We start from the raw sequence: 55026 nt of genomic DNA on the forward strand, positions 1-55026 counted from the left end.
TTCCAGCACGCCACGCGCGCCCAGCTGCTGATAGGTATAGCTGCCGCTGGCGTTCAGTTGCGGCAAGGCGGCGGCACCGGCGGCCCGCGCCTGCGCGCGCGACGCCGCGATGCGCTGCACGGTCTGCTGCAAGGACAGGTTGCCGGCGATAGCCCGGTCGATCAGCGCATCGAGTTGCGGATCATTGAACCGCCGCCACCAGCGGGGATCTGGATCGGCCTGATCCGTCACGGTCGACTCGACCCGGCCCCCCTGCCGCAAGGATTGCGCACGCACACGGTCCGCGTAGGCGTCCGGCACGGCGGGATCGGGCTTATGGAAGTCCGGCCCCACGGTGCATGCGGAGCACAGCAAGGCGATTGACAGCGCCAGGGGGTGATAGGCATGACCGCGCCGCATCAGTGGCCTCCCGGTTTACCGGACGCACGGGTCGGCGAAAACAGAAAGGTGAGCGGAATAAAGCACCACGCGAATATGCCGCAGATGGCGAACACGTCGATGTAGGCCAATATCGTGGCCTGGGAGACGAACATCTGGTACATCTGGGCGGCCGCGGCCTGCGTCGCGTCTCCGGCGGCGCCGGCATAATCGTGCAAGGCCTGCGCCACGCGGTCCAGCGTGTCCTGATAAGGCTGATAAAGGGGCGTCATGTTGTGGGACAGGTGTGCCATGCGCACCTGCGTCCGCTCGCGTATGCCGGCTGTCGCCAGCGAAATCCCGATGGAGCCGGCGATGTTGCGGAACATCGTAAACAGTGCCGCCGCGTCGTCATTCATCTCCTGCGGCAGGCTGACGTAGGCCAGCGTGCTCGTCGGCACGAACAGAAAGGCCAGTGCGAAGGATTGCGCCATGCGCATGATCACCAGCGTGTTGAAATCGATATCCGGTACCAGATGGTGCGAATAGAACAGCGCCGCGCCCAGCAGCAGAAAGCCCACCGCGATCAAATGCCGCGTCTGCACCAGCGGCATGACCTTGCCCACGATGGGAATCATGAAGGTGATCAGCAAGGCGCCCGGCGACAGCAGCAGTCCCGCCAGCGTCGCCGTATAGCCCAGATGCTGCTGCGCCAATTGCGGCAGCAGCACAGAACTGCCGTACAGCACGCCGGCGAAGGCGGCGATGGTAATGCAGCCAAGGGTGAAGTTGCGGTCCTTCATCACCCGCAAGTCCACTACCGGCCGCCGCGCGGTCAGCAGCCATGCAATGGCGCCCGATATGCCCAGCGCCGCCAGCACGGCGAAGACACGGATGAAGTTGGACCCGAACCAGTCTTCGTCTTCGCCACGATCCAGCATGACCTGCAGGCATCCCAGCCCCAGCGCGATCAGCCCGATGCCGGGCAGGTCGATGTGCAGTTTGGACAGGGGCGTCGGCTTCTGCCATGGCGGGTCTTCGACGACCTGCATTACCGCAAGCGCGGTCAGTACGCCGACGGGCACGTTGATCAGGAATACCCAGCGCCAGGAAAAATTGTCGGTGATCCACCCTCCCAACGTCGGCCCCAGCACCGGCGCCACGACGATGGCCACGGCCGACACGGAAAACGCCCGGCTGCGTTGCGAAGGCTCGAAGGTATCCAGGATGATGGACTGCTGGCTGGGCTGCAGGCCGCCGCCGAAAAAACCCTGCAGCATGCGGAACACGATCAGCTCGCCCAGGTTGGTGGCGATCCCGCACAGAAAGGAGCAGCAGGTGAACGCAATAATGCAGATCAGGAAGTAGCGCTTGCGTCCCAAGGTGCGCGACAGGAAGCCGGAGATCGGCAGCACCACGCCGTTGGCCACCAGATACGAGGTCAAGGTCCAGGTCGCTTCGTCGTAGCTGGCGGACATCGTACCGGCGATGTGGGGCAGCGACACGTTGACGATGGTGGTGTCCAACACTTCCATGAAGGCCGCCAGCGTCACGGACACGGCGATCAGCCACGGGTTGGCACTGGGGCGCCATTGCTGCGCCGTCGTGGCGGAGGCGCTCATTTCACGTGCACCGTGGGTGTAACCGACAGCCCCAGCGGCAGGGGCAGCGACGGATCCAGTCCGTCGTCGATGACGATCTTGACCGGGACGCGCTGGACGATTTTGACGAAGTTGCCCGTCGCGTTTTCGGCGGGGAAGGCGGAGAAGCGCGAGCCCGATCCCAGCTGCACGCTATCGACGTGGCCGTGCAGCTTCAGTTGCGGATAGGCATCCACCTCGATGTCGACCGGATCGCCGGGGCGCATACGGTCCAGTTGGGTTTCCTTGTAATTGGCCGCCACCCACACGGCCTGGGGCACCAGCGAGAACAGCGACATACCCGCCTGCACCAGCTTGCCGGGCTGCACATTGCGCCGCGTGACCCAGCCGTCGACCGGCGCGCGAATTTCGGTATACGACAGGTTCAGCGCGGCCTGCTCCAGTTGCGCCTGCGCCGCGCGCAATTGCGCCTGGCGCGACTCGACCAGCGCGCGGGCTTGCGCGATCTGCTGCTGCACCACGTTGGCGGCCTTGACCTCGGCCTGCGCGCGCGCCACGGCCGCCGTTGCGCTGCGCATCTGCGCGGTGGCGGTATCGACGTTCTGCTGGCTGGTGGCGCGTGGGTCCACCTTGCGCTGCCTTTGATAATTGGCCCGTGCGTTCGCCAGGTCCGCCTGGGCAGCCTGCTCCTGCGCCTGGGCCTGGGTCAGCTGGGCGGGATACTGCACTTCGGCCAGCGCGAGCTGGGTCCGCGCCTGATGCAACTGCGCATCCGCCAATTGAACCTGGGCTTGCGCCTGGTCGCGGGCCGCGATGTAGTCGCGGGGGTCGATGCGCAGAAGCACGTCGCCCTCGCGGACACGCGTGTTGTCGCCGATCCGAAGGTCGACGACGTAGCCGGCGACTTTCGGCGCGATCGTAACGGCGTCGCCCTCGGTGTAAGCGTCGTCGGTCGAAACATCGTTGCGGGTCAGGAACCACCAGATGGCGGCGACCACGGCCAGAACGATGACGACGATGATCAGGATGATCAGCGGCTTTTTGCTGCGACGGCGGGGTTCCTTGCCACCCTCGGTTTTGTCGCCGGCATCCCTGTCGCTGCCCTTGCCGTTGCCATTGTCTTGGGCGCCGCCGTTGTCCTTGCCGTTGTCCTTGCCGTTGTCCTTGCCGTTGTCCTTGCCGTTGCCATTGCCGGCGCCGTGCGGGCCACCGGCTGGCGTGCCGCCTTCGCGAGCTTGCTGGGATGGATCTTCCATAAGAGGATGTGGTCAAAGTTGAGCACGCCGCCACAGCAAGGACCATGCCTTGACGGCGCGATAAACTTCGCCCTCGGACTTCAGCTTCTTTTAAGCAGACGCACCGTCATAAGTGCACGGCTTACACGTTTGCATTCGAACCCGCGATGATCGATCCCACCGGCCTGTTCAACCGCCACCGTCCGCGCTTGCACGCGATCGCCTACCGCATGCTCGGCGTCATCGCCGACGCCGAGGACATCGTGCAGGACGCCTGGCTGCGCTGGAACGAAGCCGATCATTCGACGCTGGAGAGCCCCGAAGCGTGGCTCGTCACGGTCACCACGCGGCTGTCCATCGACCGGCTGCGTGCCCTGAAGGCGCAGCGCGAAGCCTATGCGGGTGTCTGGCTGCCCGAGCCCCTGCTGCAGGATTCGCCGCCCACGCCGGCGGAGATCCATGAAGCGGCCGACGACTTTTCGGTAGCCTTTCTGTTCATGCTGGAGCGTCTGAGCCCGGAAGCGCGCGCCGCTTTCCTGATGCGCGAGGTATTCGACGCCGATTACGGCGACGTTGCCCGCGCGCTGGGCAAAACCGAAGCGTCCTGCCGCCAGCTGGTCCGGCGAGCCAAACAACAATTGCAGGACGATGCACCACGCCGCGCGGTTTCGCGCGACGCCCATCACCGCCTGATGCAAGGCTTTGCGCAGGCCATGCGCGCGGGCGACTTCCATGGCCTGCATGCCATGCTGGCGGAGGACGCCGAACTGATAAGCGACGGCGGCGGCAAGGTGCCCAGCTTCTCCAGCCTGGTGGGCGGCAAGCGGCTGGCACAGCTTTTCTACGCCGGCAAACGCCGGCACGGTGACGGGCTGCGCGTCGAAGTGGCATTGGTCAATGGCCAATGGGCCCTGCTGCGCTTCATCGGCGGCGTCCTGGAATCCGTGCAGTCGTACGAGACGGACGGCGAGCGCATCGTGCGCGTGCTGGTACAGCGCAATCCCGACAAACTGGCGTCCATGGCGGCCGACGTCACAAAACGGGCGCCTGCTTCGTCTTAGGGGCATGGACAAGCAAATTCTTACCGGTGCGGGCCCGGATCTGCTCGCCTCCAGCTTCGCGACCAGCTATGCGGGCGTCGTGGCTTTCATCGCGGTCGCCGCGGAAGGCAGCTTCGCCAAGGCGGGCGACCGCCTGGGCATCGGCCGGTCCGCCGTCAGCCGCAGCGTACAGAAGCTGGAAGACCAGCTGGGCGTCCGGCTGTTCGTCCGCACCACTCGCAGCACCTCGCTGACACGCGAAGGCGAGCGCTTCTACCAGAATTGCCACGAGGGCGTCCGGCGCGTCGTACAGGCGCTGGACGACATGCGCGAACTACGCGAAGGTCCGCCGTCCGGTCACCTGCGGGTGTGCTCGACGGTCGGGTTCGGCCGCAAGGTTGTCGCGCCGCTGCTTTCCGGCTTTCGCGCGGCGTATCCGGATATCTCCATCGACCTGCTGCTGGATGACGGGGCCACCGACTTCACCCGCGACCGGGTGGACGTGTCCTTTCGCAATGGCCGCATGGAGGACAGCCAGGTCATCGCCAGGCAGCTGATTCCGATGCGAATGGTGTTGTGCGCGTCGCCGGCCTATGCCCGGTCGCATGGATTGCCGGCGACCATGGAAGCGCTGGGCGACCACCGCTGCGTGAACTTCCGCCTGGCGTCGGGACGCGTGTACGAATGGGAATTCCTGGTGGATGGACAACTGCGCAAATTCCTGCCGCGGCCACCGGGGGCGATGATGGCTTTCGACGATGCCGACCTGGTGCTGCACGCGGTGCTGGACGGCCATGGCCTGGCGCAAATGGCCGCGTACCAGGCGGACGACCATCTGCGCGCCGGACGCCTGCTGTCCTGCCTGCCGCAGCACGCGCCGCGCGATCGCGGCCACTATATCTGCTACCTGAGCCGCCAGCATCTGCCATCCCGGATCAGGGTGTTCGTGGATTACATGACGGCGCATATCCGGGCCTTGGAATCGCACGACATTCCGGCGCCCGCCGGAATGCCGGCCGTCCTGGCTGCTTAATCCAGCCCGGCCTTGTCCAGCCCATACGCCTTGTCCAGCAGGCCGGGCGTGGTCCGGAAGCCCACGTTCAGGCGGTTCCAGCCATTGATCATCATGACCGCGAAGCTGAGCTCGGTGATTTCCTTCTCCGAAAACTGCTCGCGGACGTGCTCGTAGAGATGATCGGGCACGCCATCCTCGGGCAGGCGGGTCAGGACTTCGGTCCATGCCAGCGCCGCCCGCTCGCGCGGCGAAAACAGCGTCGACTCGCGCCAGATGGCGACGTGGTGCAGGCGAAGCTCGCGTTCGCCCTGGATCTTCGCCTGTTTGACGTGCATGTCCAGGCAGAAACCGCAGCCGTTCATCTGGGAGGCGCGGATTTCGATCAGGTTGATGATCGATCGTTCCATGCCGCCGGATTTCAGCAGCATGCCGACTTCGGCGAATTTCTTGAACAATTGAGGGCATTGTTCGGCGGCGTTAAGGCGTTGCGTCATGGTGATCCCGTCGGTGGATTTGGCCGGACCGTGCCTGGCGCCACGGTCACGCGTTGCCCGCGATGCGGCAACGAAGCTATCGTAGGCGCGGCGTCATGCCGCCGCTAGGCCTATGCCGTGAATCATGGCGTTGCCGGACGCGCAACAATGCCGTTGCGACGCGCTCCGGACGTACCGTGGCGCCGACGCGACGCCATGCCATCGGACACTGAGATCTACGCCATATCCGCGCCGCGATCCGCGTGGCATGATAGGCGCCTTCTCCGCGAGTCCCGCATATTCACCACCGACATGTCGAACCTGATCGTAAACGGCGGCCTGCCCCTGCGCGGCAAGATCGTGCCTTCCGCCAACAAGAACGCCGTCCTGCCCATCCTCTGCGCCACCCTGCTTACCGACCAGCCGCTGCGGCTGATCGGCGTGCCCGAGATCACCGACGTCAAGCGGATTCTGGATATCTTCCGCACGCTGGGCAGCGACGTTTCCATGGACTTCGCCACCGGCATCCTGGACTTGCACCACCGCGCGACGGCCTTCGACCCGGCGGTGCATCGCCTGCCGGAAGAAATGCGTTCGTCCATCATGCTGGTGCCGCCGCTGCTGGCTCGCTTCGGCGTCGCGCGCCTGGAAAACGACGTCAAGGGCTGCACCCTGGGCGTGCGCGAAATCGATCCGCACGTGGAAGTCCTGGAACGCTTCGGCGCCAGCGTATCCCGTACCGCCGACTCGCTGATCGTCAGGACGGACCGCCCGGGCGGCGGCATGACGGCCAACCATCATTGGCTGGACTATGCCTCGGTGACCACCACGGAAAACTTCGTGCTGTGCGCGGTATCCGCCGCCGGCACGTCGACGCTGGTGAATGCCGCGTCCGAACCGCACGTGCAGGAGTTCTGCCGCTTCCTGGCGATGCTGGGCGCCACCATCCAGGGCATCGGCACGTCGCGGCTGAGCGTCGAAGGGGGACGGAAACTGGCCGGCGGCGAATTCCGCTTCAGCGAGGATTTCCACGAGATCGCCACCTTCCTGGCCCTCGGCGCCATCACCGGCGGCGACATCGCCGTGCGCAACACCGCGCCCGAACAGTTTCCGCTGATCGATCGCACTTTCGCCAAATTCGGGATCGAGGTCGTGCATCGCGATGGCTGGTCGCATGCGCTGCGCGACGGCCCCTTGCGCGTGCGCAAGCCTTTCACACAGAACATCCTGACCAAGGTGGAGGCCGCTCCCTGGCCTTACCTGCCCGTCGATCTGCTGCCGATATTCATTGCCCTGGGCGTCAAGGCCGAGGGCAGCGCCATGTTCTGGAACAAGGTCTACGACGGCGCCATGGGATGGTCCGTCGAGCTATCGAAGTTCGGCGCGCATGTTTTTCTTTCGGACCCGCATCGCCTGATCACCTTCGGCGGCCTGCCGCTCAGTCCCGCCAAGGTGGAAAGCCCCTACATCATCCGCGTCGCCATCGCGCTGCTGATGGTGGCCGCCAGCATCGAGGGCCGGTCGGAGATCACCAACGCCTTGCCGATCCGCCGCGCCCATCCCAATTTCGTCGAGAACCTGCGGTCGGTCGGCGCCAACGTCGAATGGACCAGCGGCGAGTAGCCCGGCCGGGAAACAGCCGCCCCTGAAAGCGAAAGCGCCGGACCGCGGCCCACCGATATGGTGGAGCCGCGGTCCGGCGCTTGACGGCTATCGCGCGCGGCGTATCAGCCCTGGAACGGCACGTTGTCGGTGTCGCCGAACTTCACATGGCCCAGGCCGCTGGGGTCGCGGTCGCCCTGGGTGGCGACGCTGATATGCGAAGCACTGCTGGCGGGCTGGGCCTTGAACGGCTGGTTGTCCATGTCTTCGTTGCTCATCTGTCCGGCGGCACGGGCCGCTTGCAGTTCCTGCATGACCTGGTCGCGCGTCACATTGCTGTATTGCTTGCCGTAAACGCCCTGGAACGGCGTCGTCTGCGCCTGGGCCGCGCCCACGGCGGCGGCCGACAGAATCAAAGCGGAAACAATAGTCCTGGTCTTCATGGCTGTACTCCTCGTCTGTTCATTTCGGGGGCGGGGACATCGCGATCGGTCCGGGTGTCCGCTGGTGCCCTTCCGTATGGCCAGGATTCTGCTCGCCCGGACGCCGTGGATAAATCGTCGTAGCGAGAATCAATTTCTCAGAATCGAGGGTAATCCCTAGGGCCGGCGCGGTGCGGCGGCCGCGTCGGGCACGCCCACCGAGACGCTGCGCCGCCTACGTTGTCAAAACATCACATCAATGTATCTGACTAGTGTCAAACCGGCGAGGCTGGGGTAATTTTCCACGGACCCGGCGTGCCGATAAGCGCGGACCGCCTCAGACGCCCTGAAGGGCCGCGATGACGCTGCCGTTTTCGACCAGCCTGGCCTTGCGCCAGCTACGCCACAACGACCCAGGATTGATCGCGACGTTCGCGGGCGTCTGCGTGGTGGTGGTGCTGGTGTTCATTCAACTGGGGTTCAAGAATGCGGTCACGGACAGCGTACTGAACTTCGCGCGTGCGCTGGACGCCGATATCGTCATGAGCGGACCGTCGTTCGAAACCGTCGCCGATACGCCGCCGTCATTCGCGCGCGCCCTGGTGTACCAGGCACGCGACGTGGCCGGGGTAAGCAGCGCGATGCCTGTCTATGTGCGCATGTCACAGTCGAGCATGACGGAAGGCGGCAGTCCCCTCGCCGTCCGCATCATCGGCTTCAGTGCGACGGACGGCGTACTCAAGGTGCCCGGGCTGCAACGCCAGCTGGCGCGGCTGCGCCCGCTCTACACCGCGCTGCTCGACGCGCGCTCGCGCGGCCGGTTCGCCGATCGCGTTCAAGAGATACACCAGGGCGAGATTCCGCGGATCTATCTGCGGAACGCGATACGCCCGGATGGCATGTTCGAACTCAAGCGGGACGCCCAAGCGGGTGCCGATGATGGCGCCGCCGACGCCATAGCCTCGCATGTCGACATGATCGGGACCTTCCGGCTGGGACCGGATTTCACCTTTCCGGGCAACCTGATCGTCAGCGACCTGACATTCTTCAGACTGTTCGAGCAATCCGCGGACCGTGTCTCGTTGGGACTGGTCAAGATAGTGCCGGGCGCCAATGCCGGCCGCGTGCGCGACGAGCTGGCGCGCCGCATGCGCGGCAGCGCGCAGGTGTGGCTGAAGGACGATTTTGTCGAGGCCGAACGCGGCTACTTCGCTCACCGCACGCCGGTGGGCATCGTTACGACCTTCGGCATTCTGGTCGGCATCCTGATCGGCGTGGTCTTCGTGCTGGAAGTGCTGCGCGGGATTACCGAAAGCAATCTTGCCCTATACGCCGCCCTGCGCGCCGCGGGGTACGGCACCGGCTTTTTCCTGGCCCTGATGATGCAGCTCGCCCTGTTCGTCGCCGTCGCCGCGTTCGCCACTTCGCTGGCCATCACGATAGTGCTGTATGAGATGCTGGAGCGCATCACCCAGCTCACCTTCTCCATGACCGCCAGCACGGCCGCGTCGGTATTGCTCGCAACCTTGGCGATGAGCATCCTGGCCGCCGCGCTCGCGGCGCGCAGGCTGCCGCAAGGCGATCCCATCGATTTGTTCGCTTAGCGGCGAGGCAAGCGCATAGGCGCGCGCCGCTCTTGCTCTGCTGTTCCAGACGGCGGGGCCCGCCCGCGGGCTGCGTATAATACTGGATATAAACACAGTATTCCCCGATCATGGAATTGCTCACCAAGCTGGAAATCCTCGCGGACGCGGCCAAGTACGACGCTTCTTGCGCGAGCAGCGGCGCGCCGAAAAGGGATTCCCGCGGCCGCGACGGCCTGGGGGCGAGCACCGGCGCCGGCATCTGCCACAGCTTTACGCCCGACGGGCGCTGCGTGTCGCTGCTGAAGATCCTGCTGACCAATTTCTGCCAATACGACTGCCAGTATTGCGTCAACCGCCGATCCAGCAACGTACCGCGCGCGCGTTTCGCGCCGCGCGAGGTCGTCGACCTGACGCTGGATTTCTACCGCCGCAACTACATCGACGGGCTCTTCCTCAGCTCGGGCATCATACGCAGCGCGGACTACACCATGGAGCAGCTGGTCCACGTGGCGCGCTCGCTGCGCGAGGATCATCAGTTCCGCGGCTATATCCACCTGAAGACGATTCCGGATGCCGACGCGCGGCTTATTTCGCAGGCCGGACAATATGCGGACCGGCTCAGCGTCAATATCGAGCTGCCTACCGACGGCGGCCTGCAACGGCTGGCCCCGGAAAAAAGCGCCCATACCATCAAGCGCGCCATGGGGTCGATCCGGCTGGACCAGGAAACCGCGCAGGAAGAGGCCAGGGACACCAAAGGCACCAAGGGCAGCAGAAGGCCGCCGCGCCACGCGCCCGCCGGCCAGAGCACCCAGATGATCGTCGGTGCCGACGATGCCGACGACCGCACCATCCTGCAGACGGCGCAGACACTGTACGGGTCGTACAAGCTCAAGCGCGTGTATTACTCGGCGTTCAGCCCGATACCGGACAGCCCATCGTCCCTGCCGGCGCAAGCGCCGCCCTTGCTGCGCGAACATCGTCTCTACCAGGCCGACTTCCTGTTGCGCGGCTATGGCTTCCGGGCGGAAGAACTGCTGCCCGGCGCGGGCGACCTGCCGCTGGACATCGACCCCAAGCTGGCCTGGGCCTTGGCCCATCGCGAATCTTTTCCGGTGGACATCAATCGCGCCCCGCCGCAGTTGATCGCGCGCGTACCCGGCATAGGCATGCGCAACGCCAGGCGCTTGACCGATTTGCGGCGCCTGCGGGCCGTGCGTTATCAGGATCTGGTGCGCCTGCGCTGCGCGATGGACAAGGTCAAGCCCTTCATCGTGGTGCAGGATTATCGGCCGGGCCTTGCGGACCCGCCATCCGAACAGTTGCGGCGTTCGCTGTCGCAGGCGCCCCGGCAACTATCGTTGCTATGAAGGCCGCGCCTCCGCCCACCTTGGTGGTGCAGAACGGCTACGCGGGCTGGCGCGAGCAGGCGCTACGCGCGCTGGCCCTGGGCTGGCCGCCGGAAGCCGTGACCTGGATCGAACAGCTGCCGCTGCCCGGCGGTGGTGGCGCCGAGCAGATGTCGCTGGACTACGCGGCCGTGGACATCGCGCCCGGCGGAGCTGTCCCTTCGGCGCCGGACGGCATGGCGGCGGCGGATGAGAATGACGTCTGCGAAGGTGCCTCCGGCGACACCCCTGATCCGCCATCGCGGCCACCCTCGGCCGCCGCGCCGTCCGCGGTGCGCGTTTCGAGGACGCTGGCCGCGCTGCTGCAGGATGCCGCGCTTTATCGTTCACCACGGCGCTGGGCCTTCCTCTACCGCGTGCTGTGGCGCTGGCAACAAGGCGACCGGGCGGTGGAGTCGGCCGCCGATGAAGACGGGCAGCGCCTGCACGCCATGGTCAAATCCGTGCGGCGCGCCAAGCACGACATGATCGCCTATGTCCGCTTCCATCAAGCCGACGCGGGCTCGACACCGGAATATCTGGCGTGGTACGAGCCCGACCACGACGTCCTGGCCTACGCGGCCGATCACTTCGCGCGGCGCATGGGCAGGTCGTCCTGGCTGATCGGCACGCCGCAGGGGGCGGCGCTATGGGACGGCCAGGCCTTGCGCCTGACGAATGCGCCGCCCGACGCGGACGCCATACGCGCCCACGCGGCGCGGGACCGGGCCGAACCGCTCTGGCTGGCCTACTACAGGAACATCTTCAATCCCGCCCGCCTGAACGAAAACGCCCTGCACCGGCAGATGCCGGTGCGCTTCTGGAAGGGCCTGCCGGAAGGCCCCCTGATTCCCGGCATGATCGCCGAGGCACGCAACGGCGCGCGCCGGGTGGCGCAGGCCAACACGGTGGGCGCCATGGGCGGCAAGCAGGTCGCCGTCGACGCGCGGCGCGCGCAACCCGCGCGTCCGGCCCCCACCACGCTGGACGCATGCCGCCGCTGCGAGTTGTGGCGCCATGCCACGCAGGCCGTCGCCGGCGAGGGCCCGGCGGCCGCGCGCATCATGCTGGTGGGAGAGCAGCCCGGCGACCAGGAAGACCTGGCCGGCCGCACCTTCGTCGGGCCGGCCGGACAAGTACTGAACGAGGCCCTGCAACGCGCCGGCATGCCGCGCCAGGACCTGTTCCTGACCAACGCCGTCAAGCACTTCAAGTGGATCCCGCGTGGCAAGCGGCGCATGCACAAGACGCCCGCCCAGCAGGAGGTCGATGCCTGCGCGCACTGGCTGGAAGAGGAGCTGGCGCGCGTGCGACCCGCCGTTATCGTAACGTTGGGCGCCACGGCGCTCGGCGCGATCCTGCGGCGCAAGGTCAGCATGCGGGACTATTTGGATGCCCCGGTGCGGCTGGGCGATGCCTGGCTGGTCGCCACCTGGCATCCCTCCTATGCGCTGCGGGTCGACGACCCGGCGGCGCGCGAAGAAATCGTTACCGGCATCGCGCGCGCCGTCTCACGCGCTCGTGACCTGTCCGCGGGCGCCGGCCCCTAAGCGCTGCCCGCGCCCGCGGCACGCCGGCACGCCCGTTGCGGCACTTGCCAACCATTCCAGTCCAGGGACGGCGAGCAGAATGAACGACAGCACGGCAACACAGCACGATATGGTCGAGCGCCAGATCCGCGCTCGTGGCATCCGCGACGAACGAGTGCTCGCCGCGATGGCGCGCGTGCCGCGGCAGGCCTTCGTGCCACCCGCGTTGGCGGAATTCGCCCATGACGATACGCCTCTGCCGCTGGAAGCCGGGCAGACAATCTCGCAACCCTACATCGTCGCCTGGATGGCACAGGCGGCACGGCTGAACCGCTCCGATCGCGTGCTGGAAATCGGTACCGGTTCAGGCTACGCGGCCGCCGTGCTGGCGGAGCTGGCCGACCGGGTCGACAGCATCGAACGGCTGCCGGAGCTCGCCGACAAGGCACGCGAAACGCTGCGGACGCTCGGCTATGACCGCGTGCGCGTCCATACGGGCGACGGCACGGCGGGCCTGCCGGACGACGCGCCTTTCGACGCCATCCTGGCGGCCGCCGCCGGCCCGGACGTGCCGCACGCCTGGCGCGAGCAACTGGCGATAGGCGGACGCATCGTGATGCCGATCGGCGGACGCCATGGCGGCCAACGCCTGGTTCGCATCACGCGGGTCGGACGCGACGAATATAACGAGGAAGACCTGGGCGGCGTGGCCTTCGTTCCATTGATCGGCGAACAGGGCTGGACAGACGACACGGCGCGGCATGAGACCAACGCTGATACGGCCAGTGCGCGGCGGTCATCCAGGAACGCGCGTAGCGCCAAGCCGGCGGATGCGCTGGCCGAAGCCATCTGGGAATCCGCCGAGGCGCTGCCGGATATCGATGATGCCTTGTTCGCGCCGCTGTTCGACCGCTACGCCGACAAGCGCGTCGTGCTGCTGGGCGAAGCCAGCCACGGCACCAGCGACTTCTACCGCGCTCGCGCCGCGATCACCCGGCGCCTGGTCGAAGCGCACGGTTTCGACATCGTCGCCGTCGAAGCCGACTGGCCGGATGCCGCCGCGATCGATCGCTACGTCAGGCATAGACCGGCGCGCGCGTATCACGAGCCGCCGTTCCGCCGCTTTCCCACCTGGATGTGGCGCAACACCGACGTCGAGGCCTTCGTCGAATGGCTGCACGCCTATAACGGCGTACTGCAGCCGGACCAGCGCGCCGGATTCTACGGCCTGGATCTGTACAGCATGTCGGCATCGATCGCGGCGGTGCTGTCCTATCTGGACCAGGCCGACCCGGACGCGGCGCGCATCGCGCGCGAGCGCTATGGCTGCCTGATGCCCTGGCAGAAGGACCCGCGCGTCTATGCGCGCGCGGTGGCCAGCGACGGCTTCCGGCAATGCGAACAAGCCGTTCTGCGGCAACTGGGCGATCTGCTGGACAAGCGATTGGAGTATGCCGCGCAGGATGCCGACAGCTTCCTGGATGCGACGCAGAACGCCCGCCTGGTGGCCTCCGCCGAACGCTATTATCGAACGCTGTATCAAGGGCCCGCGCAAAGCTGGAACCTGCGCGATACGCATATGTTCGATACCCTGACGCAATTGCTGGACGCTCGCGGTCCGCACGCGCGCGCCGTGGTCTGGGCACACAACTCCCATATCGGCGATGCGTCCGCCACCGAGATGGGCCGGGTGCGCGATGAAGTCAATATCGGCCAGCTGTGCCGCGAAAGATACGGCGAACAGGTCGCCTTGATCGGCTTCGGCACCTATGCCGGCACGGTCGCCGCCGCGGACGATTGGGACGGCGCGGTGCGGCTGATGCGGGTGCGGCCGGCACGGCCGGACAGCTATGAACACATGATGCACCGTGCCGGCCAGCCGCGCTTCCTGCTGGACCTGCGCCCCGGCGTGCACGACGACCTGCGCACGCAGCTGAAACACCCGCGGCTGGAGCGTTATATCGGCGTGATCTACCGCCCGGAGACCGAGCTCTACAGCCACTATGCGGAAGCCGCGCTCTCCGAGCAGTACGACGCCTATGTCTGGTTCGACCAGACCGAGGCCGTCACACCGCTGCCCGCGCACCGCAAGGAAGGCGTGCCGGACACCTACCCCTTCGCGGTATAGCTATCGGGAAGGCGCCAGCGCCAGCGACTGCTGCTGATAGGAGACCTTCAGACGCTCCGTCAGGAAATCCAGCACGACACGCACCGCCGGCGTCATGCCGTGGCGCGACGGGTAGATGCAATGCAGGATGCCGCTCTGCGATCGCCACTCCGGCAGCACTTGCACCAGGCGGCCCAGCCGTCGTTCCTCGTGCGTGGCGGTGACCGGCAGCAGTGCAATGCCCCGGCCACGCACGGCGGCCTCCACCAGCACGGTGAAATCGTTGCATACGAGCACGGGCTTGATGGGCACGTCGGCCCGGGCGCCCTGCTCATCCAGCAGCGTCCAGCGCGGCGTTTCGCCCGGCGACGCGAAGTGCAGGGCGGCGTGGTCGCTCAGCTCTTGCACGGTCGCGGGGTGTCCCCAGCGCTGCAGGTAGGCCGGACTGGCCGCCAGCAGTCCCGAAGCCTGGCCCAGGTGCCGCACGACGAAGTCGGCATCCGTGTTCAATCGCTCGCGTACGCGGATCGCCAGGTCCACCCCTTCGGCGATCAGGTCCACGGGGCGGTTGGTGACCATCAATTCCACCCGGATTTCGGGCCAGGCGTCGAGGAATTCGGGCAGTATGGGCGCCACCATCCATTGCGCGATCGCGACCGGACAACTGACGCGCACCGGGCCGGACGGCGCGGCTTTGAGGTGCTGCATGGCATCGTTGGCGGCGCGCGCGGCCGCGGAGATCTCGCGGCAATACTGCAAATAGCGTTCACCGGCGGCGCTCAGCCGCAAGCGCCGGGTGCTGCGCTGGATCAGCCGCACGCCCAGGCTGGCTTCCAGTTCCGCGATCCGCCGGGACAGGCGCGACTTGGGAATATTCAGCGCCCGGGACGCGGCGCTGAATCCGCCATATTCGATCACCTGGGAGAAGTAATAGAGGTCGTTCAGATCCTGCATGGCGGTCGCCCATTGTCCTATTCATAGAACGATCCGTTCATGTTAACCCCCTTTTTGCGCCGAATGGTCCTGCGTAAAGTTTCTCCATCGCAGACCACCTTCAAGGACACCCGCCATGAACATGCTCGTCATCCATTCCTCCATCCTGGGCAGCAACTCGAAGTCGCGCCAGGTCGCGGACCAACTGGTCAACCGGCTCGCCGAGGCGGACCCGGGGGTGACCATCCACACCCGCGATCTGGGCGCGCAGCCGCTGCCCTACGTGGATGCAGGCCACCTGGGCGCGCTGTTCACGCCCGCCGACCAGCGTTCGGCGGAGCAGGCCCAAGCGGCGGCGCTCGCCGACGAACTGATCGCCGAGATTATTCAGGCCGACCGCGTGGTCATCGCCGCGCCCGTCTACAACTTCAACGTTCCGGCCCAGCTGAAGACCTATATCGATTACATCGCCCGCGCCGGCGTCACCTTCAAATACGTCGACGGCAAGCCGCAAGGCCTGCTGACCGGCAAGAAGGTCTACGTGGTGACCGCGCGCGGCGGCAAGACGGTGGGCACGGAGCTGGACCAGGCGACCTCCTACCTGAAGATCGTCCTGGCTTTCCTGGGCATGGAAGACGTCACCTTCATCCACGCCGAAGGGCTGAACATGGGCGAGGAGTCCGCCGCCGCCGGGCTGGAAAGCGCCCGCGCGCAGATCGAAGCGCATGTGGGCGAACCGGCGCTCGCTTGAGCACCGGGCATGGCCCTGAGGGGGGCCGGGCCAAGGCGGCGCAGGCGGCCGGTCCGGCAAGCGCCGGTGCAAGCGACGAGGCGCCCGCGGAGTGTCCTCGGATAACATGTCGGGCCGCAAAGCACTCAGGAAGGAACCATGCTTTCAACCATACAGCCCGGCCCGGTCTTCAAGGACAACCTGCTGCAGCTCCCGCCCATTACGGCCATCGCGCGCATCGACCTGATCGACGCCAACGGCAAGGTGGCGGGGACCATCGAGAACCAGCCCGGCAAGCAGGGCTCCCTGGCCGTCTATCACTACCTGGCGCGCGCCTGCGGCACGTTGGACGCCAAGGCGGCGGAGCATGGCCTGGCCGTATTCGCGGAACACACCGCCGATGCCCGCAACCGGCCGGGAGCGCATCCCAATGTGGACCGGCTGCTGGCCATCGTCGAGGGCGCCGGCGCCCTGCGCATCGAGGTCATACCGGCTCAGCAATAGCGGCCGCGCCAGCGGCACGACGCGCCAGCCGGCGCCGCGCGCGATTCCGGCGGGGCGCCGGCCGGCAGGCACGGCGGGCCGGCACAACGATTGCGGCCTGTAAGGCAAGGGGGTGGCATCCGCCCCCGGCACTTACAAGGAGTCCGCATGCTTCCCTATCCCGACCCGAACCAGGGCGCGCCCCGGCCTTCCAAGAAGGCCGATCGTTCCGACCCGCGCCCCGACATGGATCATCCGCCCGGCGCGGAGCCCCAGGACACACCGCTGTTCGACCGCGCCACCGCCGCGGCTGAGCAGGATGCGCGCGCCGGGGAACCGAACGCCACGCAGAACCCCACGCCGCCCGACACCGGCCGCCACAACAAGCGCGGCACGCTGCGCCGTTCGCCCGACGACGAAACGGCATGACCGCGCGCCGGCGCCGCAGCGGCGCAACGGCACGGTCCTGACAGGAGACTCACCATGGCCCCGCAACAAGGCAGCAGCCCTCTCGCCCCCCACACCGTCGATCGCTTGAAGGAAGACCGGCATGACGTCCCGCGCGACGTACCGCCGCGCGATGAGTACAACCCCAGCGACGGCCGCCTGGGTTCGCGCGATAACGATGAGGAAGAAGAGGAAGACGGCGGCAAGGCGTGAAAGCGCGGGCCGGATGCCCGCGCCGCTATCCTCAGTTCGCCTGGATATGCGCGCCCTGGATGATGCCAGTCCAACGCCTGGTTTCCTGTTCGGACAGCTTCGCGAGGTCCGCGCTGGTTCCGGGATACGGCAGCGCTCCCTGATCCGCCAGATGCGCGATCATCGCTTTTTCTTTCGCGATCGCGATGATGGTGTCCTGCAGCTTGCGTATGACCTCCGGGCTGGTGCGCGCCGGCGCCATCACGCCATACCAGGACTCGACCACGGCATCCTTGACGCCGGCCTCCGCCAGCGTCGGGACATCCGGCAACGCGGGGCTGCGCGTTTCGCTGGCGACCGCCAGCACGCGCAGTTGTCCGGCCTTGATGTAAGGCAGCACGTTGGGTAGATTCGCGAACAGTATCTGCACCTGGCCGGACAACAGATCGGCGGTTGCCGGGCCGGCGCCGCGATAGGGAACGTGCGCGAATTGCACGCCGGAACGCAGCATGAAGAGCTCGCCGGTCAAGTGATTGACCGAGCCGATTCCGGCCGACGCCATATTGAGCTTGCCGGGATTCCGCCGGGCGTAGTCGACCAGTTCGGCCACGGTCCTGGCCGGCGTGCTGGCGGCGACGGCCAATACATTGGGCACGGTGGAGAACAAGGCGACCGGCGCAAAGTCCCTGGCGGGATCATAGGGAAGGTCCTTGGATAGCAAGGGCTGGATGGACTGTTGACCCATCGTCGCCAGCAGAAGCGTATATCCATCGGGCGCCGCCTTGGCGACGAAATTCGCGCCTATGCTGCCGCCCGCGCCCGGCTTGTTCTCCACGATCACCGGTTGACCCAGCACTTCCGATAAGCGCGTGGCCAGCAGGCGGCCCATCAGGTTCACGGTGCCGCCCGGCGCGAACGGCACTACCAATGTGACGGGCCGGCTGGGATACGTCTGCGCCGTGGCGTTCAGGCATATGCCCATCGCGATCGCGGCCGCGGCCATGAGTCTTCGCATGTTTATTCCCCTTGAATGATCGATTAGCGAATCTACGGATGGAGCGGCGTCCCGCCGCCGCTCGAAACCAGTTGCCGGACGCGCTCGCGCAGCAGGGCGCGCGACGTGTCGGCCCCTTGCACCGCCGCGTCCATGGCCTGTTCTTGCGCGGCCAGCGACAGGGACTGCGCTTCAATGCGCCGCAGCACCGAGGCCGGCGCGGGACCGCCATACGACAATCGCGCTGCCACGTTGCGGATCGGGTCCAGGCAGGCGCGGATAGCGTCCTCCTGCAGCGATATGGATCGGCCAAGTTGTCGTTCGGCGGCCGCGCATATCATGGCCGGCGTGATGTCGCCGGCCGGTAGCGCGCGTTCCAGCGCGTCGCGCACGACCGCGCCGATGATGTGGTGCGCATCTCGAAAAGACGTATTCGCCTCGCGCACCAGCAGATCGGCCAGATCGGTGACGGTGGAAAAGTCCCGCGCCGCCCGGGCGGCCATGCGGGCCTGATCCGGCTCGACCTGCTCCACCAGCAGCCGCACCAATTCCAGGGCCTTGAGCGCTTCCTCGCAGGCCTCCCAGCAGGTGCGGGTGCTTTCACGGCTGCTGTCGCCAGAATGCGTGAAATGGGTGGACTTCACCGTCGAAAAGGCCGCGGTGGTCAAACCGATCAGGTGGCCTGTTTTGCCCCTCAGGAACTCCAGCACGGCCGGATTTTTCTTTTGCGGCATGATGCTCGACGTGCTGGCAACGCTATCCGGAAACGACAGGTAGCCGAACTCGGGCGTGGACCAGATATAGAAGTCCTGCACCATCCGGCTGCACGTGATCATCATGATGGACAGCGCGGCGCTCAACTCCAGCGCGAAATCTCGCGACGCCACGCCGTCCAGCGCGTTGTCCATCGGGCGACTGAAACCCAGCAGCGCGCTGGTCGCGTGGCGGTCGATGGGAAAAGATGTGCCCGCCAGCGCGCACGCCCCCAGGGGGGAAGCATCCGCCCTGTGCAGCGCCTGCAGCACTCTGTCAATATCGCGGGACCATGCATCCACCAGCGCGGACAGGTAGTAGCCGTAGGTAATGGGCTGCGCCGCCTGCATATGCGTATAGCCCGGCATCACGTAATGCGCATATCGGCCCGCCTGCGACACGGCGGCCCGGGCGACGCCGATCAAGGCCTTGCCGATGCGCACGGCGAAGCCGCGTGCGCGGATGCGGTCTATGGTCGCGCCGATATCGTTGCGGCTGCGCGCGGTATGCAGGCGGCCGCCCACATCCTGCCCCACCAGCTTGATCAGGTGAGCTTCGTAATTGAAGTAGGCTTCTTCGCGCGCGGGATCCAGTTCGACGGCGTCCGGGCCATCCGCCTGCATCCGCAACAGCGCCCGGGCCAGCGTCACCGCAGTCTCGTCGTCCAGGATTCCCCGATCGTGCAGCATCCACAGATGGGCAAGATTGATTTCGTTGAGCATCTCGAAGTTCGCGAAGAACTCACGGTTCAGACGGGGCAGGAAGATGTATTGGATGACCTCGTCGGCCAAGGGTTGTTTGAGGCGGCTGCTGACTTTGGATTCCATTTGCGTCACGTCGAGGCTGTAGAACGGTTAGTCTCGGCGCGCGGCGTCAAATACGTCAAATCAGATATTTATGGCTTCTTATACAAAAATGATATGCTGCCCCGGCGCTTGAACGACGGGACCAGGCAATGAACTTCAAACAGGTGGAAGCCTTTCGCGCGGTGATGATGACGCGCTCCATGACCACGGCGGCCGGCTTGCTGCACACGTCGCAGCCCAATGTGAGCCGCTGGATCGCCATCCTGGAAAAAACCCTGGGCTTTGTCCTGTTCCAGCGCGTGGGAACCCGGCTGATTCCGACGCCGGAAGCCGAGGCCTTCTATGCCGACGTCGAACGCGCGTTCATCGGACTCGAATCGCTGAACGACAGCGCCAGCTCCATACGGCGGCGCGGCACGGGCATGCTGAGAATCGGCGCGGTCGGGTCCATCACGCAGTGCGTGATGCCCGACGCGATGCGGCTGTTCAGGCAGAGATGCTCCGACATCCCGGTGGTCGTCAATACCGGGGGCTCCGACGTCGTCGCGAAATGGGTCGCCACCGGTTATTGCGACATCGGCTTCACTTCCATCCATACCGATGTCCCGGCCTTGCACTACGAGCGCATCAACCTCGCCCACGGCGTCGGGGTGGTCGCCAGCGAACACCGGCTGGCCCGCAAGAAACTACTGAAACCCGCCGATTTCAAGGACGAAGCGTTCATTTCGCTTCCCGCGGGCAGCTTCAACCGCGCATCGATAGATCGCCACTTCCCCAACGACGAACGGATCCTTTCCATCGAAACGCCTTATGCCACGACCATATGCACCATGGTCGCGAAAGGACTGGGCGTCTCTATCGTCAACCCTATCGTGTCGCGGGCGCTGCGCGCTTCCGGACTGCGGGAAATCGCGTTTTCGGAGAAGGTGGAATTCCCCAGCTACGCGGTCACGTCGCACCACTTTCCCGTCAATGTCCTGGCAAGCCGTATGGCCGAATGCGTGCGTGAAGTATTCGGCGAGCTCGGCGGCACGGGCGGGCTCAAAGCCCCAGGCAGATCGCCCCGGCGGCCACCACCAGGCAGGCGATCCAGCGCTGGCCGCTGACGGTTTCGCCCAGAAAGGCGCGGCCTATCAGCAGCGCGAACACCACACTGGTTTCGCGCAGCGCCGATACGGCGCCCATCTCGCCCCACTGCATTGCCCAGATGACGATGCCGTAGGCGCCTATCGATACCAGGCCGCCGGCAATCGACGAGAAGATCGCCGATGGCGCCGCCCGCACCGGCTCGACCAGGGCCCGCACGCCGCGCGTGGCGATGAACAGCAAGGGCGTCAGCCAATAGAACAGGAACATCCAGGCGATATAGCGCAAGGCCTGGCCGTCCGACAGCCGCACGCCTATGCCGTCGATCACGGTGTAGACGGCAATCAGCGCGCCCGTTGCGAAGGCGGCGAGCAAAGCGATGCGCGGCCCGCGTACGGGCTCGCCGGCGCGGTCGCCCACGGCGCCGCTCTTGCGGGCGCTGGCGGCATACGCCCTTCGCGGCAAGGCCAGCGCGATGATGCCGCCCGACACCATGACGATGCCCAGCAGGCGCAAGGGGCCGATCTCTTCGTGCGCGAAGACCGCCGCGCCCAGCGTCACCAGCAGCGGCGACGAACCGCGGGCGATCGGATAGGCCTGCGTCAGATCGCCGCGGCGATATGAGTAGACCAGGCTGGCGTTGTAGACGACGTGGATCAGACCCGACGCGACGATGTACGGCCACGCGGCGATATTCGGCAAGGGCGCGGATGCGGCAACCGCCGTGGACACCGCGGCGATCGCGATACTCATCCAGGCCATGGACAGCAGGCGGTCGCGATTGCCATGCAGCATCGCATTCCAGCTGGCATGCAGCAAGGCCGCCAGCAACACGGCTCCGCCGGTATAGCCGAACATCATCGAGGTCCCTTTTGCTTGAAGCCGTAAAGTTATCTATCTTGTCCGAGGGCGACAACCGAGTTAATTTGCGTTTTCACCATAGTTTTTCTAATCCGAATGTCCCGACCGCTTCCCCCACTGCATGCCTTGCGCGTCTTCGAGGCCGCCGGGCGGCTAGGCAGCTTCAAGGCCGCCGCCGAGGAGCTGCACGTCACGCAGGGCGCGGTCAGCCAGCAGATCCGCCTGCTGGAAACCTGGCTGCAGGCGGCGCTGTTCGAACGGCACAATCGCCGCATCGTGCTGACACCGGCCGCCCAGGCCTACCTGAAGAAAATCGGCCCGCTCTTCCAGCAGTTGGTCCAAGCCACGGCCGACTACGGCGTGCCGGAAGCGCTGCCGCGCACGCTGTCGGTGAACGCGTCCGCGACGTTCACGCTGCGTTGGCTGGTGCCCAGGCTGGCGGCATTCCGCGCCGCCCACCCCGACGTCGACGTGAAAGTGGAGACGTCGAACGAGCCGGTGGAAAGCCTCAAGGACGGCTACGACATCATCATCCGGGGCGGGCCGGATACCTTCTACGGCTACGTGATGCGGCCTTTCCTGGCGGAGGAAAGACTGCCCGTCTGCAGCCCGGCGCTGCCGCGGGCGCTCCCCCTGAGGGAGCCGCGCGACCTGCGCAGGCATACGCTGCTGCACACCTCCAGCCTGCCGCGCCTGTGGCCGGATTGGCTGGCGCGCGCCGGCGCGCAGGCGCTGCAACCGGCCGCGGCGCTGACCTTCGATCACTTCTATCTGACCCTGCAGGCAGCGATCGATGGCGTGGGGATCGCCATGGGTCCGGTCGCGCTGGTGGCGGCCGACCTTGCCGCCGGCCGCCTGGTCGCGCCGTTCGCCACCCCGCGGCTGCCCTCGCGCAGCTATTGCAGCTACGTCCCGGAGGCCAAGGCCGAAGAGGACCTGGTGCTGCGGTTCCGCGACTGGCTCGAAGCGGAGGGCATGTCCGCCGCGCGTTGAGCGCACCGTCGCTGTGCGTCGCACGGCCTCGGTGCCAGGGATGCTGCGTTCAGGTGCATACCGGACGAGAAGGCCGCGCTCTCCCCAGGGGTGGGAAATTGGCATGGGCTTTGCTTTGATCTTGTACACAAGTTTGGATATTTCCACACGACAAGGTCGCCATGCCCGAAGCCCACCCCGTCTATTCAGACGCGCCAGAACCGACGCCCGCGTCCCCGGACTCCGCCTGGATAAGCCGCTTCGCGCAGCCGCCGGGCGCGGCGCACGAGGGACCGCTGTCCGGCCTGCGTTTCGCCGTCAAGGACAATATCGACGTCGCGGGCCAACCCACCACCGCCGCCTGCCCCGACTTCGCCTACGTGCCGTCCGCCCACGCCAGCGTGGTCGAACGCCTGCTGCAAGCCGGCGCCGTATTGACCGGCAAAACCAACCTGGACCAATTCGCCTGCGGGCTGAACGGCACGCGGTCGCCTTACGGCGCCGTACCCAACGCCTTCGATCCGGCGTACATCAGCGGCGGCTCCAGTTCCGGTTCGGCCTACGTGGTGGCGACGGGCGAAACGGACTTCGCGCTGGGCACCGATACCGCGGGCTCCGGCCGAGTGCCGGCGGGGCTGAACAATATCGTGGGGCTGAAGCCCAGCCGCGGGCTGATTCCCGCACACGGCGTATTCCCGGCGGCGCGCAGCGTGGACTGTGTATCCATACTGGCGCGCACCGTGGCGACCGCGGTCCAGGTGCTGGAGGCCGCCGCCGGCCATGATGCCCGCGACCCCTATTCGCGCCGGCTGCCGATGAAAACCACACCGCTCCCGGCGCACCCGCGCATCGGCGTCCCGGCCCGCATGGAATGCTTCGGCGACCCGCTGTCGCAGGAGGCCTGGCAACAGGCCATCCGGCAACTACAGGACCTGGGCGGCACCATCGTTCCCATCGACTACGCGCCGCTGGCCGAGGCTGCCGCCATGCTGTACGACAGCGCGCTGGTCGCCGAACGATACGAAGCCGTTCGCGAGTTCTTCGACGCGCATGCCGATGCGGTCATCCAGCCGGTGCGCGACATCATCGCGGCGGGACGCGATTACAGCGCCGCCGATCTATACCGGGCGCAGCATCGCCTGCAGGCGCTGGCGCAGCGCGCCGACGCCATGTGGGCGGACATCGACCTGCTATGCGTGCCCACGGCGCCGACCCACTGCACCATCGCGGCGATGCAGGCCGAGCCGGTCGCGCGCAATCGCGAACTGGGCTACTACACCAACTTCGTCAACCTGCTCGATTATGCGGCGTTGGCGGTGCCGGCCTGCATGCGCGGCGACGGGCTGCCCTTCGGCATTACGCTGATCGGCCCGGCCGGCAGCGATTGGCAGCTGGCCGATGTGGGACAGCGCTTCCACCATGCGACCGGGCTGGCGCAGGGAGCGACAGGCCTGCCGTTGCCCGCGCCCCGTCCCATTGCCGCGCTGCAACCCACGCCGGCCACCCATCTGCCGCTGGCCGTCGTCGGCGCGCATTTGACCGGGATGCCGCTGAATGGCCAATTGATCGAACGCGGCGCCGTCCTGGCCGAAGCCACGACCACCGCGCCCTGCTATCGCCTGTATGCCTTGAAAGGCACGGTCCCCGCCAAGCCCGGATTGCGCCGCGTGGCCGGCGATGGCGTCGCCGTCGCCGTCGAGGTCTGGAACGTGCCATTGGCGGCGGTAGGCGGTTTCCTGGCATTGATTCCATCGCCCCTGGCCCTGGGCAGCCTGGAGCTGGCCGACGGACGCTGGGTGCATGGCTTCGTGTGCGAGGACCATGCGTTCTCGGATGCCCAGGATGTCAGCGCCTATGGCGGCTGGCGCGCGTATATGGCGGCGCGCGCCCAGTCTTCAGCTTGACGCGGCCGGCGCCGGCGCGAAGCGAGCGGCGCCTATCGTTCATCGCCTTCTACCGACCACCACTCATTCAGGGGAATCCGTCATGCGCAATACAAATTCCAAGCCTGCCGTCGCACCGGTGAATGGCCATCGGCGGCGTCTGCTGCGCAACGGCGCCGCGGCCGCCGGCATACTGGCCATGCCGGCCATCGTGCGCGCGCAAGCGACGCCGAAGATCCGCATCGGCTTCTGGCCGGTCGCCGCGGGCCTGCCTTTCTTTGCCGCGGTGGAACAAGGCTACTTCAAGGATGCCGGCCTGGACGTCGAGGCCCTGAAGTTCGCCGGCGCGCAGCAGGTGATGGAGGCCATGCTGGCGGGGCGCTGCGACGGCAGCGCCAACGGCACTGGCTCGGCCAACCTGGCAATCGGCGAGATCGCCCAGCCCGGCCTGTTCAAGATCTTCTGCACCAACCCCAGCAATGCGCGCAACGTGCTGGAAGAATTCCTGGTGGCCAAGGATAGCCCGATCAAATCGGCGGCCGAACTCAAAGGCAAGAAGATCGCGTCCGGCCCCGGCATCCAGAACGTTACGCTGGCCAAGACCATGCTGGAGCGCGCGGGCGCGACCGGCGCCACGGTCATCGAACTGCCTATCGGCCAGCACGTCGCCGCCGTCGCCACGGGACAGGTGGACGGGTGCTATACGCTCGAACCGACCGGCACGGTGGGCCGCTTGAACGGCACCACGAGGGTACTGGAGGCCGGCGTGGTCGCGCACTACATCCTGGGCGACCCCATGGCGCCCTGGCATGGCGGCGCGGCCAGCCTGACCACCGACTTCATCCAGAAGCATCCCGACGGAGCAAAGAAGTTCATCGCGGCCTACCGGCGCGGCGTGGAGTTCGTGCGCAAGCAGCCCGGCGATGCGCGCCAGTACATGAAGGGCTATACCGCCATCGAAGGTCCCCTGACCACCGAAGTGCCGCTGGCGGCATACATGATGTACGACGAATTCCAGCAGAGCGATGTGCAGTACTTCCAGAAGTTCTATGACCTGTTCACCGAGAAGAACATCTTCTCGAAGAAGGTCGACGTGGCGCCTTTGATCTACAAGGGGTAAGCGATGGATGAGGCTACTTCCACACCCGCCGCCGCGGGAACGCCCGCGGCCGCCTGGTCGCCGCCGGCGTCCGCGGACGCGGCGCCGCGCACACCGTTGCGCGAACGCATGTTGCCCTTCGTCGGGCCGATCGTACTGTTCATCATCTGGGACCTGGTGGTACGCGCCGGCTTCATCAAGCCCATATTGCTGCCCAGTCCGGCCGATACGCTGGTGGCGCTGGCCACGGGGCTGGCCGGCGGGCCCTTGCTGACCGACTTCCTGGTCACGGTCAGCCGGACCTTGCAGGCCTTCGTCATCGCGGCCGTCGTCGGCATGCCGCTGGGCGTGCTGCTCGGCAGCAACGAACGCGCATACCGCACGGTCGAATTCCTGGTCGACTTCTTCCGCTCCACGCCGTCGTCCGCCCTGATCCCGCTATTCCTGCTGATCTTCGGTGTCTCGGACATCAACAAGGTGGCGATCGCCGCTTTCGGCGCTTTCCTGATCGTGGTGTTCAACAGCGCCTATGGCGTCATCAACGCCCGCAAGCAGCGCGTGATGGCCGCCCGCGTCATGGGCGCGTCGCGCTGGCGCATTTTCAAGGATGTGCTGATCTGGGAAAGCCTGCAGCCCAGCTTCGTCGGGCTGCGTTCGGCGGTATCCATGGCGCTGGTCATCGTCATCGTCGCGGAGATGTTCATCGGCTCGGAGAACGGCCTGGGCCACGCCATCATCGACGCCCAGCAGGTACTCAACGTCAAGACCATGTACGCGGCCATCCTGAGCGCGGGCGCGCTGGGTTACGTGCTGAACATCCTGTTCCTGCTGCTGGAACGCCGCGTGGTCCACTGGAGCGGAAGGTAGAACGCCATGAGCACGGTCCTGAATATCCCCGCGTATGCCGACGTGCCGCCGCCGCGTTTCCAGCCCGGCCCGGCCGGCACCCATATCACCATCCGAGGCCTGACCAAGTATTTCGCCGGCTGGCCCTTGTATGAAAACTTCGACCTGGACATCCCCAAGGGCAAGATCGTTTCGGTCTTCGGCCCCAACGGCTGCGGCAAGAGCACGCTGATCAACATGATCGCCGGCCTGATCCCCGTGGATCGCGGGGAGATCCTGTTCGACGGCAAGTCGCTGCGCGACACGCGCATCGGCTACGTCTTTCAGAACTATCGGGAGGCGCTGTTTCCGTGGATGCGCACGATCGACAACATCGCCTATCCGCTGCTGCTGGAAGGCAAGAGCAAGGCCGAAGTCGATCGCCGCATGGAAGAACTGATCGAATCCTTCGACGTCAAGTTCGACCTGAAGCGCTATCCGTATGAACTGTCCGGCGGCCAGCAGCAGACGGCATCCATCATGCGCGCGCTCGCGCCGCGTCCGGAAGTGCTGTTCCTGGATGAGCCGTTCTCGGCGCTGGACTTCGAGATGACGCTGTTCATCCGCGAGAAGCTGCAGGAAGTCTTCATGCAGACCGGCACCACCATGCTGCTGGTGTCGCATGATCTCGAAGAGGCCGTATACCTCGCGGACCAGATCCTGCTCCTGACCAAGCGGCCCACCCGCGTGGCCGAGATCCTCGATTACACCGACACACGGCCGCGCACGGTTGAAACGCTTTCGCAGCCCAGCTTTGTCGCCGCGAAAAAAGAGAGCCTGGAAATTTTCCAACGCGAGGTACGCCGATGAGCCAGTCCCCCACCCCGGAAGAAACCGCACTGGCCTATGTGCATGCCAGCGCCGCGCTGCTGGACCTGCCCATGGAGCCGGCACAGGCCGCCCGTGTGGCGGTCTATCTGGCGCGCACCGCCGATATGGCGCGCCTGCTCGACGACGTGCCCATGGACGTCGCCGACGAGCCGGCCGCTTTGTTCTGCCCGGCGCCGTTTCCGGAGACGCTGCCATGAAGCCGGCGCAAGCGAACGCCATGCCGGGTGGCATCGCCGGCCTGCAAGCCATCGCACGCGGCGAAACCTCGGCGCGTGAATGGCTGGAGCGATGCCTGTCGCGTATCGAGGCCACCGATGGCAGGATCAATGCCTTCACCATGCGTACCCTGGAGCGAGCGCGCGCGGAAGCCGATGCGGTGGATGCTATGCGTGCCGCCGGGCACCCCTTGCCACCGCTGGCGGGCCTGCCCTACGCCGTGAAGAACCTGTTCGATATCGAAGGCGAGGTCACCCTGGCAGGTTCCAAGGTGAACCGCGACAATGCGCCCGCGACGGCCGACGCGGTCCTCGTGCAGCGCCTGCGCGCGGCCGGCGCGGTGCTGGTCGGCGCACTGAACATGGACGAATACGCCTACGGCTTCACCACCGAAAATACCCACTACGGCCCCACGTGCAACCCGCATGACCGATCGCGCATCGCGGGCGGCTCATCGGGCGGATCGGGCGCGGCGGTCGCCGCCGGTCAGGTCCCCGTAGCGCTGGGGTCGGACACCAACGGATCGATACGCGTACCGGCATCCCTATGCGGCGTCTGGGGGCTGAAGCCGACCTTCGGCCGGCTCTCGCGGCGCGGCACCTTTCCCTTCGTGCACAGCATCGACCACCTGGGCCCGTTCGCGGATTCCGCCGCGCTGCTGGCACGCGTGTATGACGCCGTGCAGTATCCGGACGCGCAGGATCCCGGCTGCCATGCGAAGGCCGTGCAGGCGGTACAACCGGGCCTGGGACTGGGCACGCAAGGCCTGCGCATCGGCGTTCTGGGTGGCTACTTCGATAGCAACGCGACCGCCTCCGCGCGCGCCGCGGTCGCCGCCGCGGCGGAAGTCCTCGGCGCCACCCGCACGGTGGAATGGCCGGACGCGGCGCTGGCGCGCGCCGCGGCCTTCATGATCACCGCGTCGGAAGGCGGCAGCCTGCACCTGCCCGAATTGCGGCGGCGTGCGGCCGACTTCGAACCCCTGTCGGTGGACCGCTTCATCGCCGGCGCGCTGCAGCCCGCGCACTGGGTAGCGCGCGCGCACCGCTTCCGCCGCCAGTACCGGGAACGGGTTCTGGCGCTTTTCCAGGATTGGGATCTGCTGCTGGCGCCGGCCACGCCGGTGGCCGCGCCTGCCATCGGCACCGAATGGCTGGACATCAATGGTGTTACGCATCCATGCCGTCCCGCCATGGGCCTGCTGACCCAGCCGATCTCGTTCGCGGGGTGTCCCGTGGCGGTGGCCCCCATGTGGCCGGACGGCACACAAGGCATGCCGATCGGTGTACAACTCATCGCGGCGCCATGGCGCGAAGATATCGCGCTGCGCGCGGCGATGGCGCTCGAACAGGCCGGCATTGCCGGCATCCGTCACCCGCATTTCCAGGAAGGATCCTGATGGACATCAATTTGCCGGACGTGCTGGCCGAAGTGCAGACGCAGTTCGCCCGCTACGAAAAAGCGTTGACGAGCAACGACGTGGCCGTGCTGGACGAGTTGTTCTGGAACAGCCCGCACACCTTGCGCTACGGCGCGACGGAGAATCTGTACGGCTATGACGAGATCCGCGAGTTTCGCGCCGGCCGGCCCGCGCAAGGGCTGGCGCGCGAGGTACTGCGGACGGTCATTACGACGTATGGCCGTGATTTCGCCACCGCCAATATCGAGTTCCGCCGCGCGGGGTCGCCGCGCATCGGGCGCCAGAGCCAGACCTGGCTGCGCACGCCGGAAGGCTGGCGCGTGGTGTCCGCCCACGTCAGCCTGATGGCGTGACCGCCCCGGATGCCCGTGAATAGCGTTGCCGATCTCCCACGCAAGGCGCCGCGCGTGACGCGCGCCGATGATGTCTATCAGCTGCTCAAGCATGACATTGCCGAGTTCCGGCTGGTGCCTGGCGATCGCTTCACCGAAGGCGAGATCAGCGACAGGCTGGGCGTTTCCCGTACGCCCGTGCGCCAGGCCCTGTTCCGCCTGCAGCAGGAAGGCTTCGTGGAAGTGCTGTTCCGCAGCGGCTGGCGCGTCCTGCCCTTCGACTTCGAGCAGTTCGAACAGCTGTACGACCTGCGTCAGGTGCTGGAATCGGAAGCGGTAAGGCGCCTGTGCAGCGGCGCGCCGCACATCGACAGGCAACTGCTGGATGACCTGGGGGACATCTGGCTGGTTGCGCCGGAAGCCCGCAACACCGACATGGCGCAGGTCGGCGTGTGGGACGAGGCCTTCCATTGCACGCTGGTACAGGCCGCCGGCAACGCCGAAATCGCCCGCGTACATCGCGAGGTTACCGAACGCATACGCATCATCCGTCGCCTCGATTTCACCAAGCGGCCGCGCGTGGATGCCACCTACGAAGAACACGGGCGCATCCTGCGCGCCGTGCTCGCCCAACGCGCCGACGAAGCTTGCCGCCTGCTGGTCGCGCACATCGCCGCGAGTCAAGCTGAGGTCCGCAAGATCACGCTGCACGAGATCTATCTGGCGCGGCAGGCGCATACGACGGGCTGAACGCGGCCTACTTCACATGCGCTGACAGCCACTTCAGGATGTAGTCCGCCACTGCCTGATTGTTCTTGTCCTGCATCATCATGTGCGAGTTCCCGTGGATGCCCACGCTGGGCAGCGTCACGAGCTTCGCCTTGCCGCCCGGCTGCTGGTTGATCCTGTCGACGACGGCCTGGCGGCCACGCATCCTGACGGCGCCCGTGATCGCCTGGGCATCCAGGTGATCGCCGAACAGCTCCAGGTCCGGAATGCCCTTGTAGGCTGCGATCTGCGCATCGGTGGGAACGATGTATTGCGCGCCTTCGATGTCGACCACGGCTTTGACCAGCTTGGGACGGAGTCCCACCAGCGCATCGGCGTAGGGGCCGGACAGGGAGTGCACCAGCACGATGGACGGCCCGATCTTGTCCAGCAAGGCCGCCAGCGCGACGGGCGCCGTCTTCGGCCCGCCGCCGGTCAGCATGGCTTCCGAGTTCGGCACCCCTTGCGCGGCGAAAGCAGCGATCGCCGCGACCGGGAACTGCGTGTCAGGGAACGGGGTGCCGAACCGTGGACCGAAGCGGAAATTGGTCCAGGCGAATTCGCCCGTGGCAGTGAACAGCCCGGACGGCAGGACGCCGGGATCCTTCTTTTCCTTGGCTTCGACGATGGAAGTCGCATCGAAGCCGGCGCGGCCGCGGCCCGGCGTGTCCACGACATAGACGGGATACCCCTTGCGGGCAAAATACGTCGCCCAGCCTTCCCGTCCGTCGGGTGTGGTTTCGTATTCGGCGCCGGTAAGACCGCCGCCGGGGACCAGCACGATAGGCGTCTTCCTGGCATGATCGGGGATGACGTAGCTGACGTACATCTGGTCGACCGCGATCTTGCCATTGGGCACCCGGCCCGCCGGGAAAGAACCAGGGTACTCCGTTTCGATAATGCGGCCGCCTACGAAGAAACTGCCCATATCCGCGATACGCAAAGGCCCGCCCATGGTCGCGGCCACCGCCGCGTTAGCCGTGAACAGCGCCAGCGCGCAAGTCCGCAGCGCAAGGGAAAATCGTCCGGTCATCGTTCGTCTCGTTCTAATAATTGGAATCAACGCCGGCGCTCCCGGCGCGCCATGGCGAGGCGGACGGCACATGCCGTCGCGCGAACAGAGTACGCTACGGAACCTGACAACCTGCCGACGTTCATCATGACCCAGGAAAGCCCCGCCTCCGTCGTTCAGAAGCAGCTGGACGCCTACAACGCCAAGGACCTGGAAGCCCTGCTCCAGGCTTACGCCCCCGACGCGGAACAGTATGCCCTGCACGGTGCGCTGTTGGCGAAAGGCCGCGACGCCATGCGAGAGCGCTTCGCGACCCGGTTCAACGAGCCGGACCTGCACGCCCGCCTGCTGACGCGCACCGTTATGGGGAACTTCGTCACGGACCTCGAACTGGTCACGCGCAACTTCCCACACGGCATCGGCACCATGGAAATGCTATGCGTCTACGAGGTCGAGGACGGCCTGATCCAGCGGGCCTCGTTCGCGCTGGGTGGGCCACGCTGAGCCCGGCGTTGGCCTAAACGTAGCAGGGACCTTCGATCAGCGGATGGGCGGCGATGAAGGCATCGTCGGGGCGCAGGCCGATGCCAGCGTGGCCGCGTCCACCACGCCGCGGGTTTACTGCAAGGATCGCCGCAGCGCGATCAGCTCGCGCGCCTCGTCCTCGGAATCGACGCTCAGCCGCAGCAGCAGGTCCAATTCATCGACGCCCTGGGATTGCGCATAGTCGGTGATCTCCTGCTCGATCTCCGCTTCGTAAAGCTCCATGCGCCGCTCGCTCGACGCTCCGGCCTTCGCGGTGGCCCGGGCGTCCGCGTTGCGCGCCAGCTCGGGCTCCGCGGCCAGCAAACGCTCCCGGCCCTTCGCGAGCGCGATGTCTATGCGCTTTTCCGCTGCTATCCGGTCCTCAGCCATGTTCGACTCCTTTGAAGCGGGATGATGTGGTGCCATAGTAGTCCTGGCCGTCCTCCAGGAACAACCGCGCGGCTTGCATGCCACACTCCTGTCGGCGCAGCCTGGTGGCCAAATGAGATAAAATAAAGGCTCATTTGGAGGTTAATCATGACCACCTATCACGCCGGGAAGGGTCGGAAACGGTCATCGCATATCGCTCTCGTAGGGCATGCTGCCGTGACTGCATACGGAGCCAACCAGGACGATGAGGATACGATCGAAGAGAAAGCTCAGGTATCCGCCAGGCCCATCCAAGAAGGGGCCCGTCTGTTGAAGATCACCCCGCGTCAATACGAAGTTCTCGTGCTGCTGTCCAGAGGTTATGGAATACGAGAAGTCGGTTCTATGCTGAAGATCCCGCTAGCCGAAGCAAAGGAACACGCTGTTAGCCTGTATAGAGCACTGCAGGTAAAGAACAATGAGGCTGCCGTCCAAGCCGCAATCGACCGTGGTGCTTTCGCCCGCTCTCATCTGGATATGAAGGATTTGTACCGTGCGGGAAGCATGGAGCTGGTTACGTACATTAAAAGCGGCGTTCAAGCAGGGATGCTACCGCTCGTCGCCAAGCGCTTGCACGCATCCCAAGATCAGATCACCACGCTACTTGGATTGCCAAGAACAACTATATCTCGAAAGATTCGCGCGAAAGGTCAATTGGACCTCAACCAAGGGGAATTGCTTGTCGGCCTGATGAAGTTGATTGGACAGGTGGAAACCATGGTCATGGAATCTGGTGACCCGGACGGATTCGATGCTGCTCAATGGACCAAAGATTGGCTGTTTCAACCGAACCACGCGCTGGGGGGAAAGAGACCGGCCGAGCTCATGGACACTGTACGAGGCCAGGAAGTCGTATCGCAGTTACTAGCCCAAATGCAAAGCGGAGCCTACGCATGACGGTGACGCTTTGGCGGATTGCAACCGATGCACCAAGTTATACCGCGGACGATATGCAAGGGCTAGGAGCGAAGAAAACTGGTGGCCGCTGGAACAGGCAAGGGACACCCATGATATACACAGCGACCTCTCGATCTCTCGCATGTCTTGAGACGATGGTACATCTCGGCGCGATCACTTTGCCGTTGAACCGGTACCTCGTCGAAATTAACGTCCCAGATAAGTTGTGGGACACAAGAAAGGAATTGGACGTCACAAAAAATATCGGGTGGGACGCCATTCCACCAGGCCGCGTCAGTTTAGACGCCGGAGACGAGTGGTGCCGCAAGAATTCCTCGCCATTAATGTGTGTACCTTCGGTAATCGTCCCGGAGGAATTGAACGTACTTATTAATCCCACGCACCCAGCCGCGGCTGACATCACCTCCCGAAAAGTTAGAAAGTGGGTTTACGACCTACGCGTTTGGGCGAAGCTTTAATCCGGTAACGCAGCGAGCATTTCTTTCGCCGTAGGAAGCGCTCGATCTCACCTCACCAGTCGCTTCGAATAACAGACTCAAAGGGCTCAGCGTATGGGCAAGCCAACCGTCAGGTCGGCATGCATGATCCTGCCATTTACACTTTTGAGCACACGATCGGCAGCCGGGATCGATTGGCGACGTGGGCGGCGTCGTACTCCATGATGCGGGCGACTTCGGCGGCGGCGGGGGCGCCGTAGCGCCGGGCCAGCAGGTAAAGGACCAGGTCTATGCACAAGGTGACGCCGCCGCCGGTGATGACATCGCCTTCGTCCACGAGCAAGGCATGTTCAGGGACGATGGCGGGATGGGCCGCGGACAACTCGTCCAGCGGGGCCTGCTCCGGTGGCACGACCTGGACCTTGGTCGTCGCGCGACGGCCATCGAGCACGCCGGCGGCCGCCAGGATCATGGCGCCGGTGCAGGCTGAAGCCAGGGTGCATGTTCCATGTATACGACGGATGAAGGACAGCATCTCCGCATCGGCCGCGGCGGCCCGCCAGCCCGGGCCGCCGGGCACGAGCAAGACGTCCGGCTGCCGCACGTCCGCGACCGATCGATCCGGACATACGGTCAGGCCGTTGGCCAGGACGACCGGCCCCTCCCGTAGCGAGAGCGTCTGATAGGAAACTTCCGGAATGACCCGTTTGGCCATGGATATCGCCCCGACCGCGGCCAGGTCGATGGGTTCCACGCCCGGATAAAGCAGGAAACTGAGCTCCATGGCGACGCCTTTCGGGGACGTTCCCCTGTCAATGATGTTTTCTATTGGGAAACCATTATAAGAGCCAACCCAGCGACCGCCAACATCGCCGACTTAGCGGCCGAAGCACCGTTATGGGCCTTGGAGAACGCACCATATCCGTGCCAAAACGCGCGTTTTTGGCGTGCGACAGTGGCGACCGGCAGCTTTTTATCCGGCATGGTGGCTCACACGCCAGGGCGAGAAAACTGGCACACGCATTGCTTAATGGGAAACCTGTAGGAAACTTTTGGGAAACCAACCTGGGAGCACCATCGTGAGCCAAACCGCAGCGGTCCCGTCCTTATCCAAGGAAACATCCCGTTCCTCCGAGCTTAACCGTGTCGTCTTCGCGAGCTCCATAGGCACCATCATCGAGTGGTACGACTTCCTGATCTATGGCACGGCGGCGGCGCTGGTGTTCAACAAGCTCTTCTTTCCCGCCGCCGATCCCTTCCTGGGCACGCTGGCCGCGCTGGGCAGCGCGGCGGTGGGATTCTTCGCCCGCCCCTTCGGCGGCGCCTTGTTCGGCTACATGGGGGACAGGCTGGGCCGCAAGTCCATGCTGCTGCTTACCCTGGCGATCATGGGCCTGGCCACCTTCGCCATCGGCCTGCTGCCGACCTACGACAGCGTAGGCATCTGGGCCCCCATCCTGCTCGTCACGCTGCGCGTCGTCCAGGGCATAGGCCTGGGCGGCGAATGGGGCGGCGCCGCGCTGATGGTGGTGGAACACGCGCCGGCGCATCGGCGCGGCCTGTGCGGCAGCCTCGTGCAGACCGGCTTTCCGGTCGGATTGATCCTGTCGACGGCGGCCTACAGCGCGATCTCCGCCCTGCCCGAACAGGCGCTGCTGTCGTGGGGATGGCGCATTCCCTTCCTGGCCAGCATCGTGCTGGTGGCCATCGGCGCCTTCATCCGGCACCGCGTCAGCGAATCTCCCGTATTCCTGGAGATGAAGGCGCGCAACGAAATCGCGCGCAATCCGCTGGCCGAAGCGATAGGCCGCAACCGCAGGGAGTTCGTGATTGCCATCGGACTCAAGCTCTGCGAGGTTTCCTGGGTTTACCTGATCACGGTGTTCCTGGTCGTTTATGCGACCACCCACCTGGGCATGTCCCGCACGTCGATGCTGAACGCGATCCTGGTCGCCTCCATCATCGAAGTGGCGGCCATCCCCTTCTTCGGACATCTGTCCGATCGCATCGGCCGGCGCCCGATGTTCTTCATGGGCACGGCGTTCACCATCGTCTTCGCCTTTCCGCTCTTCTGGATGATGGATACGCGCGATCCCACGCTCGTATTCTGCGCGGTGGCCATGGGATTGATATTGGGACAAGGGCTGATGTTCGGCGTCGAGGCCACCTATTTCCCCGAACTGTTCGGCGCGCGCTCGCGCTACACCGGCGCTTCGTTCGGCTTCCAGGTCGCCGCGGCCATAGGCGGCGGGCTGACGCCGGTGTTCGCGACGCTGCTGGTCGAGAAGTTCGGCGGCACCACCGGCGTTTCCGTGCTGCTGATCGGCGTGGCGTTGATTACGCTGGTCGCGGCCTTGTTCGCGCGCGAAACCAAGGATGCCTCCATCGGCCACGGATAAGCCAATTCCGCTACACTCATGTTTCCCTATGGGAAACTTTTACGGTACGAGCTACCGTCGATTCCACCGACCTTGAAGGATTGAGAGCCGCCATGACCCAGCCGCTTCCCCTGCAGACCACCGAGGCGCCCGCCGCGGTGGGCCCGTACGCCCAGGGCGTACGCCTGAACGACCTGGTGTTCTGCTCGGGCCAGTTGCCCATCGATCCCGCGACGGGCGCCGTCCCGGACGGGGTGCAGGCCCAGACGCGGCAATCGCTGGCCAACGTCCAGGCCGTCCTGCGAGCCGGCGGCGCCTCGCTGGCCGGCGTCGTCAAGACGACGGTGTTCCTGAAAGACATGAACCAGTTCGCCGCGATGAACGAGGTCTACGCCTCGTTCTTCCCGGGCGCCGCGCCCGCGCGCTCCACGATCGAGGTCGCCCGCCTGCCGCGCGACGTACTGGTCGAGATCGAAGCCATCGCGGCGGTCTCGAAATAGGAGGAGGATCCGAAATGACGACATGGACGGGCGGCCGCCTGCTGCACATACATATCGCCCCCGCGGCTTCCTATGAAATGGAAGAACTGCGGCGCGCCGAACTCATCGCCGGCAAAGGCATCGTCGGCGATCGGTACTTTCTTGGAACCGGCACCTACTCGCCCAAGCCGGACATCCGCGAAGTGACGCTGTTCGCCGCCGAGGTACTGGATGCGCTGGCGCGCAACGATCCGCCGCTGCAGGCGGGCCCCATCATCCTCAAGCCGGAAGAACACCGCCGCAACCTGACGGTCAGCGGTGTCCCGCTGGACCATCTGGTCGGCAAGCGTTTCCGCGTGGGCAACACCATCCTGCGCGGCGGCCGCATGAACTTTCCCTGCAAGTATCTGGAGGAGCTGCTCGGCATGCCGCTCTACCTGCCGCTATACAACCGTTCCGGACTGAACTGCGCCATCGAACAAGGCGGCTGGATCGCGCCAGGCGATGCCATCGAACCGCTGGATTGAGGGAGAGCATTCATGTCGGCCCGCATCATCATGAAGCTGCAGGTGTCCGAGGTATCGCAGGACGCCTCGGGCATCAAGATCATCCGATTCGTCCATCCGCACCGTCCCACCCTGCCCGCGGCGCCGGCCGGCGCGCACGTGGACGTACATATTCCGGGCGGCAAGATTCGCCAGTATTCGCTTTGCGGCGATCCGCGGCAGACCTCGCACTACACGATCGCGGTCAAGCGCAGCGATACCGGGCGGGGCGGATCGCGCTGGCTGCACGAGCATGCCGAGCCGGGACTGGTACTGCCCGTCAGCGCGCCGCGCAGCAATTTCCCGCTGGCGGCCGAGGCCAGCCGCCATATTTTCGTGGCGGGCGGGATCGGCATCACGCCCTTCGTCTCGCTGGCCTGGCAGGCGCGCGCCCAGGGCCAGGATTTCCTGCTGCATTACTGTGCGCGGCAGCGAACGGCGGCGCCGCTGCTCGGCACGCTGCAAGGCCTGTGCGGCGCGGACGGCCTGGCCACCTGGTTCAGCGGCGACCCCGGCGGCTGCCGCTTCGATGCGAGCACACTGGGCGACCCGATAGCCGGCACCCACGTCTATTGCTGCGGACCCGCCAGCCTGATCGCGGCGGTACGCGAAGCAACGGCGCATTGGCCTGAATCCCAGGTGCACTTCGAAGTGTTCGAAGCCACCCTGGATGAGAACTTCAAGCCCGAGCCTTTCGACATCCGCATCGCCTCGACCGGCGCGACGCTGCGGGTGCCGGCAGACCAGTCGGCGCTTGACGTCCTGCGGCGGCAGGGCCATGCCTTGCCCTCTTCCTGCGAGATGGGCGTGTGCGGCGCATGCGTGTGCGGCTACACCGACGGCACGGTATTGCACCGCGATGCATTCCTGAGCGCATCCCAGCGACAGGAGAAAATGGCCTTGTGCGTGTCGCGGGCGCGCGTCGGCGTCACACTCGAACTTTGATGGGAAACATAGGCGGTAAACTCCGGTACAGGCAGTAAACATGACCTCAGGCCCATGAAACCGGTTCGTCGACCATCGTCCCGCCGCAAGGCCGTCCCGCACAACGATCTTCCCCTTGAGCAGGACACCGCCGACGCCGAAACCCCGGCGCACATCGCGCTGGGCAAACGTATCCGCGGCTTGCGCCAGCAGGCCAAGCTGACCCTGGCGGAAGTGGCCGAACGCGCCGGCTTCGGCAAGGCCTATCTGTCGCGCATCGAGAATGGCCAGAAGATGCCTCCCCTGGCCACCCTGGCCCGCATCGCGGAAGTACTCGGCGTGGAGGCCGCCGGCCTGCTGGCCGAGCACAGCCCGGTACACGACTGGCGCGGGGTCAGCCTGGTGCGCAGGAACGAAAGGCGGCCCACGGTGCTGGGCGGCACGGCCTTCGGCTACGACTATCTGTCGGTGTCCAACGCCACGCATGGCAGGGCGCTCCAGCCCTTCCTGTTCACGTTCCCCGACCAGATAGACAAGTACGTCTTCTTCGAGCACGACGGCGAAGAACTCATCCATATCCTGTCCGGCCGCGTGGAATGGCAGATCGGCATGGACAAGTTCATGCTGGAAGCCGGCGACACGCTGCATTTCGATTCGCGCATGCCGCACCGGGGCCGCAGCCTCGGGGGCCCCGCCACCGCCCTGGTGGTGATGTACGCCCCGCCTCACGGTACGGGCGAACTCGCCTAGCCCACACCCGCCCGCTATTCCCACTACGGCCGCCCCTGCGCTCCGCATGCGGCACTGCAAGATATTTTGCTGCTCTGCAACTAATCTTGCAGCTGTAAAATTACTGCAATATATTTTGCATTACCATCGCTCCACTCGCACACACGCTTGAAGGCCAGGATGCGTTTCGAAGAACTCGTCGCCGATAAAAACGACACCCTTACCAGCTCCGACCGCAAACTCGTGGATGTCCTGCTATCCGACACGACGGTAGGCAGCTTCATGCCCGCGCACAAGATCGCCGAGCGTGCCGGCGTGCATCCCTCCACGGCGGGACGGCTGGCCCGCAAGCTGGGCTTCGATTCCTATCGCGCCATGCGCGAAGCCATGGTCTTCGAACTGGATGCCTCGGCCCGCGTGCGCAAGCGCATAGCCAACGCCACCGGCAGCACCCTGCTGGAATCGGTGGTCGCCGGCGAAATCGCGGCGCTCAGCCGCCTGATGGAACAGGTCACCCAGAAGGAAATCGCCGCCGCCACCGATGCGCTGCGCCGCGCGCGCCGCGTCATTGTGATCGGCGAAAGCCACGCCGGCAGCCTGGCCGAGCTGTTCGCGCGCCGGCTCAAGCGTTCCGGCTACCACGCCGTGGGGCTGTCGCATGCCGACTGGCAGGCCGCCGACGAGCTCATCAGCCTGACGGACAAAGACCTGGTGTTCGGCATGATCTTTCGCCACGAGAGCCCCGGCGTGGCGCGCGCCTTGAAGCTGGCGCGCGAGACCGGCGCCGCCAGCGTCCTGCTGACCGATCTGACCTTGCCCGTGGAAGCCCGCCTGACCATCACGGCAAGGCGCGGCGAACCCGGCGAGTTCCAGTCGCTGACGGTCCCCATGGCCATCTGCAACACCTTGATCCTGGAGCTTGTGCGCGTCGATCGCGGCCGCTCCATGGAAGCGCTGGCCAGGCTGGAAGACCTGCGCGTCAGCTTCGAAAAAGCCGGCAGCGCCGCACGGCGCCGCTGAAAGCATCGACCATCCAACCATTTCGCGCGGGAGACAACATGATCAAACTGAACCGGTACGCCGCCAGAAGCGTACTGCTATGCCTGCCGGTCCTCGGCATGGCCACGGCCGGCGGCGGCGTCGCGCACGCGCAGTCCGCCGCCGACACGCGTCCCGCCCTGACCATCGCCGTCAACGAGCTGGCGCGTACGCTGGATCCGGCGGCCGGCAACGGCACGGTCGACGTCCGCGCCTACTACTCCATCTACGACACGCTGATCCGGCGCGACTTCGACCATCCCGAGGCCAACGGCGGGGCGAAACTGCAGCCGGGCCTGGCGACCAGCTGGGCCTGGACCACGCCCACCACCTTCGAGGTGAAGCTGCGTTCCGGCGTGGTGTGCCACGACGGCAACCCCTTCAATGCCGACGATGTGCTGGCCACTTTCTCCGCCGAACGCCTGTGGGGCCCGGACGCCTATTACGCCGAAGGTCCGGCCTACTTCGGCACCTTGAAGAAAGTCGAGAAGCTGGACGACATGACGGTGCGCTTCACCACCGCCGAACATGACGCGTCGCTGGACCAGCGGCTGTCCAGCTATATGTCCTTCGTGATCTGCGACGAAGCCTGGAACAAGTACCGCAAGGACGGCGTGCCCGCCAAGGTGTGGATGGACGAGGCCGCCAAGGCCCTGCGCTTCAATCCCGTGGGCACCGGCCCGTACAAGTTCGCCAGTTACCAGAAGAACGACCACATCGCGCTGCAGGCCTTCGATAAGTACTACGAAGGCAAGCCGGCCGCCAGGACGGTCACCTTCAAATCCGTGCCGGAAGTCGCCGCGCGCATCGCCGGCCTGGTTTCCGGCGAGTACGACATCGCCGCGGAAATCCCGCCGGACCAGTGGCAGAGCCTGTCGGCGTACAAGGACCTGACGCTGAAGACCATTGCGATGGAGAACAGCCACGTCGTCGTCTTCAACACCAACGACCCGCTGCTGTCCGACAAGAACCTGCGCCATGCGTTGAGCCTGGCCATCGACCGCAAGGCCTTGATCGAAGCGCTGTGGAAGGGCCGCACCTACGCCCCCAACGGCTACCAGCTGCCCAGCTTCGGCAAGCTGTACGACAAGAACCGCGTGGGCTACCAGTACGACCCCGAGCAGGCGAAGAAGCTGCTGAAGCAAAGTCGCTACAAGGGCCAGGAGATTTCCTATCGCCTGATTCCCAACTACTACCTGTACAACGTCGAAGCCGCGCAGATCATGCAGGAGATGTGGCGGGCGGTGGGCATCAACGTGCGCATCGATTTCGTCGACAGCTTCAAGGACGTACGCAAGCCGGGCATCCAGATGTACGCGTGGTCGAACACCTATCGCATTCCGGATCCCACCGGATCGCTGCTGATCCTGTGGGGCGCCAATTCCGAGGTGCAGAAATCGTCCAAGGTCTACACGCCGAATCCGGAGTTCAACACGCTGTCGCAGACGCTGTATACGCAGGCCGATCCGGCGCAGCGGCGCGCCACCTATCAAAAAGTCCTCGACATCTTCGAGGACGATATGCCGATGACCATGCTGTACAACCCGGCCACCGGCTACGCCATGAAGAAGAACGTGCAGTGGCAGCCGTACTCGCAGTACTACATGGACTTCCGTCCCGACAACTTCTCGTACGGGTCCAAGTAATTGGCCGCCATTCTATCCGTGCAGGATCTGCGCGTCGGCTTCCGCACCACGACGGGCTACGCCGACGTCCTGCATGACGTCAGCTTCGACGTCGGCCAGGGCCGTACGCTATGCATCGTCGGCGAAAGCGGCAGCGGCAAGAGCATTACCTGCCAGGCCATATTGGGCCTGCTGGCCCGCAACGGCCGCCGCACCGCCGGACGCATCCTGTTCCAGGGCCGCGATCTGGCGGAGCTGTCCGAACGGGAACTGCAACGGGTGCGCGGCGGCGGCATCGGCATGGTGTTCCAGGATCCGTTGGGCTCGCTGAATCCGGTGCATACGATAGGCAGGCTGCTGGACGAAACGCTGGCCCTGCATACGACGCTGGATCGTGCCCGGCGCGCGGCCCGCGCCGTCGAACTGCTGCGCATGGTCGGCATTCCGGAACCCCGGCAGCGCCTGGCTTCCTACGTGCACCAGTTCTCCGGCGGGATGGCGCAACGGGTCATGATCGCCATGGCGCTGGCCTGCGGCCCCAGGCTGCTGATCGCCGACGAACCCACCACGGCGCTGGACGTCACCATCCAGGCGCAGATCCTGGAGCTTTTGAACCGCCTGAAAGCCGAACTGGGCATGGCCATGCTCTTCATTACCCACGACCTCGGCGTGGTGGCCGAGATGGCCGACGACGTCCTGGTGATGCGTCACGGGCGCGTGGTCGAGACCGCGCCGGCGGCGCGCCTGTTCAGCGATCCGCGCGCGAACTATACGCGCGAACTGCTGGCCGCCATGCCGCGCCTGGATACACGGGCTCCTGTCTACCAATGGCGAAAGGAATGGGCATGACGGCGCGCGCACCTTTGCTCGAAGTCAGCGAACTGCGCCGCTATTTCGGCGCGTCGCGATCGCTCCTGAGCAGCGACAAACAGGGCATACGGGCCGTGGAGGACGTGTCCTTCCATGTCCGCACCGGCGAAACGCTGGGCCTGGTCGGCGAGAGCGGCTGCGGCAAATCCACCACCGGCCGCATGATCGTGGGCCTGGATCGCCCGACCGGCGGCGCCATCCGTTTCAAGGGCCAGGACCTGGCATCACTCAGCGACGCGCAATGGCGGGCCAAGCGGCGCGAGGTCCAGATCATTTTCCAGAACCCCCTGGCGGCGCTGGACCCGCGCCTGCCCATCGCCAGGCAGATCCGCGAGCCGCTGGACCTGCACGGCATCGGCCCGGCCTCGGAACGCGATGCCGCCGTCGATGGGCTGATGAACGCGGTATCGCTGCCCTTCGCGCTGCGCGACCGTTACCCGCACCAGATCAGCGGCGGCCAGGCCCAGCGGGTCGTCATCGCCCGGGCGCTGGCGCTCAGGCCCAGCCTGATCGTCTGCGACGAGCCGGTATCCGCGCTGGACGTATCGGTGCAGGCGACCGTGGTCGCCCTGCTGGAGAAGCTGCAGCACGATCACGGCATCGCCTATCTTTTCATCTCGCACGACCTGCGCGTGGTAAGGCGGTTGTCGCATCGCGTGGCGGTGATGTACCTGGGGCAGATCGTGGAGGAAGCGGTGACCGATGACCTCTACGAACGGCCTTTGCATCCCTACACCCGGGCATTGCTGTCGGCCATCCCCGACATATCCGCCACGCTACGGCGCGTCGCCCGCCCGGACGCCGGCGGCGGGCATGAGGACGCACCGCACGACGCCGGGCACGACACGCCGCGGGGCAGGTCCGGCGCCGCGCCGCGCATCGTCCTGCAGGGCGATCCGCCGAGTCCCGCCTATCCACCGAGCGGCTGCCGTTTCCATACCCGCTGCTTGTACGCGCAACCCCGCTGCGCGCGCGAGATGCCGCTGCTGCGGCCCCTGGGGGAGGCGCACACGGTGCGCTGCCATTTCGCGGAACAGATAAGTGCCCAGCATGCATAAACCCTTGGTCATCGCCCATCGCGGCTACTCGTCGCGCTATCCCGAGAACACCCAGTCCGCGTATCGCGGCGCCGTCGACATCGGCGCCGACATCGTCGAAAGCGACGCGCGCCTTTCCAAGGATGGCCACGTCTTCGCCTGCCACGACGCCACGCTGGCGCGCATCGCGGGCGACGCGCGCGCCGTCGCCGACATGACCGCGGACGAACTGCTCGCGGTGCCCCTGGCGGGCGGCGAACGCCTGTCCCCCCTGCCGCGCACGCTGAGCGATATTGCCCCCTTGCGCCCGGTGCTGATCGACGTGAAGACGCAGGACCTGGCCATCATCGAAGCCATCGCGCGCGACATCCGCGACCGCGGCGCCGCCGCCAGGGTCTGGATAGGCGTACGCGACGCGGCCCAGATGGCGCTGGCGCGCCGCCTGTTGCCGGAGGCGCGCATGCTGGCCTTCCTGCCCGATTACGCGCGCGCCGATGAGTTCGAGCGCGCCGGCGCGCATGCCTACCGCGTGTGGGAAGGACAGCTGGATGACCCGGCGGCGATCGACGTGCTGCGCCACAGGCCGACGTGGATCACCCTGGGCGGCAAGAACACGCCCTGCGCGGTCGGCGATACCACGCCGCGGCGGCTGGCCCGCATCCTGGCGCTGCGGCCGCGCGGCGTGCTGCTGAACGATCCCGCCCTGATGCTGGGATCCGCGGCGGCGCCGAACGCATCGGAGACGCCATGAACGGCCGCCTTTTGACTCGCAAGCTGCTGCGCGGCCTGCTGACGGTCTGGATCGTCGTCACGTTCACCTTCGTGGCGCTCAACCTGTCCGGCGACCCGCTGGAAGCGCTGGTGGGCGATCAGGCCTCGCCGGAGGTGGTGCAGCAGTACCGCCAGAAGTTCGGCCTGGATAAACCGCTCTGGCAGCAATACATTTCCTACCTGGGCAATCTGGCGCAGGGCGATTTCGGCTTGTCCTTGTCCGACCAGACGCCTGCCACGCGGCTGGTCGCCGCCGCGCTGCCCTACACGCTGCGCCTGGGGCTGACGGCGTTCGGCTTCGGACTGGTGCTGGGCCTGACGCTGGGCATCGTCGCCGCGCTGAACCGCAATCGCGCCGTGGACCGCTTCGTGATGAGCTTCGCCGTGCTCGGGTTCAGCCTGCCGAACTTTTTCCTGGGCATATTGCTGATCCTGCTGTTCTCGCTGCACCTGCGCCTGCTGCCCAGCGCCGGCGCGGACACGCCATGGCACCTGATCCTGCCGGCGCTGACCCTGGGCACCCATTTCGCGGGCGTGTTCGCGCGCTTTACGCGCTCGGCCATGCTGGAAGTCCTGAACCGGCAATACATGGTCGCCGCGCGCGCCAAGGGCGCGCCGCGCCTGCGGCGCGTGGCCTGGCACGCGCTGCCCAACGCCGCGATTCCCATCGTCACCATCGCGGGGTTGAAGCTGGGCGACCTGGTGGCGGGCTCCATCATCGTGGAAACGGTATTCGGCTGGCCGGGCGTCGGCCGCCTGCTGGTCGGCTCGGTGACGTCGCGCGACTTCGCGGTGGTCCAGGCCATATTGATCCTGACCGCGGTCACGATGGTGCTGGCCAACCTGGCGGTGGATTTCATCTACACGCTGCTGGACCCGCGCATGCGGGCCGCGCGCAAGGAGGGCTAGGAATATGCTGTCCGCACTGTCCTGGCGCCGCCACAAGGCGGCCGGCGTCCCCGCCGAGAAGCGCTATCCGGCGCTGGTGATCCTGTCGTTGGCCTTCGTGGCGCTGCTGCTGGCGCTGGCTTGCCTGGCCGATGTGCTGGCGCCCTACGACTACCGGACGCAGATGCTGCGTCTGCGTCTGGCGCCACCGGTCTTTCTTGGAGGCACCGGCGCGCATTGGCTGGGCACCGACGAGCTGGGCCGCGATTTATTCAGCCGGCTGCTGTATGCCATCCGCTTCAGCGTGCTGGTGGCGCTGGGCGGCACCGCGATCGGCGCGCTCATCGGCACGGTGCTCGGCTTCGCGGCGGCACACTTCCGCGGCATGGTCGAGGAAACCATCATGATGCTGACGGACGTCCAGGCATCGCTGCCCTTCATCCTGATCGCACTGGCCTTGATCTCCGTCTTCGGCGGCAGCTTCACGCTATTCATCGTCATCATGGGTTTCTATGGCTGGGAGGTGTTCGCCCGCCTGACGCGCGGCGTGGTGATCGCCGCCAACAACCAGGGCTATGCCACGGCCGTTAAAGCGCTGGGAGCGCCGCCGTGGCATATCTACGCCAGGCACATCCTGCCCAACATCCTGAGCGTGCTGATCGTGCAGTTCACGCTGAACTTCCCGCAGGTGATACTGCTGGAAACGTCGCTCAGCTTCCTGGGCCTGGGCATACGTCCGCCCCTGACGAGCCTGGGCCAGATGCTGGGGTCCGGCCGCGCTTTCCTGACGACGGCGTGGTGGATCGCCATCCTGCCCGGCACCATCATCTTCCTGACGACGATGTCGATCTCCATCGTCGGCGACTGGATACGCGACAGGCTGGACCCCTCGCTGCGCGACGCGAGATAGGCGGCTTGCCCGCGGCGCGCGATAACCTCGGGATACCCGGCGGCCGCGTAAGCCTCGCCGGGCACGTTCAGCGAGACCAAGCATCGGATGGCGCACCGAGGAACAGCCAAGGACAGCTACAGGCTCGGCCAAAAAGATGCCCTCCGGGTGGAGGGCATGCAGGTAGCCGGCCCGTCAGGCCGGCGGCGGCACATACTCGGTTGATTTCTTCGCGGCTTCAGTCGGCTTGCGGCGCGGCCTGCAACGCCGCTTGCGCCGCGGCGGCCTTGCGCTGGCGGTTCTTGCGGACGAAGGACACGGTCTGCCAGGCCACGATGACGGCGATGACCGCAAACAGCGTGCCGCTGATGGGACGCGAAACGAAGATGCCGAAATTGCCACGGCTGAGCAGCATGGCGCGGCGGAAGTTTTCCTCCAGCATCGGGCCCAGGATGAAGCCGAGCATCAGCGGCGCCGCTTCCATGCCCAGGCGCATGAACAGATAGCCGATGAAACCGAAGACCGCGGTGATGTAAATATCGTCCAGGCTGTTATTGATGCTGAACGTTCCGACGCAGCAGAAGAACAGGATGGCGGGGAACAGCACGGTGTACGGGATCTTGAACACGGACAGCCAATAGCGCACCAGCGGCACATTCAGGATCAGCAGGAAGCAGTTGCCTATCCACATGCTGGCCACCAGCCCCCAGAACAGGTCCGGGTGGTTGGCGATCATGTTGGGCCCCGGCTGCACGCCCTTGACGATGAAGGCCGCCAGCATCAGCGCCATCACCGCGTTTTCCGGAATGCCGATGGCCATCAGCGGAATGAAGCTGGTGCGCGCCGCGGCCTCGTCGGCCGCCGCCTGTCCCGCCACGCCTTCGATGGCGCCTTGCCCGATCTCGTCGCGATACTTGCTAAAGCGCTTGTCGGCGGCGTACGCGGCGAACTGCGCGATCGTCGGTCCGCCGCCCGGCAGGATGCCCAGCACGGAACCGATGACGCTGCCGCGCAACGCGCTGGGAATGATGCGCTTGAACTCGGTCCAGTTGGGCAGCAGCTTGATCTTGCCGTTGAAGGGCGTAAGCGTGTTACGGGCGTCCAGGTTCTTGACGATCTCGGCGATGCCGAAGCAACCCAGCGCGATACTGATGAGGCCCACGCCGTCCTGCAGGAAGATCAGGTCCATGGTGTAGCGCGCCATGCCGCTGTTGACGTCGGTGCCGATGACGCCCAGCAGAATGCCTATCATCGCCATGGCCAGGCCGTTGAGCAGGCTGCCGCTGCTGACGAAGCTGACGCAGAAGAACCCCAGCAGCATCAACGCGCAGTAATCGGCGGGCCCGAACAGCATGCCGACTTCGCCCAGCGCGGGCGCCATGGTCGACAGCACGACGATGGCCACGGTGCCGCCGATGAAACTGGACAGCCCGGCCGTGAACAGCGCCAGCCCTGTCTTGCCCTTCAGGTTCATCTGGTACCCGTCTATGCACGCCACGATACTGCTGGCGTGCGGGATCTTCATGGTGATGGCGCTGACACTATCGCCGTATTGCGCGCCGTAATAAATGCCCGCCAGCATGATGAGCGCGCCGCCAGCGGGGATGGAGTAGGTGATGGGCAGCAACAGGCTGATGGTGGACAGCGGTCCCAGGCCGGGCAGCAGGCCGATCAGCGTGCCGACCGTGCAGCCCAGGGCGCAGTACATCAGGTTTTCCAGTGTCAGCGCCTGTCCGAAGCCGAACGAGAGGTTGTGCAGGATTTCGATCATAGTAGCGGCAGGTTCAAGCCCAGCAGGAATTTGAAGGCGAGCGCCACCACGATCAGGCCGGCGGATATCTTGACGTTGCGCGCCACGGAATAGGAGGTGCCGGCCAGCGTCGAGCAGAACACCAGGAACACGATGCCGAGCAGCATGTTCAGGTAGTTCGACACCAGCACGAAACCGATCAGGCTGGCCATGACGATGGCGATGTTGCGGATGCTGTAGTTCAGCGGGACCGGCTCGACGAAATACGCCCGTATCACGGTGATGATCCCCACCAGCAACAGGCAGCCGCACACCAGCAACGGAAACAGGCCGGGGCCGAAGCGCGCCAGGTTGCCCAGCGGGTAGCCCGCGGCGACGCCACCGAACACCAGCGCGAAGACGATCAGGAACAGGCCCCTGACGAAATTGCGATTGTTCAGGTTCATGGCTGGCGCCCTCCCGGCCCGGCCATGCATGTATGGAATTTCATGTGCTCTCACCTCCACCCTTGGGTTTTTTTGCGGGCGCATCGTGCGGCTTGCAGGATGCTGAACGCGATTCTGGGCGGGCTGACTTTCAGTCGGCTGTCGGTTTTGGCCGCTACGCGTATACACCTAGGGTGGAAAAGCAACAGGGAGCTGAACGAAAGCAAACTAAAAGCTGAATCTGATATGACGATCAGCTGAATGCATTCAGGCGCCGGGGTACGGCCCTTGCTGGGCATCGTCAAGGCCGATTTCGAGGCCCGACACGGAGGAAAGCCCATGACCAAGCCATCCACGCCCAACCCCGCCGCCTTGCCCACCGCAAGGGAAGGCGCGCACGAAAAGGCGCCCGACGAACAGATTCGCAGCCGCAGCGCGGATCCCGGCCAAAGCAGCTACGGCGGTTTCAAAGGCGAGGACCCGCGGCGGCAGGCCGAGGACCTGGCCAGGGATGACGGTCCGGACCGCCCGTCGAAGACGGCGAAGTAGCGCCACACCGACGGTGCGGCGCGGGGCGGCACGGAGCTGCCCATCCTATGCCGCGCCACATCAAGTTTCGCATGCACATGCCGTTATACAGGCGCGGCACCGCCGCGCTTGCGCACATGACGCGCAATATCCCTGCACTATGCGCCCACCCGGCGCTGCGAGACTCTCCATGACGCGCGGACTAACCCTGCGGATAAGCACCCGAATCGGCATCGTCCTCGGCATCTTTTCCCTCATTCTGGTGGCGATCAGCATGGCTGCGCTGTACGCCACTTCCCACGCCAATAGCGTGATCCACGAAATCTACAACGACGACATGGCGGGTGCCGGCGACATCGCCCTCATCCAGCTTGGCGTGTCGCGCCAGCGTCTGGCGCTGGACCGCGCTGTGCTGGCGGTCGGCACGCCCGAAGCGACCGAGCGCTTGTCCACGCTGGGCACGCGGCAGAAGCAGATGGATGAAGCCTGGAAGCACTTCCAGTCGCTGCCCCGCGACGCGCAGGAAGAGAAGCTGACCAACGAGTTCGGCGCAGCCACGGGCGCCCTCAGGCAAGCTGTCGAAGGCCTGGCCGCGGCGGTACGCGCGGGCGAACAAGCACGCCTGCTGGAGCTGATGCGCGACCTGACCCAGCGCTACGAAGTGATGTCCGTCAAGGCCGAGGCGCTGAAGAAATATCAGAGCGAGTATGCGGCGCAACGCTACGCCCGTTCGGACCGCACTTACTCCATGTTCATGATGGCGGCGTTCGGCGCGGCGGCTTTCGCCATTCTGGTTGCAATATGGTCCTATATCGCCCTGCGCCGCGCCATCGTGCGGCCGATCGACAGCGTGCTGGCGCACCTGGGCTACATCGCGGCCGGCGATCTGGGCCAGCGCATTCCGCGCCATGCGAACGACGAACTGGGCCAGGTGCTGGAAGGCCTGGACGGCATGCGCCGGCAACTGGCCGATACGGTAGGCGAGGTGCGCGCCAGCAGCGCGTCCATCAGCGCCGCGACGCGCGACATCGCCTCCGGCCAGCTGGACTTGTCATCCCGCACGGAAGAGCAGGCTGCGTCGCTGGAACAGACCGCGGCCAGCATGGGCGAGCTGACCGGCATCGTCAAGCAGAACGCCGACAATGCCCATCTGGCCAGCACGCTGGCGGAGAAGGCGCGCGCCACCGCGCAGCAGGGCAGCGACGTCATGGGCCGCATGACAGATACCATGGGCACGATAGACCAGAGCTCGCAGCACATCGGCGACATCGTCACCCTGATCGAGACCATCTCGTTCCAGACCAATATCCTTGCCTTGAACGCGGCGGTGGAAGCCGCGCGTGCCGGCGAGGAAGGCCGCGGCTTCGCGGTGGTCGCCAGCGAAGTGCGCGCGCTGGCGCAGCGCTCCGCTACCGCGGCCAAGGAGATCAAGACCTTGATCAGTACATCGACGGAGCGCGTCCGGCTCGGCATGTCGCTGGTGGACGAAGCGGGCACGACGATGCGCGGCATCATCACCGCGGTCCAGCAGGTCAGCGACATCATGGGCGAGATCGCCGCCGCATCCGTCGAACAGAGCGGCGGCATCGAGCAGGTCAACAAGGCCGTCATGCAGATGGACGAGATGACGCAGCACAACGCCGCGCTGGTGGAGCAGAGCACGGCGGCGGCGCAATCGCTGCATGAGCAGGCCGACCGCCTGGATCGAGCGATCTCCGCCTTCAAGACCGCGCAAGTCACCGCGCCCGCCTTGTCCGCAGCGCGCCCTCTCGTGCTGGCCGCCGCCTGACGGGGCGCTAGGCCGGCGCGGGCCGTGGCACCGGCGGCACGCCCTTGAGCCGGGTCACGTAGCCTGGCAGGAAACGCCGCAGGTCGCCGTTGGGGAAGCGGATATCGACGCGCTCGCGCGTGACGGCTTCCACCACGCCGGCGCCATAGCGGCGTACCCGCACGCCGTCGCCGATGCGTAGACGCGGCCGCCTGCCATGATCGTCGGGCGGCGCGTCGCCGGCCTTCTCGACGGCTTCGGCTTCGCGCGCGAGATCGCAGCTATCGCAATGGCCGCAACGCTCCCATTCGGGGACATCGCCGAAATGCTCCAGCAGCATGCGCCAGCGGCAGCGGCCGCTGCGGGCGTACTGCACCATGGACGCCAGGATCTGCCTGTCATGCTCGGCGCGCTGTTCATACTTTTCGGCGGCGAGGGCGGCGCGTTCGCGCGCATCGCTGTGGCCGCCGTTGTCGTTGTCGCCATCGCCATGTCCGCTCAGGCGCACACGGCCTTCGTCGTCGGCCTCGACCAGCCCGGCGTCCGCCAGCAGCTTCAATCCCACCCGCAGCTTGCGCTCGCCGACCTTACCCAATAGCGCCGACAGCTCCTTTTCCGTCACCCCCGCGCCGGCGTCCTCCAGGACCCGCAGTACGCGCAGCAGCAATTCCTTGGTGGGATAACGATTCGCCAGAAAGAACTGCTGGATGCGCTTGTCCTTTTCCTCGTGTATCAGCACGCACCGGGCGGGCAGCCCATCGCGGCCGCCGCGTCCCGATTCCTGATAGTACGAATCCAGGCTGCCCGGCAACTGCGCATGCACGACCAATCGCACATCGGGCTTGTCGATGCCCATGCCGAATGCGTCCGTCGCCACCATGACCGGCGTGCCGCCGCTCATGAAGGCATCCTGTGCCTCGCGACGCGCTTTCGCGCCCAGGCGGCCGTGGTATAGCGCCGCGTCGACGTCCGCTTCGCGCAATACCCCGTGCAGTATTTCGGCTTCCTTGACGGTGGTGCTGTACACGATCGCGGGACCATCGGCCTGGCGCACCAGCTCAAGCACGGCGTCCTGCTTGCGTTCCTCGTCGCTGACCTGCCGCACCGCGTAATGCAGGTTCTCACGGTACACGCCCACCTTGACCACACAGGCCGCGGTCAGGTCCAGCGTGGCGGCGATGTCATGGATGACCTCATCCGTCGCGGTGGCGGTCATCGCCAGTACCGGCGGCGAGCCCACCGCGCGTACGGCGGCGGGTATGTCCAGGAAAGCCGGACGGAAATCGTGGCCCCATTGCGAAATGCAATGCGCCTCATCGACGACGAACAAGCGTACGGTCTGCCGCTTGAGCCAGTCCATGAAGCCGGCGTCGGCCAGGCGTTCCGGTGTCGCCAGCACGATGGGCTGCTTGCGGCTGCCGCCATTCGCGAGATAGCGCTCCTGTTCCTCGCTGGAAGTCGCGCTGTTGAAAACCGCCGCGTCCACGCCGAACTCGCGCAGCTTTTCGTCCTGGTCCTTCATCAAGGCGATGAGCGGCGAGACGACCACCGTCAGGCCCGGCTTGCACAGGGCGGGTACTTGATAGCACAGCGATTTGCCGCTGCCCGTGGGCATGACGGCGATGGTGTGGTTGCCGCGCAGGACGCTGGCGATGACTTCGGCTTGGCCGGGACGCAGATCGGCCACGCCGAAGCGATCGCGTAGTACACGGCGCGCCTGGGCGGGTAAAGCGATGGGTAGGGTTGCGGCGGGCATGGTGCGACAGGAGCAAAGCCTCGCCGAAGGCAAGCCGTGTGCCACGCGGCGCCGGCTCGGCAACAGGCGGCTCATCCTTCCGCCCTCAGGAGAAAAGGCTTGCATTCCGGCGCCAGACGCAGTGATATTCTAATGTTTTAGTACAACAACGACCTTGGGAGGAGACCCCATGCGATTACTTCGAATCGCCACGTTCGCCTTGCTGGCGGGCGCGGCTGGCAATGCCGCCGTGGCAGCCGATACCTTTCCCACCCACACCATCACCATCATCGTGCCGGCCTCGCCCGGCGGCGCCATCGATATCGTCGCGCGGCTCATCAGCCAGAAAATGACGGTCTCCATGGGCCAGTCCGTGGTGGTCCAGAACAAGCCCGGCGCGACCGGCACCATAGGCGAGGACTACGTCGCCAAGAGCGCGCCCGATGGCTATACGCTGGTCCTGGCCGCCAGCTCGCACGCCATCAACCCCACCATGTTCAAGCTGCCGTACGACACGGTGAAAAGCTTCGAACCCGTGGCGTTGACGCACTCCGTGCCCCTGATGCTGGTCGTCACGCCCAGCCTGCCGGTGAAGTCGGTGAAAGAGCTGATCGCCTATGGCAAGGCGCATCCGCACGAACTTACCTTCGCGTCCAGCGGTCCCGGCGGCGCGCCGCATTTCTCCGGCGAGCTGTTCAAAAGCATGACCGGCATCGACATGGTCCACGTGCCGTACAAGGGCAGCACCGCCGCCCACCCCGACCTGACCAGCGGCCGCGTCTCCATGATGTTCGATACGCTGGCGGCGCTGCATGCGCCGGTATCCGGCAAGCTGGTGCGTCCGCTGGCCGTCACCACGGCCAAGCGCGCGCCCGCCTACCCGGACATTCCGACCATGGCGGAAGCCGGCCTGCCGGGTTATGACACCAGCACCTGGGGCGGCGTGCTCGCCCCCGCCGGCACGCCGGCGGCCGTCGTCAACAAGCTGAATGCCGAGATCAACAAGGCCCTTTCCGATCCGGAGGTGCGCAAAACACTGCAGCAGGCCAGCATCGATCCGGTCACCGAATCGCCGCAGTACTTCGCCAAATTCATCGATACCGAGATGGTGAAGTGGGCCAAGGTGGCCAAGGACGCCAACATTCACCCGGAATGACGGACATCAGGAAAAGTGCACGCCGATGGCGCCCAGCGGGCCGTAGTCGGCGTGCAGCGTATCGCCCGCCTTTACCGGCACGGTGCGCGTGAACGAGCCGGCCAGCACGATGTGGCCCGCTTCCAGCCCCGTGTCGTGCGGCGCCAGTTTGTTGGCCAGCCAGGCGATGCCCAGCGCGGGGTGGCCCAGCACGGCGGCCGACACGCCGGATTCTTCGATAACACCATTCTTCGACAGGATCGCGCCTACCCAGCGCAGGTCGATGTCCATGGGCCGCACCGGGCGGCCGCCCAGCACGATGCCCGCGCAGGCGGCGTTGTCGGCGATGTTGTCGACGATGGTGCGCGGGTACTTGCTGCGGCCATCGATGATCTCCAGCGCCGGCACCACGTAATCCGTGGCGTCCAGCACGTCGAACAGGGTGACGTCGGGGCCGCGCAACGGCTTGCCGAGCACGAAAGCCAGCTCCACCTCGACGCGCGGCACGATGAGCGTCGCCGTGGATATGGTCTGGCCGTCCTGGAAGAACATGCTGTCCAGCAGATGCCCGTAATCCGGCTCGTCGATGCCGACGGTGCTTTGCATGGCCTTGGAGGTCAGGCCGATCTTGTGGCCGCGCAAACGCGCGCCCTGGGCGATCTTCCGGTCGATGATGCGCTTCTGAATGGCATAGGAATCGGCGATTTCCATGCCGGGGAATGTCTGGGCAAGTTGCGTGACGGGCTGGCCGGTGCGCTCGGCCTCCAGCAGCAGCGCGGCGGCGCGATCGCGATCCTGGTCGTCCAGCATGGCTATTTACTCTTGAAGAAGGGTCAGGCGGCCGGGTCGTCGGCCACCGCATTGGACAGGACGCCTATGCCGGGAACTTCCACTTCCACCACGTCGCCGGGCTTCAGGAAGCGCGGCGGATCGAAGCGCACGCCCGCTCCCACCGGGGTGCCAGTGACGATCACATCGCCCGGTTCCAGCGTGGTCCAGATGGAGATGTAGCGGATCAGCTCGGCGAAGGGGAACATCAGGTTCGCCGTCGTATCGTGCTGTCGCTGTTCGCCGTTCACGCGCGTCGTAACGGTCAGCGGCTCGCGCGGATCGAAGGCGTCGGCGGTGACCATCCATGGGCCCATGGAGCCGCTCGCGTCGAAATTCTTGCCTTGCGTCACGTTGAACTTGCCGTGCCGCAGCCAGTCGCGCACCGTGCCTTCGTTGGCGCAGGTCAGCCCCGCCACGTGCGACCAGGCATCGGCGGCGGCGATGCGCCGGCCACGCTTGCCGATGATCAAGGCGATCTCGCCTTCGTAGTCGAGCTGTTCCGATTCCGGCGGCCGCAGCAAGGGCTGGCCGTGACCGACGAAGGAGCCGGGGAAACGCGGAAACACGCTGGGATAGGCCGGCGGCGCGCTGCCGTCCTTGTATTCCTCGTTGCGATTCCCGTAGTTCACGCCGACGCAGATGATTTTTTCCGGGCCGGGAATGGGCGGGAGCAGGCGCACGTCCGCCAGCTTCAGGCTGGCGGGCAGCGTTTGCGCGCGGCGGGCCAGGTGCGGCAGGGCCTGCGCCGCCAGCGCGGCGCGCAGGTCCGCATGGCCTTGCCCGCCCAGGTCGACGATGTCGTCCTCGCCGCGCAGCAGGCCGAAACTGGCCCGCCCTTGATGTTCGAAGGAAAGCAGCTTCATCGATCGAATCCGAAAAGGCGGGCAGGGTTGTCGACCATGATCTTTTGCAGCATCGCCGCGTCGCCCGCATAGCGCGCCAGCTGGTCCACCAATCGACCTTCGTCCGGCGTGGCCTTCACGGAGACCGGATGCGGCCAATCGCTGCCCCAGACCACCCGATCCGGATTGGCCTCGATCAAGGCGCGCGCCAGCGGCACCACGTCGTCCCAGGGTTCACCGGTCTTCGACAGTTTTTCCGTCAAGGACAGCATGACCCAGAAATTGCCGCGCTTGAGCAACTCCACCAGCTTGCGCCGGCTGGGATCCTGCGCGCCGGCGGCCGGGTCGGCGCGACCCATATGATCGATCAGCACGGGGATATCCAGGTCCTCGAACTGCGCCACCTGCGCCATGATGCCGTCAGGCTCCGGCTGGAATTTCGCATACCAACCCAGTTCGCGCAGCCGCGCGA

At 65.8% G+C, this 55026-nt stretch carries 57 protein-coding genes (2 of these 57 only partly in view); 39 read left to right on the plus strand and 18 right to left on the minus strand.

From position 1 onward, the window contains the following. The 3 genes in view from ACNA0R_RS08290 to ACNA0R_RS08300 are tightly spaced (each overlapping or abutting the next) and all read right to left on the minus strand, a layout consistent with a single transcriptional unit that may run on beyond the window. Positions 1 to 399 carry the 5' portion of an efflux transporter outer membrane subunit gene (locus tag ACNA0R_RS08290; RefSeq protein WP_415825474.1) on the minus strand. The gene continues 1170 nt to the left of window position 1, outside the view, so 399 of the gene's 1569 nt are visible here — the first part of the coding sequence; its start codon is at positions 397 to 399; its stop codon lies beyond the left edge, outside the window. Continuing rightward, positions 399 to 1979, minus strand: coding sequence for a DHA2 family efflux MFS transporter permease subunit (locus ACNA0R_RS08295; protein ID WP_415825475.1), 1581 nt, complete (start codon positions 1977 to 1979; stop codon positions 399 to 401). Before ACNA0R_RS08295 ends, ACNA0R_RS08290 begins: the two co-directional genes overlap by 1 nt. Continuing rightward, entirely contained in the window at positions 1976 to 3214 is a 1239-nt protein-coding gene (locus ACNA0R_RS08300) for an HlyD family secretion protein (RefSeq protein ID WP_415825476.1), read from the minus strand. Before ACNA0R_RS08300 ends, ACNA0R_RS08295 begins: the two co-directional genes overlap by 4 nt. A gap of 146 nt (positions 3215 to 3360) precedes the next feature. Between ACNA0R_RS08300 and ACNA0R_RS08305 the strand changes: the two genes are divergently transcribed. Beyond that, entirely contained in the window at positions 3361 to 4254 is an 894-nt protein-coding gene (locus ACNA0R_RS08305; protein WP_415825477.1) for an RNA polymerase sigma-70 factor, read from the plus strand. Positions 4255 to 4258: 4 nt separating this feature from the next. Beyond that, positions 4259 to 5266 (plus strand): LysR family transcriptional regulator, encoded by a 1008-nt coding sequence (locus tag ACNA0R_RS08310; RefSeq protein ID WP_415825478.1) that lies wholly within the window; start codon positions 4259 to 4261, stop codon positions 5264 to 5266. On the opposite strand, the gene ACNA0R_RS08315 is transcribed toward ACNA0R_RS08310, so the two are convergent. Next, positions 5263 to 5742 (minus strand): carboxymuconolactone decarboxylase family protein, encoded by a 480-nt coding sequence (locus ACNA0R_RS08315; protein ID WP_415825479.1) that lies wholly within the window; start codon positions 5740 to 5742, stop codon positions 5263 to 5265. The two genes, ACNA0R_RS08310 and ACNA0R_RS08315, sit on opposite strands and share 4 nt — an antisense overlap. A gap of 291 nt (positions 5743 to 6033) precedes the next feature. Between ACNA0R_RS08315 and ACNA0R_RS08320 the strand changes: the two genes are divergently transcribed. Beyond that, on the plus strand, positions 6034 to 7344 hold the full coding sequence (locus ACNA0R_RS08320) for a UDP-N-acetylglucosamine 1-carboxyvinyltransferase (RefSeq protein WP_415825480.1): 1311 nt from the start codon (positions 6034 to 6036) through the stop codon (positions 7342 to 7344). Between the two features lie 104 nt (positions 7345 to 7448). On the opposite strand, the gene ACNA0R_RS08325 is transcribed toward ACNA0R_RS08320, so the two are convergent. Next, the gene (locus ACNA0R_RS08325) at positions 7449 to 7766 is read right to left on the minus strand and encodes a DUF4148 domain-containing protein (RefSeq protein ID WP_415825481.1); all 318 of its coding nucleotides are present in this window, start codon (positions 7764 to 7766) and stop codon (positions 7449 to 7451) included. A 338-nt stretch (positions 7767 to 8104) separates the two neighbouring features. Between ACNA0R_RS08325 and ACNA0R_RS08330 the strand changes: the two genes are divergently transcribed. The 4 genes from ACNA0R_RS08330 (at position 8105) to ACNA0R_RS08345 (ending at position 14376) form a co-directional block, all read left to right on the plus strand. Next, a complete protein-coding gene (locus ACNA0R_RS08330; protein ID WP_415825482.1) occupies positions 8105 to 9349 on the plus strand; it encodes a hypothetical protein in 1245 nt (414 codons plus the stop codon). Between the two features lie 110 nt (positions 9350 to 9459). Beyond that, positions 9460 to 10701, plus strand: a complete 1242-nt coding sequence (locus tag ACNA0R_RS08335; protein WP_415825483.1) for a putative DNA modification/repair radical SAM protein — start codon at positions 9460 to 9462, stop codon at positions 10699 to 10701. After that, the gene (locus ACNA0R_RS08340; RefSeq protein ID WP_415825484.1) at positions 10698 to 12269 is read left to right on the plus strand and encodes a UdgX family uracil-DNA binding protein; all 1572 of its coding nucleotides are present in this window, start codon (positions 10698 to 10700) and stop codon (positions 12267 to 12269) included. The genes ACNA0R_RS08335 and ACNA0R_RS08340 overlap by 4 nt, the downstream gene beginning before the upstream one ends. 79 nt (positions 12270 to 12348) lie before the next feature. Then, complete coding sequence (locus ACNA0R_RS08345; RefSeq protein WP_415825485.1) at positions 12349 to 14376, plus strand: protein-L-isoaspartate(D-aspartate) O-methyltransferase; 2028 nt, start codon at positions 12349 to 12351, stop codon at positions 14374 to 14376. On the opposite strand, the gene ACNA0R_RS08350 is transcribed toward ACNA0R_RS08345, so the two are convergent. Next, positions 14377 to 15309, minus strand: a complete 933-nt coding sequence (locus ACNA0R_RS08350) for a LysR substrate-binding domain-containing protein (RefSeq protein WP_415825486.1) — start codon at positions 15307 to 15309, stop codon at positions 14377 to 14379. It abuts the gene before it with no gap. A gap of 115 nt (positions 15310 to 15424) precedes the next feature. Here ACNA0R_RS08350 and ACNA0R_RS08355 point away from each other — a divergent pair, with 115 nt between their 5' ends. From ACNA0R_RS08355 to ACNA0R_RS08370, 4 genes are all read left to right on the plus strand, one after another. Further along, entirely contained in the window at positions 15425 to 16039 is a 615-nt protein-coding gene (locus ACNA0R_RS08355) for an FMN-dependent NADH-azoreductase (protein WP_415825487.1), read from the plus strand. 138 nt (positions 16040 to 16177) lie between these two features. Next, positions 16178 to 16522, plus strand: a complete 345-nt coding sequence (locus ACNA0R_RS08360) for a DUF2322 family protein (RefSeq protein WP_415825488.1) — start codon at positions 16178 to 16180, stop codon at positions 16520 to 16522. Between the two features lie 147 nt (positions 16523 to 16669). Next, entirely contained in the window at positions 16670 to 16930 is a 261-nt protein-coding gene (locus ACNA0R_RS08365; RefSeq protein WP_415825489.1) for a hypothetical protein, read from the plus strand. 54 nt (positions 16931 to 16984) lie between these two features. Continuing rightward, positions 16985 to 17161, plus strand: a complete 177-nt coding sequence (locus ACNA0R_RS08370; RefSeq protein WP_415825490.1) for a hypothetical protein — start codon at positions 16985 to 16987, stop codon at positions 17159 to 17161. A 31-nt stretch (positions 17162 to 17192) separates the two neighbouring features. Here ACNA0R_RS08370 and ACNA0R_RS08375 read toward each other — a convergent pair whose 3' ends face one another. Next, positions 17193 to 18155 carry a Bug family tripartite tricarboxylate transporter substrate binding protein gene (locus tag ACNA0R_RS08375; protein WP_415825491.1) on the minus strand — a complete coding sequence of 321 codons (963 nt, stop codon included), beginning with the start codon at positions 18153 to 18155 and terminating at the stop codon, positions 17193 to 17195. Positions 18156 to 18187: 32 nt separating this feature from the next. After that, a complete protein-coding gene (gene argH, locus ACNA0R_RS08380; protein WP_415825492.1) occupies positions 18188 to 19714 on the minus strand; it encodes an argininosuccinate lyase in 1527 nt (508 codons plus the stop codon). Between the two features lie 128 nt (positions 19715 to 19842). On the opposite strand from argH, the gene ACNA0R_RS08385 reads away from it, so the two are divergent. Continuing rightward, on the plus strand, positions 19843 to 20799 hold the full coding sequence (locus tag ACNA0R_RS08385; protein ID WP_415825493.1) for a LysR substrate-binding domain-containing protein: 957 nt from the start codon (positions 19843 to 19845) through the stop codon (positions 20797 to 20799). Here the strand turns inward: ACNA0R_RS08385 and ACNA0R_RS08390 are convergent. Then, a complete protein-coding gene (locus tag ACNA0R_RS08390) occupies positions 20735 to 21637 on the minus strand; it encodes an EamA family transporter (protein WP_415825565.1) in 903 nt (300 codons plus the stop codon). The two genes, ACNA0R_RS08385 and ACNA0R_RS08390, sit on opposite strands and share 65 nt — an antisense overlap. A gap of 99 nt (positions 21638 to 21736) precedes the next feature. On the opposite strand from ACNA0R_RS08390, the gene gcvA reads away from it, so the two are divergent. The 9 genes from gcvA to ACNA0R_RS08435 all read left to right on the plus strand — a co-directional run bounded on the left by gcvA (position 21737) and on the right by ACNA0R_RS08435 (position 30028). After that, a complete protein-coding gene (gene gcvA / locus ACNA0R_RS08395; RefSeq protein WP_415825494.1) occupies positions 21737 to 22633 on the plus strand; it encodes a transcriptional regulator GcvA in 897 nt (298 codons plus the stop codon). Between the two features lie 161 nt (positions 22634 to 22794). Continuing rightward, entirely contained in the window at positions 22795 to 24516 is a 1722-nt protein-coding gene (gene atzF, locus ACNA0R_RS08400) for an allophanate hydrolase (protein ID WP_415825495.1), read from the plus strand. 82 nt (positions 24517 to 24598) lie between these two features. After that, positions 24599 to 25615, plus strand: coding sequence for an ABC transporter substrate-binding protein (locus ACNA0R_RS08405; RefSeq protein WP_415825496.1), 1017 nt, complete (start codon positions 24599 to 24601; stop codon positions 25613 to 25615). A 3-nt stretch (positions 25616 to 25618) separates the two neighbouring features. Further along, a complete protein-coding gene (locus tag ACNA0R_RS08410; protein ID WP_415825497.1) occupies positions 25619 to 26461 on the plus strand; it encodes an ABC transporter permease in 843 nt (280 codons plus the stop codon). A 6-nt stretch (positions 26462 to 26467) separates the two neighbouring features. Further along, positions 26468 to 27289, plus strand: a complete 822-nt coding sequence (locus ACNA0R_RS08415) for an ABC transporter ATP-binding protein (protein ID WP_415825498.1) — start codon at positions 26468 to 26470, stop codon at positions 27287 to 27289. Then, positions 27286 to 27507 carry a DUF4089 domain-containing protein gene (locus ACNA0R_RS08420; RefSeq protein WP_415825499.1) on the plus strand — a complete coding sequence of 74 codons (222 nt, stop codon included), beginning with the start codon at positions 27286 to 27288 and terminating at the stop codon, positions 27505 to 27507. The genes ACNA0R_RS08415 and ACNA0R_RS08420 overlap by 4 nt, the downstream gene beginning before the upstream one ends. Beyond that, positions 27504 to 28925, plus strand: coding sequence for an AtzE family amidohydrolase (locus tag ACNA0R_RS08425; RefSeq protein WP_415825500.1), 1422 nt, complete (start codon positions 27504 to 27506; stop codon positions 28923 to 28925). Before ACNA0R_RS08420 ends, ACNA0R_RS08425 begins: the two co-directional genes overlap by 4 nt. Continuing rightward, positions 28925 to 29299: an oxalurate catabolism protein HpxZ gene (gene hpxZ / locus ACNA0R_RS08430; RefSeq protein WP_415825501.1), complete on the plus strand. Its 375-nt coding sequence runs from the start codon at positions 28925 to 28927 to the stop codon at positions 29297 to 29299. The genes ACNA0R_RS08425 and hpxZ overlap by 1 nt, the downstream gene beginning before the upstream one ends. Before the next feature lie 9 nt (positions 29300 to 29308). Next, positions 29309 to 30028, plus strand: coding sequence for a GntR family transcriptional regulator (locus ACNA0R_RS08435; RefSeq protein ID WP_415825502.1), 720 nt, complete (start codon positions 29309 to 29311; stop codon positions 30026 to 30028). Positions 30029 to 30035: 7 nt separating this feature from the next. Here the strand turns inward: ACNA0R_RS08435 and ACNA0R_RS08440 are convergent, their stop codons facing one another. Beyond that, entirely contained in the window at positions 30036 to 31079 is a 1044-nt protein-coding gene (locus ACNA0R_RS08440; RefSeq protein WP_415825503.1) for an alpha/beta hydrolase family protein, read from the minus strand. Positions 31080 to 31205: 126 nt separating this feature from the next. Between ACNA0R_RS08440 and ACNA0R_RS08445 the strand changes: the two genes are divergently transcribed. Next, positions 31206 to 31562 carry a nuclear transport factor 2 family protein gene (locus ACNA0R_RS08445; protein WP_415825504.1) on the plus strand — a complete coding sequence of 119 codons (357 nt, stop codon included), beginning with the start codon at positions 31206 to 31208 and terminating at the stop codon, positions 31560 to 31562. Between the two features lie 114 nt (positions 31563 to 31676). Here ACNA0R_RS08445 and ACNA0R_RS08450 read toward each other — a convergent pair whose 3' ends face one another. Then, the gene (locus ACNA0R_RS08450) at positions 31677 to 31973 is read right to left on the minus strand and encodes a hypothetical protein (RefSeq protein ID WP_415825505.1); all 297 of its coding nucleotides are present in this window, start codon (positions 31971 to 31973) and stop codon (positions 31677 to 31679) included. Between the two features lie 147 nt (positions 31974 to 32120). Here ACNA0R_RS08450 and ACNA0R_RS08455 point away from each other — a divergent pair, with 147 nt between their 5' ends. Both ACNA0R_RS08455 and ACNA0R_RS08460 read left to right on the plus strand, forming a co-directional pair. Beyond that, entirely contained in the window at positions 32121 to 32909 is a 789-nt protein-coding gene (locus tag ACNA0R_RS08455; RefSeq protein WP_415825506.1) for an antitoxin Xre/MbcA/ParS toxin-binding domain-containing protein, read from the plus strand. Next, the gene (locus ACNA0R_RS08460; protein WP_415825507.1) at positions 32906 to 33388 is read left to right on the plus strand and encodes an RES family NAD+ phosphorylase; all 483 of its coding nucleotides are present in this window, start codon (positions 32906 to 32908) and stop codon (positions 33386 to 33388) included. Before ACNA0R_RS08455 ends, ACNA0R_RS08460 begins: the two co-directional genes overlap by 4 nt. Positions 33389 to 33524: 136 nt before the next feature. Here the strand turns inward: ACNA0R_RS08460 and ACNA0R_RS08465 are convergent, their stop codons facing one another. Then, positions 33525 to 34151 carry a DJ-1/PfpI family protein gene (locus ACNA0R_RS08465; protein WP_415825508.1) on the minus strand — a complete coding sequence of 209 codons (627 nt, stop codon included), beginning with the start codon at positions 34149 to 34151 and terminating at the stop codon, positions 33525 to 33527. 295 nt (positions 34152 to 34446) lie between these two features. Here ACNA0R_RS08465 and ACNA0R_RS08470 point away from each other — a divergent pair, with 295 nt between their 5' ends. From ACNA0R_RS08470 to ACNA0R_RS08525, 12 genes are all read left to right on the plus strand, one after another. Beyond that, the gene (locus tag ACNA0R_RS08470; protein WP_415825509.1) at positions 34447 to 35766 is read left to right on the plus strand and encodes an MFS transporter; all 1320 of its coding nucleotides are present in this window, start codon (positions 34447 to 34449) and stop codon (positions 35764 to 35766) included. Between the two features lie 92 nt (positions 35767 to 35858). Then, positions 35859 to 36245: a RidA family protein gene (locus ACNA0R_RS08475; RefSeq protein ID WP_415825510.1), complete on the plus strand. Its 387-nt coding sequence runs from the start codon at positions 35859 to 35861 to the stop codon at positions 36243 to 36245. Positions 36246 to 36259: 14 nt separating this feature from the next. Continuing rightward, on the plus strand, positions 36260 to 36751 hold the full coding sequence (locus tag ACNA0R_RS08480; protein WP_415825511.1) for an MOSC domain-containing protein: 492 nt from the start codon (positions 36260 to 36262) through the stop codon (positions 36749 to 36751). Positions 36752 to 36763: 12 nt separating this feature from the next. Beyond that, positions 36764 to 37714 (plus strand): PDR/VanB family oxidoreductase, encoded by a 951-nt coding sequence (locus tag ACNA0R_RS08485; RefSeq protein WP_415825512.1) that lies wholly within the window; start codon positions 36764 to 36766, stop codon positions 37712 to 37714. 54 nt (positions 37715 to 37768) lie between these two features. Beyond that, positions 37769 to 38443, plus strand: coding sequence for a helix-turn-helix domain-containing protein (locus tag ACNA0R_RS08490; protein WP_415825514.1), 675 nt, complete (start codon positions 37769 to 37771; stop codon positions 38441 to 38443). A gap of 159 nt (positions 38444 to 38602) precedes the next feature. After that, positions 38603 to 39442 (plus strand): MurR/RpiR family transcriptional regulator, encoded by an 840-nt coding sequence (locus ACNA0R_RS08495; protein WP_415825515.1) that lies wholly within the window; start codon positions 38603 to 38605, stop codon positions 39440 to 39442. Positions 39443 to 39480: 38 nt separating this feature from the next. After that, a complete protein-coding gene (locus tag ACNA0R_RS08500) occupies positions 39481 to 41106 on the plus strand; it encodes an ABC transporter substrate-binding protein (RefSeq protein ID WP_415825516.1) in 1626 nt (541 codons plus the stop codon). Continuing rightward, positions 41107 to 41934, plus strand: coding sequence for an ATP-binding cassette domain-containing protein (locus tag ACNA0R_RS08505; RefSeq protein WP_415825517.1), 828 nt, complete (start codon positions 41107 to 41109; stop codon positions 41932 to 41934). It begins immediately after the preceding gene. Continuing rightward, positions 41925 to 43013 (plus strand): ABC transporter ATP-binding protein, encoded by a 1089-nt coding sequence (locus ACNA0R_RS08510; protein WP_415825518.1) that lies wholly within the window; start codon positions 41925 to 41927, stop codon positions 43011 to 43013. The genes ACNA0R_RS08505 and ACNA0R_RS08510 overlap by 10 nt, the downstream gene beginning before the upstream one ends. Further along, a complete protein-coding gene (locus ACNA0R_RS08515; RefSeq protein ID WP_415825519.1) occupies positions 43006 to 43743 on the plus strand; it encodes a glycerophosphodiester phosphodiesterase in 738 nt (245 codons plus the stop codon). The genes ACNA0R_RS08510 and ACNA0R_RS08515 overlap by 8 nt, the downstream gene beginning before the upstream one ends. Beyond that, complete coding sequence (locus ACNA0R_RS08520; RefSeq protein ID WP_415825520.1) at positions 43740 to 44672, plus strand: ABC transporter permease; 933 nt, start codon at positions 43740 to 43742, stop codon at positions 44670 to 44672. Before ACNA0R_RS08515 ends, ACNA0R_RS08520 begins: the two co-directional genes overlap by 4 nt. 4 nt (positions 44673 to 44676) lie before the next feature. After that, positions 44677 to 45561: an ABC transporter permease gene (locus ACNA0R_RS08525; RefSeq protein ID WP_415825521.1), complete on the plus strand. Its 885-nt coding sequence runs from the start codon at positions 44677 to 44679 to the stop codon at positions 45559 to 45561. Positions 45562 to 45778: 217 nt separating this feature from the next. Here ACNA0R_RS08525 and ACNA0R_RS08530 read toward each other — a convergent pair whose 3' ends face one another. Both ACNA0R_RS08530 and ACNA0R_RS08535 read right to left on the minus strand, forming a co-directional pair. Next, positions 45779 to 47308, minus strand: a complete 1530-nt coding sequence (locus ACNA0R_RS08530; RefSeq protein ID WP_415825566.1) for a tripartite tricarboxylate transporter permease — start codon at positions 47306 to 47308, stop codon at positions 45779 to 45781. After that, positions 47308 to 47736, minus strand: a complete 429-nt coding sequence (locus ACNA0R_RS08535) for a tripartite tricarboxylate transporter TctB family protein (protein WP_415825522.1) — start codon at positions 47734 to 47736, stop codon at positions 47308 to 47310. The genes ACNA0R_RS08530 and ACNA0R_RS08535 overlap by 1 nt, the downstream gene beginning before the upstream one ends. Before the next feature lie 318 nt (positions 47737 to 48054). Between ACNA0R_RS08535 and ACNA0R_RS08540 the strand changes: the two genes are divergently transcribed. Together ACNA0R_RS08540 and ACNA0R_RS08545 are read left to right on the plus strand one after the other, a co-directional pair. Further along, on the plus strand, positions 48055 to 48264 hold the full coding sequence (locus ACNA0R_RS08540) for a hypothetical protein (protein ID WP_415825523.1): 210 nt from the start codon (positions 48055 to 48057) through the stop codon (positions 48262 to 48264). A 169-nt stretch (positions 48265 to 48433) separates the two neighbouring features. After that, on the plus strand, positions 48434 to 50032 hold the full coding sequence (locus ACNA0R_RS08545; RefSeq protein WP_415825524.1) for a methyl-accepting chemotaxis protein: 1599 nt from the start codon (positions 48434 to 48436) through the stop codon (positions 50030 to 50032). Positions 50033 to 50039: 7 nt separating this feature from the next. Here ACNA0R_RS08545 and ACNA0R_RS08550 read toward each other — a convergent pair whose 3' ends face one another. Next, positions 50040 to 51767 (minus strand): RecQ family ATP-dependent DNA helicase, encoded by a 1728-nt coding sequence (locus ACNA0R_RS08550; protein ID WP_415825525.1) that lies wholly within the window; start codon positions 51765 to 51767, stop codon positions 50040 to 50042. 169 nt (positions 51768 to 51936) lie between these two features. Here ACNA0R_RS08550 and ACNA0R_RS08555 point away from each other — a divergent pair, with 169 nt between their 5' ends. Further along, positions 51937 to 52902 (plus strand): tripartite tricarboxylate transporter substrate binding protein, encoded by a 966-nt coding sequence (locus ACNA0R_RS08555; RefSeq protein ID WP_415825526.1) that lies wholly within the window; start codon positions 51937 to 51939, stop codon positions 52900 to 52902. A 6-nt stretch (positions 52903 to 52908) separates the two neighbouring features. Here ACNA0R_RS08555 and hpaH read toward each other — a convergent pair whose 3' ends face one another. The 3 genes in view from hpaH to ACNA0R_RS08570 are tightly spaced (at most 23 nt apart) and all read right to left on the minus strand, a layout consistent with a single transcriptional unit that may run on beyond the window. Then, positions 52909 to 53691 carry a 2-oxo-hept-4-ene-1,7-dioate hydratase gene (gene hpaH / locus ACNA0R_RS08560; RefSeq protein WP_415825527.1) on the minus strand — a complete coding sequence of 261 codons (783 nt, stop codon included), beginning with the start codon at positions 53689 to 53691 and terminating at the stop codon, positions 52909 to 52911. A gap of 23 nt (positions 53692 to 53714) precedes the next feature. Then, positions 53715 to 54575 (minus strand): fumarylacetoacetate hydrolase family protein, encoded by an 861-nt coding sequence (locus ACNA0R_RS08565; RefSeq protein WP_415825528.1) that lies wholly within the window; start codon positions 54573 to 54575, stop codon positions 53715 to 53717. After that, positions 54572 to 55026, minus strand: partial view of an amidohydrolase family protein gene (locus ACNA0R_RS08570; RefSeq protein ID WP_415825529.1) — the 3' portion only. It continues 418 nt past the right edge of the window; the window shows 455 of its 873 coding nt (coding positions 419–873); its start codon lies beyond the right edge, outside the window — the gene reads right to left on this strand; it ends in the stop codon at positions 54572 to 54574. Before ACNA0R_RS08570 ends, ACNA0R_RS08565 begins: the two co-directional genes overlap by 4 nt.

Source organism: Bordetella sputigena, from assembly GCF_965137885.1.
Taxonomy (GTDB): domain Bacteria; phylum Pseudomonadota; class Gammaproteobacteria; order Burkholderiales; family Burkholderiaceae_B; genus Bordetella_C; species Bordetella_C sputigena.

Bases quoted from the DNA above. Each gene is read 5' to 3' on its own strand.
- ACNA0R_RS08295 (WP_415825475.1), bottom strand. From the start codon at position 1,979: ATGAGCGCCTCCGCCACGACGGCGCAGCAATGGCGCCCCAGTGCCAAC.
- ACNA0R_RS08300 (WP_415825476.1), bottom strand. From the start codon at position 3,214: ATGGAAGATCCATCCCAGCAAGCTCGCGAAGGCGGCACGCCAGCCGGT.
- ACNA0R_RS08305 (WP_415825477.1), top strand. From the start codon at position 3,361: ATGATCGATCCCACCGGCCTGTTCAACCGCCACCGTCCGCGCTTGCAC.
- ACNA0R_RS08310 (WP_415825478.1), top strand. From the start codon at position 4,259: ATGGACAAGCAAATTCTTACCGGTGCGGGCCCGGATCTGCTCGCCTCC.
- ACNA0R_RS08315 (WP_415825479.1), bottom strand. From the start codon at position 5,742: ATGACGCAACGCCTTAACGCCGCCGAACAATGCCCTCAATTGTTCAAG.
- ACNA0R_RS08320 (WP_415825480.1), top strand. From the start codon at position 6,034: ATGTCGAACCTGATCGTAAACGGCGGCCTGCCCCTGCGCGGCAAGATC.
- ACNA0R_RS08325 (WP_415825481.1), bottom strand. From the start codon at position 7,766: ATGAAGACCAGGACTATTGTTTCCGCTTTGATTCTGTCGGCCGCCGCC.
- ACNA0R_RS08330 (WP_415825482.1), top strand. From the start codon at position 8,105: ATGACGCTGCCGTTTTCGACCAGCCTGGCCTTGCGCCAGCTACGCCAC.
- ACNA0R_RS08335 (WP_415825483.1), top strand. From the start codon at position 9,460: ATGGAATTGCTCACCAAGCTGGAAATCCTCGCGGACGCGGCCAAGTAC.
- ACNA0R_RS08340 (WP_415825484.1), top strand. From the start codon at position 10,698: ATGAAGGCCGCGCCTCCGCCCACCTTGGTGGTGCAGAACGGCTACGCG.
- ACNA0R_RS08345 (WP_415825485.1), top strand. From the start codon at position 12,349: ATGAACGACAGCACGGCAACACAGCACGATATGGTCGAGCGCCAGATC.
- ACNA0R_RS08350 (WP_415825486.1), bottom strand. From the start codon at position 15,309: ATGCAGGATCTGAACGACCTCTATTACTTCTCCCAGGTGATCGAATAT.
- ACNA0R_RS08355 (WP_415825487.1), top strand. From the start codon at position 15,425: ATGAACATGCTCGTCATCCATTCCTCCATCCTGGGCAGCAACTCGAAG.
- ACNA0R_RS08360 (WP_415825488.1), top strand. From the start codon at position 16,178: ATGCTTTCAACCATACAGCCCGGCCCGGTCTTCAAGGACAACCTGCTG.
- ACNA0R_RS08365 (WP_415825489.1), top strand. From the start codon at position 16,670: ATGCTTCCCTATCCCGACCCGAACCAGGGCGCGCCCCGGCCTTCCAAG.
- ACNA0R_RS08370 (WP_415825490.1), top strand. From the start codon at position 16,985: ATGGCCCCGCAACAAGGCAGCAGCCCTCTCGCCCCCCACACCGTCGAT.
- ACNA0R_RS08375 (WP_415825491.1), bottom strand. From the start codon at position 18,155: ATGCGAAGACTCATGGCCGCGGCCGCGATCGCGATGGGCATATGCCTG.
- argH (WP_415825492.1), bottom strand. From the start codon at position 19,714: ATGGAATCCAAAGTCAGCAGCCGCCTCAAACAACCCTTGGCCGACGAG.
- ACNA0R_RS08385 (WP_415825493.1), top strand. From the start codon at position 19,843: ATGAACTTCAAACAGGTGGAAGCCTTTCGCGCGGTGATGATGACGCGC.
- ACNA0R_RS08390 (WP_415825565.1), bottom strand. From the start codon at position 21,637: ATGTTCGGCTATACCGGCGGAGCCGTGTTGCTGGCGGCCTTGCTGCAT.
- gcvA (WP_415825494.1), top strand. From the start codon at position 21,737: ATGTCCCGACCGCTTCCCCCACTGCATGCCTTGCGCGTCTTCGAGGCC.
- atzF (WP_415825495.1), top strand. From the start codon at position 22,795: ATGCCCGAAGCCCACCCCGTCTATTCAGACGCGCCAGAACCGACGCCC.
- ACNA0R_RS08405 (WP_415825496.1), top strand. From the start codon at position 24,599: ATGCGCAATACAAATTCCAAGCCTGCCGTCGCACCGGTGAATGGCCAT.
- ACNA0R_RS08410 (WP_415825497.1), top strand. From the start codon at position 25,619: ATGGATGAGGCTACTTCCACACCCGCCGCCGCGGGAACGCCCGCGGCC.
- ACNA0R_RS08415 (WP_415825498.1), top strand. From the start codon at position 26,468: ATGAGCACGGTCCTGAATATCCCCGCGTATGCCGACGTGCCGCCGCCG.
- ACNA0R_RS08420 (WP_415825499.1), top strand. From the start codon at position 27,286: ATGAGCCAGTCCCCCACCCCGGAAGAAACCGCACTGGCCTATGTGCAT.
- ACNA0R_RS08425 (WP_415825500.1), top strand. From the start codon at position 27,504: ATGAAGCCGGCGCAAGCGAACGCCATGCCGGGTGGCATCGCCGGCCTG.
- hpxZ (WP_415825501.1), top strand. From the start codon at position 28,925: ATGGACATCAATTTGCCGGACGTGCTGGCCGAAGTGCAGACGCAGTTC.
- ACNA0R_RS08435 (WP_415825502.1), top strand. From the start codon at position 29,309: ATGCCCGTGAATAGCGTTGCCGATCTCCCACGCAAGGCGCCGCGCGTG.
- ACNA0R_RS08440 (WP_415825503.1), bottom strand. From the start codon at position 31,079: ATGACCGGACGATTTTCCCTTGCGCTGCGGACTTGCGCGCTGGCGCTG.
- ACNA0R_RS08445 (WP_415825504.1), top strand. From the start codon at position 31,206: ATGACCCAGGAAAGCCCCGCCTCCGTCGTTCAGAAGCAGCTGGACGCC.
- ACNA0R_RS08450 (WP_415825505.1), bottom strand. From the start codon at position 31,973: ATGGCTGAGGACCGGATAGCAGCGGAAAAGCGCATAGACATCGCGCTC.
- ACNA0R_RS08455 (WP_415825506.1), top strand. From the start codon at position 32,121: ATGACCACCTATCACGCCGGGAAGGGTCGGAAACGGTCATCGCATATC.
- ACNA0R_RS08460 (WP_415825507.1), top strand. From the start codon at position 32,906: ATGACGGTGACGCTTTGGCGGATTGCAACCGATGCACCAAGTTATACC.
- ACNA0R_RS08465 (WP_415825508.1), bottom strand. From the start codon at position 34,151: ATGGAGCTCAGTTTCCTGCTTTATCCGGGCGTGGAACCCATCGACCTG.
- ACNA0R_RS08475 (WP_415825510.1), top strand. From the start codon at position 35,859: ATGACCCAGCCGCTTCCCCTGCAGACCACCGAGGCGCCCGCCGCGGTG.
- ACNA0R_RS08480 (WP_415825511.1), top strand. From the start codon at position 36,260: ATGACGACATGGACGGGCGGCCGCCTGCTGCACATACATATCGCCCCC.
- ACNA0R_RS08485 (WP_415825512.1), top strand. From the start codon at position 36,764: ATGTCGGCCCGCATCATCATGAAGCTGCAGGTGTCCGAGGTATCGCAG.
- ACNA0R_RS08490 (WP_415825514.1), top strand. From the start codon at position 37,769: ATGAAACCGGTTCGTCGACCATCGTCCCGCCGCAAGGCCGTCCCGCAC.
- ACNA0R_RS08495 (WP_415825515.1), top strand. From the start codon at position 38,603: ATGCGTTTCGAAGAACTCGTCGCCGATAAAAACGACACCCTTACCAGC.
- ACNA0R_RS08500 (WP_415825516.1), top strand. From the start codon at position 39,481: ATGATCAAACTGAACCGGTACGCCGCCAGAAGCGTACTGCTATGCCTG.
- ACNA0R_RS08510 (WP_415825518.1), top strand. From the start codon at position 41,925: ATGGGCATGACGGCGCGCGCACCTTTGCTCGAAGTCAGCGAACTGCGC.
- ACNA0R_RS08515 (WP_415825519.1), top strand. From the start codon at position 43,006: ATGCATAAACCCTTGGTCATCGCCCATCGCGGCTACTCGTCGCGCTAT.
- ACNA0R_RS08520 (WP_415825520.1), top strand. From the start codon at position 43,740: ATGAACGGCCGCCTTTTGACTCGCAAGCTGCTGCGCGGCCTGCTGACG.
- ACNA0R_RS08525 (WP_415825521.1), top strand. From the start codon at position 44,677: ATGCTGTCCGCACTGTCCTGGCGCCGCCACAAGGCGGCCGGCGTCCCC.
- ACNA0R_RS08535 (WP_415825522.1), bottom strand. From the start codon at position 47,736: ATGAACCTGAACAATCGCAATTTCGTCAGGGGCCTGTTCCTGATCGTC.
- ACNA0R_RS08540 (WP_415825523.1), top strand. From the start codon at position 48,055: ATGACCAAGCCATCCACGCCCAACCCCGCCGCCTTGCCCACCGCAAGG.
- ACNA0R_RS08545 (WP_415825524.1), top strand. From the start codon at position 48,434: ATGACGCGCGGACTAACCCTGCGGATAAGCACCCGAATCGGCATCGTC.
- ACNA0R_RS08550 (WP_415825525.1), bottom strand. From the start codon at position 51,767: ATGCCCGCCGCAACCCTACCCATCGCTTTACCCGCCCAGGCGCGCCGT.
- ACNA0R_RS08555 (WP_415825526.1), top strand. From the start codon at position 51,937: ATGCGATTACTTCGAATCGCCACGTTCGCCTTGCTGGCGGGCGCGGCT.
- hpaH (WP_415825527.1), bottom strand. From the start codon at position 53,691: ATGCTGGACGACCAGGATCGCGATCGCGCCGCCGCGCTGCTGCTGGAG.
- ACNA0R_RS08565 (WP_415825528.1), bottom strand. From the start codon at position 54,575: ATGAAGCTGCTTTCCTTCGAACATCAAGGGCGGGCCAGTTTCGGCCTG.